51 protein-coding genes and 4 tRNA genes are annotated in these 55,313 nt (G+C 65.4%); 29 read left to right on the plus strand and 26 right to left on the minus strand.

The window, feature by feature from the left end; translation table 11 throughout:
• Window positions 1-318: 318 nt before the first annotated feature.
• Window positions 319-732: a hypothetical protein gene (locus ACW4E8_RS36450; protein WP_456808940.1), complete on the minus strand. Its 414-nt coding sequence runs from the start codon at window positions 730-732 to the stop codon at window positions 319-321.
• 140 nt (window positions 733-872) lie between these two features.
• Between ACW4E8_RS36450 and ACW4E8_RS36455 the strand changes: the two genes are divergently transcribed.
• From ACW4E8_RS36455 to ACW4E8_RS36470, 4 genes are all read left to right on the plus strand, one after another.
• Complete coding sequence (locus ACW4E8_RS36455; protein ID WP_456808982.1) at window positions 873-1,049, plus strand: DNA-binding protein; 177 nt, start codon at window positions 873-875, stop codon at window positions 1,047-1,049.
• A 530-nt stretch (window positions 1,050-1,579) separates the two neighbouring features.
• On the plus strand, window positions 1,580-2,737 hold the full coding sequence (locus ACW4E8_RS36460) for a hypothetical protein (protein WP_456808941.1): 1,158 nt from the start codon (window positions 1,580-1,582) through the stop codon (window positions 2,735-2,737).
• Window positions 2,734-4,017 (plus strand): hypothetical protein, encoded by a 1,284-nt coding sequence (locus tag ACW4E8_RS36465; protein WP_456808942.1) that lies wholly within the window; start codon window positions 2,734-2,736, stop codon window positions 4,015-4,017. Before ACW4E8_RS36460 ends, ACW4E8_RS36465 begins: the two co-directional genes overlap by 4 nt.
• Before the next feature lie 4 nt (window positions 4,018-4,021).
• Entirely contained in the window at window positions 4,022-5,845 is a 1,824-nt protein-coding gene (locus ACW4E8_RS36470) for an Hsp70 family protein (RefSeq protein WP_456808943.1), read from the plus strand.
• Window positions 5,846-5,889: 44 nt separating this feature from the next.
• Here the strand turns inward: ACW4E8_RS36470 and ACW4E8_RS36475 are convergent, their stop codons facing one another.
• Together ACW4E8_RS36475 and ACW4E8_RS36480 are read right to left on the minus strand one after the other, a co-directional pair.
• Window positions 5,890-7,701, minus strand: a complete 1,812-nt coding sequence (locus tag ACW4E8_RS36475) for a DUF6538 domain-containing protein (protein ID WP_456808944.1) — start codon at window positions 7,699-7,701, stop codon at window positions 5,890-5,892.
• Between the two features lie 74 nt (window positions 7,702-7,775).
• Window positions 7,776-7,865: transfer RNA gene (locus tag ACW4E8_RS36480), tRNA-Ser, on the minus strand.
• Window positions 7,866-8,093: 228 nt separating this feature from the next.
• Here ACW4E8_RS36480 and ACW4E8_RS36485 point away from each other — a divergent pair.
• Window positions 8,094-8,606: a glycine zipper 2TM domain-containing protein gene (locus ACW4E8_RS36485; RefSeq protein WP_456808945.1), complete on the plus strand. Its 513-nt coding sequence runs from the start codon at window positions 8,094-8,096 to the stop codon at window positions 8,604-8,606.
• Window positions 8,607-8,702: 96 nt separating this feature from the next.
• Here ACW4E8_RS36485 and hemW read toward each other — a convergent pair whose 3' ends face one another.
• The 5 genes from hemW to ACW4E8_RS36510 all read right to left on the minus strand — a co-directional run bounded on the left by hemW (window position 8,703) and on the right by ACW4E8_RS36510 (window position 13,401).
• A complete protein-coding gene (gene hemW, locus ACW4E8_RS36490) occupies window positions 8,703-9,935 on the minus strand; it encodes a radical SAM family heme chaperone HemW (RefSeq protein WP_456808946.1) in 1,233 nt (410 codons plus the stop codon).
• Window positions 9,932-10,549 (minus strand): RdgB/HAM1 family non-canonical purine NTP pyrophosphatase, encoded by a 618-nt coding sequence (gene rdgB, locus ACW4E8_RS36495; RefSeq protein ID WP_456808947.1) that lies wholly within the window; start codon window positions 10,547-10,549, stop codon window positions 9,932-9,934. Before rdgB ends, hemW begins: the two co-directional genes overlap by 4 nt.
• A 15-nt stretch (window positions 10,550-10,564) precedes the next feature.
• Complete coding sequence (gene rph, locus ACW4E8_RS36500; RefSeq protein WP_456808948.1) at window positions 10,565-11,284, minus strand: ribonuclease PH; 720 nt, start codon at window positions 11,282-11,284, stop codon at window positions 10,565-10,567.
• A 99-nt stretch (window positions 11,285-11,383) separates the two neighbouring features.
• The gene (locus ACW4E8_RS36505) at window positions 11,384-12,298 is read right to left on the minus strand and encodes a PP2C family protein-serine/threonine phosphatase (protein WP_018312357.1); all 915 of its coding nucleotides are present in this window, start codon (window positions 12,296-12,298) and stop codon (window positions 11,384-11,386) included.
• 56 nt (window positions 12,299-12,354) lie between these two features.
• Complete coding sequence (locus ACW4E8_RS36510; RefSeq protein ID WP_456808949.1) at window positions 12,355-13,401, minus strand: serine/threonine protein kinase; 1,047 nt, start codon at window positions 13,399-13,401, stop codon at window positions 12,355-12,357.
• Window positions 13,402-13,590: 189 nt separating this feature from the next.
• Between ACW4E8_RS36510 and ACW4E8_RS36515 the strand changes: the two genes are divergently transcribed.
• The 4 genes from ACW4E8_RS36515 to ACW4E8_RS36530 all read left to right on the plus strand — a co-directional run bounded on the left by ACW4E8_RS36515 (window position 13,591) and on the right by ACW4E8_RS36530 (window position 18,137).
• Window positions 13,591-14,526: a YicC/YloC family endoribonuclease gene (locus ACW4E8_RS36515; protein ID WP_018312355.1), complete on the plus strand. Its 936-nt coding sequence runs from the start codon at window positions 13,591-13,593 to the stop codon at window positions 14,524-14,526.
• A gap of 31 nt (window positions 14,527-14,557) precedes the next feature.
• Window positions 14,558-15,220 carry a guanylate kinase gene (gene gmk, locus ACW4E8_RS36520; RefSeq protein WP_114131394.1) on the plus strand — a complete coding sequence of 221 codons (663 nt, stop codon included), beginning with the start codon at window positions 14,558-14,560 and terminating at the stop codon, window positions 15,218-15,220.
• Window positions 15,221-15,325: 105 nt separating this feature from the next.
• Window positions 15,326-15,529, plus strand: coding sequence for a DNA-directed RNA polymerase subunit omega (gene rpoZ, locus ACW4E8_RS36525; RefSeq protein WP_006578656.1), 204 nt, complete (start codon window positions 15,326-15,328; stop codon window positions 15,527-15,529).
• 73 nt (window positions 15,530-15,602) lie between these two features.
• On the plus strand, window positions 15,603-18,137 hold the full coding sequence (locus ACW4E8_RS36530) for a RelA/SpoT family protein (protein WP_456808950.1): 2,535 nt from the start codon (window positions 15,603-15,605) through the stop codon (window positions 18,135-18,137).
• A gap of 106 nt (window positions 18,138-18,243) precedes the next feature.
• Here the strand turns inward: ACW4E8_RS36530 and greB are convergent, their stop codons facing one another.
• On the minus strand, window positions 18,244-18,807 hold the full coding sequence (gene greB, locus ACW4E8_RS36535; RefSeq protein ID WP_456808951.1) for a transcription elongation factor GreB: 564 nt from the start codon (window positions 18,805-18,807) through the stop codon (window positions 18,244-18,246).
• A 156-nt stretch (window positions 18,808-18,963) separates the two neighbouring features.
• Here greB and ACW4E8_RS36540 point away from each other — a divergent pair.
• The 4 genes from ACW4E8_RS36540 to ACW4E8_RS36555 all read left to right on the plus strand — a co-directional run bounded on the left by ACW4E8_RS36540 (window position 18,964) and on the right by ACW4E8_RS36555 (window position 20,080).
• Window positions 18,964-19,040: transfer RNA gene (locus tag ACW4E8_RS36540), tRNA-Arg, on the plus strand.
• Between the two features lie 215 nt (window positions 19,041-19,255).
• Window positions 19,256-19,516 carry a hypothetical protein gene (locus tag ACW4E8_RS36545; protein ID WP_013955938.1) on the plus strand — a complete coding sequence of 87 codons (261 nt, stop codon included), beginning with the start codon at window positions 19,256-19,258 and terminating at the stop codon, window positions 19,514-19,516.
• A gap of 58 nt (window positions 19,517-19,574) precedes the next feature.
• Window positions 19,575-19,913 carry a hypothetical protein gene (locus ACW4E8_RS36550; RefSeq protein ID WP_456808952.1) on the plus strand — a complete coding sequence of 113 codons (339 nt, stop codon included), beginning with the start codon at window positions 19,575-19,577 and terminating at the stop codon, window positions 19,911-19,913.
• Window positions 19,914-20,004: 91 nt separating this feature from the next.
• Window positions 20,005-20,080: transfer RNA gene (locus tag ACW4E8_RS36555), tRNA-Met, on the plus strand.
• A 135-nt stretch (window positions 20,081-20,215) separates the two neighbouring features.
• Here the strand turns inward: ACW4E8_RS36555 and ACW4E8_RS36560 are convergent.
• Window positions 20,216-20,497, minus strand: a complete 282-nt coding sequence (locus ACW4E8_RS36560; protein ID WP_035819589.1) for a hypothetical protein — start codon at window positions 20,495-20,497, stop codon at window positions 20,216-20,218.
• Between the two features lie 151 nt (window positions 20,498-20,648).
• Between ACW4E8_RS36560 and ACW4E8_RS36565 the strand changes: the two genes are divergently transcribed.
• Window positions 20,649-21,332 carry a Fe2+-dependent dioxygenase gene (locus ACW4E8_RS36565; RefSeq protein ID WP_456808953.1) on the plus strand — a complete coding sequence of 228 codons (684 nt, stop codon included), beginning with the start codon at window positions 20,649-20,651 and terminating at the stop codon, window positions 21,330-21,332.
• A 57-nt stretch (window positions 21,333-21,389) separates the two neighbouring features.
• Here ACW4E8_RS36565 and ACW4E8_RS36570 read toward each other — a convergent pair whose 3' ends face one another.
• Both ACW4E8_RS36570 and pdxR read right to left on the minus strand, forming a co-directional pair.
• Window positions 21,390-21,698: a hypothetical protein gene (locus ACW4E8_RS36570; protein WP_456808954.1), complete on the minus strand. Its 309-nt coding sequence runs from the start codon at window positions 21,696-21,698 to the stop codon at window positions 21,390-21,392.
• 157 nt (window positions 21,699-21,855) lie between these two features.
• Window positions 21,856-23,304: a MocR-like pyridoxine biosynthesis transcription factor PdxR gene (gene pdxR, locus ACW4E8_RS36575; protein WP_456808955.1), complete on the minus strand. Its 1,449-nt coding sequence runs from the start codon at window positions 23,302-23,304 to the stop codon at window positions 21,856-21,858.
• A gap of 143 nt (window positions 23,305-23,447) precedes the next feature.
• On the opposite strand from pdxR, the gene ACW4E8_RS36580 reads away from it, so the two are divergent.
• The 5 genes from ACW4E8_RS36580 to ACW4E8_RS36600 all read left to right on the plus strand — a co-directional run bounded on the left by ACW4E8_RS36580 (window position 23,448) and on the right by ACW4E8_RS36600 (window position 27,222).
• The gene (locus tag ACW4E8_RS36580; protein WP_456808956.1) at window positions 23,448-23,891 is read left to right on the plus strand and encodes a carboxymuconolactone decarboxylase family protein; all 444 of its coding nucleotides are present in this window, start codon (window positions 23,448-23,450) and stop codon (window positions 23,889-23,891) included.
• Between the two features lie 135 nt (window positions 23,892-24,026).
• Window positions 24,027-25,469, plus strand: coding sequence for a DUF2252 domain-containing protein (locus tag ACW4E8_RS36585; protein ID WP_456808983.1), 1,443 nt, complete (start codon window positions 24,027-24,029; stop codon window positions 25,467-25,469).
• 32 nt (window positions 25,470-25,501) lie between these two features.
• Entirely contained in the window at window positions 25,502-25,813 is a 312-nt protein-coding gene (locus ACW4E8_RS36590; protein ID WP_456808957.1) for a hypothetical protein, read from the plus strand.
• A 157-nt stretch (window positions 25,814-25,970) separates the two neighbouring features.
• On the plus strand, window positions 25,971-26,873 hold the full coding sequence (lpxO, locus tag ACW4E8_RS36595; protein WP_456808958.1) for a lipid A hydroxylase LpxO: 903 nt from the start codon (window positions 25,971-25,973) through the stop codon (window positions 26,871-26,873).
• Between the two features lie 94 nt (window positions 26,874-26,967).
• Window positions 26,968-27,222 carry a putative hemolysin gene (locus ACW4E8_RS36600; protein ID WP_456808959.1) on the plus strand — a complete coding sequence of 85 codons (255 nt, stop codon included), beginning with the start codon at window positions 26,968-26,970 and terminating at the stop codon, window positions 27,220-27,222.
• 11 nt (window positions 27,223-27,233) lie between these two features.
• Here the strand turns inward: ACW4E8_RS36600 and ACW4E8_RS36605 are convergent, their stop codons facing one another.
• Together ACW4E8_RS36605 and ACW4E8_RS36610 are read right to left on the minus strand one after the other, a co-directional pair.
• Window positions 27,234-28,739 (minus strand): sensor domain-containing diguanylate cyclase, encoded by a 1,506-nt coding sequence (locus ACW4E8_RS36605; RefSeq protein WP_456808960.1) that lies wholly within the window; start codon window positions 28,737-28,739, stop codon window positions 27,234-27,236.
• Between the two features lie 151 nt (window positions 28,740-28,890).
• Complete coding sequence (locus ACW4E8_RS36610) at window positions 28,891-30,327, minus strand: aminotransferase-like domain-containing protein (protein WP_035819580.1); 1,437 nt, start codon at window positions 30,325-30,327, stop codon at window positions 28,891-28,893.
• Window positions 30,328-30,502: 175 nt separating this feature from the next.
• Between ACW4E8_RS36610 and ACW4E8_RS36615 the strand changes: the two genes are divergently transcribed.
• Both ACW4E8_RS36615 and ACW4E8_RS36620 read left to right on the plus strand, forming a co-directional pair.
• On the plus strand, window positions 30,503-30,874 hold the full coding sequence (locus ACW4E8_RS36615; protein ID WP_456808961.1) for a hypothetical protein: 372 nt from the start codon (window positions 30,503-30,505) through the stop codon (window positions 30,872-30,874).
• A gap of 67 nt (window positions 30,875-30,941) precedes the next feature.
• Complete coding sequence (locus ACW4E8_RS36620; protein WP_456808962.1) at window positions 30,942-32,567, plus strand: NAD(P)/FAD-dependent oxidoreductase; 1,626 nt, start codon at window positions 30,942-30,944, stop codon at window positions 32,565-32,567.
• On the opposite strand, the gene ACW4E8_RS36625 is transcribed toward ACW4E8_RS36620, so the two are convergent.
• Window positions 32,564-33,829: a TIGR03862 family flavoprotein gene (locus ACW4E8_RS36625; protein ID WP_456808963.1), complete on the minus strand. Its 1,266-nt coding sequence runs from the start codon at window positions 33,827-33,829 to the stop codon at window positions 32,564-32,566. The genes ACW4E8_RS36620 and ACW4E8_RS36625 overlap by 4 nt on opposite strands.
• A gap of 91 nt (window positions 33,830-33,920) precedes the next feature.
• On the opposite strand from ACW4E8_RS36625, the gene ACW4E8_RS36630 reads away from it, so the two are divergent.
• A complete protein-coding gene (locus ACW4E8_RS36630) occupies window positions 33,921-34,496 on the plus strand; it encodes a DUF1415 domain-containing protein (RefSeq protein WP_456808964.1) in 576 nt (191 codons plus the stop codon).
• Here the strand turns inward: ACW4E8_RS36630 and ACW4E8_RS36635 are convergent, their stop codons facing one another.
• A complete protein-coding gene (locus ACW4E8_RS36635) occupies window positions 34,497-35,339 on the minus strand; it encodes a class I SAM-dependent methyltransferase (RefSeq protein ID WP_456808965.1) in 843 nt (280 codons plus the stop codon). It abuts the gene before it with no gap.
• A 213-nt stretch (window positions 35,340-35,552) separates the two neighbouring features.
• On the opposite strand from ACW4E8_RS36635, the gene ACW4E8_RS36640 reads away from it, so the two are divergent.
• Both ACW4E8_RS36640 and ACW4E8_RS36645 read left to right on the plus strand, forming a co-directional pair.
• A complete protein-coding gene (locus ACW4E8_RS36640) occupies window positions 35,553-37,166 on the plus strand; it encodes a DUF342 domain-containing protein (protein WP_456808966.1) in 1,614 nt (537 codons plus the stop codon).
• A 255-nt stretch (window positions 37,167-37,421) separates the two neighbouring features.
• Window positions 37,422-37,577, plus strand: a complete 156-nt coding sequence (locus ACW4E8_RS36645) for a hypothetical protein (protein ID WP_456808967.1) — start codon at window positions 37,422-37,424, stop codon at window positions 37,575-37,577.
• Between the two features lie 61 nt (window positions 37,578-37,638).
• Here the strand turns inward: ACW4E8_RS36645 and ACW4E8_RS36650 are convergent, their stop codons facing one another.
• A complete protein-coding gene (locus ACW4E8_RS36650) occupies window positions 37,639-38,751 on the minus strand; it encodes a CapA family protein (RefSeq protein WP_456808968.1) in 1,113 nt (370 codons plus the stop codon).
• A gap of 245 nt (window positions 38,752-38,996) precedes the next feature.
• Here ACW4E8_RS36650 and ACW4E8_RS36655 point away from each other — a divergent pair, with 245 nt between their 5' ends.
• From ACW4E8_RS36655 to ACW4E8_RS36665, 3 genes are all read left to right on the plus strand, one after another.
• A complete protein-coding gene (locus ACW4E8_RS36655) occupies window positions 38,997-40,385 on the plus strand; it encodes an FAD-binding oxidoreductase (RefSeq protein ID WP_456808969.1) in 1,389 nt (462 codons plus the stop codon).
• Between the two features lie 130 nt (window positions 40,386-40,515).
• Window positions 40,516-41,433 carry a polyphosphate kinase 2 gene (gene ppk2, locus ACW4E8_RS36660; protein ID WP_456808970.1) on the plus strand — a complete coding sequence of 306 codons (918 nt, stop codon included), beginning with the start codon at window positions 40,516-40,518 and terminating at the stop codon, window positions 41,431-41,433.
• Between the two features lie 93 nt (window positions 41,434-41,526).
• On the plus strand, window positions 41,527-41,733 hold the full coding sequence (locus tag ACW4E8_RS36665) for a hypothetical protein (RefSeq protein WP_456808971.1): 207 nt from the start codon (window positions 41,527-41,529) through the stop codon (window positions 41,731-41,733).
• Between the two features lie 43 nt (window positions 41,734-41,776).
• Here the strand turns inward: ACW4E8_RS36665 and ACW4E8_RS36670 are convergent.
• From ACW4E8_RS36670 to pepN, 3 genes are all read right to left on the minus strand, one after another.
• Window positions 41,777-41,852: transfer RNA gene (locus ACW4E8_RS36670), tRNA-Thr, on the minus strand.
• Between the two features lie 150 nt (window positions 41,853-42,002).
• The gene (locus tag ACW4E8_RS36675) at window positions 42,003-43,019 is read right to left on the minus strand and encodes a class 1 fructose-bisphosphatase (protein ID WP_456808972.1); all 1,017 of its coding nucleotides are present in this window, start codon (window positions 43,017-43,019) and stop codon (window positions 42,003-42,005) included.
• 97 nt (window positions 43,020-43,116) lie between these two features.
• Complete coding sequence (gene pepN / locus ACW4E8_RS36680) at window positions 43,117-45,813, minus strand: aminopeptidase N (protein WP_456808973.1); 2,697 nt, start codon at window positions 45,811-45,813, stop codon at window positions 43,117-43,119.
• A gap of 282 nt (window positions 45,814-46,095) precedes the next feature.
• Here pepN and ACW4E8_RS36685 point away from each other — a divergent pair, with 282 nt between their 5' ends.
• Window positions 46,096-46,719 (plus strand): DUF4136 domain-containing protein, encoded by a 624-nt coding sequence (locus ACW4E8_RS36685; protein WP_456808984.1) that lies wholly within the window; start codon window positions 46,096-46,098, stop codon window positions 46,717-46,719.
• A 342-nt stretch (window positions 46,720-47,061) separates the two neighbouring features.
• Complete coding sequence (locus tag ACW4E8_RS36690) at window positions 47,062-49,383, plus strand: NADP-dependent malic enzyme (protein ID WP_456808974.1); 2,322 nt, start codon at window positions 47,062-47,064, stop codon at window positions 49,381-49,383.
• A gap of 105 nt (window positions 49,384-49,488) precedes the next feature.
• On the opposite strand, the gene ACW4E8_RS36695 is transcribed toward ACW4E8_RS36690, so the two are convergent.
• The 6 genes from ACW4E8_RS36695 to ACW4E8_RS36720 form a co-directional block, all read right to left on the minus strand.
• Complete coding sequence (locus ACW4E8_RS36695) at window positions 49,489-49,734, minus strand: hypothetical protein (protein WP_010809178.1); 246 nt, start codon at window positions 49,732-49,734, stop codon at window positions 49,489-49,491.
• A 240-nt stretch (window positions 49,735-49,974) separates the two neighbouring features.
• Complete coding sequence (locus ACW4E8_RS36700) at window positions 49,975-51,042, minus strand: porin (protein ID WP_456808975.1); 1,068 nt, start codon at window positions 51,040-51,042, stop codon at window positions 49,975-49,977.
• A 184-nt stretch (window positions 51,043-51,226) separates the two neighbouring features.
• The gene (gene uraD / locus ACW4E8_RS36705; protein ID WP_456808976.1) at window positions 51,227-51,745 is read right to left on the minus strand and encodes a 2-oxo-4-hydroxy-4-carboxy-5-ureidoimidazoline decarboxylase; all 519 of its coding nucleotides are present in this window, start codon (window positions 51,743-51,745) and stop codon (window positions 51,227-51,229) included.
• The gene (gene puuE, locus ACW4E8_RS36710; RefSeq protein WP_456808977.1) at window positions 51,742-52,692 is read right to left on the minus strand and encodes an allantoinase PuuE; all 951 of its coding nucleotides are present in this window, start codon (window positions 52,690-52,692) and stop codon (window positions 51,742-51,744) included. The genes uraD and puuE overlap by 4 nt, the downstream gene beginning before the upstream one ends.
• A 125-nt stretch (window positions 52,693-52,817) precedes the next feature.
• Window positions 52,818-54,224 carry a nucleobase:cation symporter-2 family protein gene (locus ACW4E8_RS36715; RefSeq protein ID WP_456808978.1) on the minus strand — a complete coding sequence of 469 codons (1,407 nt, stop codon included), beginning with the start codon at window positions 54,222-54,224 and terminating at the stop codon, window positions 52,818-52,820.
• A 179-nt stretch (window positions 54,225-54,403) separates the two neighbouring features.
• On the minus strand, window positions 54,404-55,183 hold the full coding sequence (locus ACW4E8_RS36720; RefSeq protein ID WP_456808979.1) for a GntR family transcriptional regulator: 780 nt from the start codon (window positions 55,181-55,183) through the stop codon (window positions 54,404-54,406).
• Between the last annotated feature and the right edge of the window lie 130 nt (window positions 55,184-55,313).

Genomic DNA, 55,313 nt, shown 5'->3' on the forward strand with positions numbered 1-55,313 from the left:
CTGCTTCGTTTTAGTCATAAACACAGTCGTATGCCTACCCGCTATTGTAAGTGGGGGACTGTGTCCGGCGATTCAGGGGGCCGCTCCACTGATGTACATGGCACATCAACCGATGTTGAATGTACATCAGCCAGGGACAAGACTCAGGCGCGCTCGCGCAGCGTCAGCTTCAGATGTTCGAGATGCAGGACAAGCGCTAGCTCCGCAGCTGTCCGACAGTAGCTTTGCCGGCAGCCGCGGGACCGAAAATCAGAACGAGGGTTTGCATAGTTGGTCTCAATCTCGTGGCTACAGTTGCCGTTTCCCAGCGACCCGTGGTTAGCAGCAGAAAGTAGCTGCGACCAATCGTGGCCAGGCTTTCCGCAGCCGGGCGGAGCTGATGTACGGCTCGAAGGGTGGTTCGCCATCCTCAATCTCCCCGACAGTTTGCCGCGGAGAATGCCAGAGGTCCCGCTCAAGGCAGACACGCTCGTAGAGCAGCGCCCATCGGCCATGAAGCAGCTCGGGCGACGAATTCGCGACGCGGCAAAAGAGCTCCGCGGTTGGCAGCGCAAGCGGTGGCGCGTCTTGCAACTCAGTGTCCTGTACTGCGGCTGCCACGATGTGGTCGAGCCATTCAGTCAGCCCAAGTCCTGCAGCTTGCGCTGAAACCATAGCGGCGGCGCAGACTGCGGGGGATAGATGCAGCGTCGTGCGAATTGCGGGTGCGGTGTCCAGGGCCGTTGCTTGCATGGGTTCTCCTTGTCGTCGTGGTGAAAACAGGATGGAGCACGGAACGCGAGAACGCACGGGATTTCGGTTACACCAATTTCTGGTGACTACACGTAATGAACTCGACCACGGCGGTCGAGCGCATTCAAGAGGTCATCGAAATGAGGAGCAGAGGTATCAGTGCCGCGGACGTTGTAAGGGCGTGCGTTGCGCTCAAGAAGCAGCAGCGTCGGGTTGGTCCGGTCAACGTGCGGCTGGAGCTTGGGCGCGGTAGCTACAGCACCATCGTCCGGCATCTGAGGACGTTGGCGTTCAGGGACTCCCGTCAGCGGCCGTAGACGCGTTGCTTGATTGAGGCAAGGAGTCCGCTCTCGCGGACTCCTTGTGTTTGGTTGTTACAGGCTGAGGGCTATCATCTCGGCAAGGGCAGGCTGCTTTCCCTTTGAGGTAGGAGTGCGCCTAACTCGCTATCACTTGATGATTGCGACGTCGCACCCGTAGGGCTTCGGTGCAGGTCTTGAAAAGATTTGAGTGGGTCGTGGCATGCGGTGTTTCGCCCGAGAATTCTGGATGCGAAATCGATTCGTAGTGAGGACGAGAAGGAATGGGGCCATTGGCGATGGTGGTTGACGCCTGTCTCCTTTCCACCACTGGGAGAGCAGGTGGATGGAGTGGGTAGTGTGAATTATGTTTGTGCATCGATAATGCAGGTCTAGCCGCTCCCAAATGACCTCAATGCTCGATGCCATTGAGCACGTGTCCCCCCAGACGGTGCGAGACAAGGTCGGAAATGGTTTTTTGATGGGAATTCCCCCCCCCTAAGGTGGGGTTGTGCTTAGATGGCTGTGTGTCTCGATTGTTTGTGCTTGTGAGTGTCTATCTTGAAGTAGACATCAATGGGGGCAAGGGAATGGGTTTTTGGCATACGGGCTACATTGAATTTCACGAGCAGGCTGGCCTTGAGGGCACGCATGAGGCGAGCAGAACCCTTTACCAGTGTCAGCACTGCTCGGCTCAATTTGATGAAATGGAAGACCTTCGGCGGCATCGCTTTGAGGCACATCCATATTTGCAGCCGCTGTTCTTCATTCGAGGTATCGAGCTTGGGGCGAGACCCTATCATGTCTCCCGTGCAGTGGTTGCGACAGATTTTCGCGTGTATCACAGTACCGGCGCGAGCCTGAATGGCAAGACCGTCTCCCTTGAGAGACTTCCAATGCTCCTGTCTAAGTTCAGAAATGACAGGGTTAAGCTCAAGTTAGAAAATGACGCGGCGAAAGCGGAGTTTGAACTGGTCTTTCGGGTGGCAGACGACGGCGACTTGGGCGGCGTAGAAAGCGCATTCATGAAGTTGGCCAAGAAGGGCACGCTCACGCGTGCCTCAGTCGACGAATTCATTGATGAGTGCCGCGCCTTTGTAACCGCCGACGCCTATTGTGACGGAATTTGTCAGTATCTTTACGGCGTACTGGCCAAGGAGCGCTCGCCGGACTCGTCCCTCCCCTACGATGAGTACCGGCAGCGCTTCAATCGCGCGGCCGATGCGCTGCTCGACTACGACCGTCTTATCGCGCGTATCGTACGTGCTCTGGTTTCATTTCACTTCAACCACTTTGCAGATGCAGCTGCCGTAGCTCCCGCAGGACGCCTGCGTAGTGCTGCAATGCGCTTCCTTTCGACGCTCGAGGGGAAAGGTTGGGGCGCCACTGCGGCTAGCGTGCTCGGTAGAAAAAGTGCACCGGAGGATTTGCTTACCGACCATGAGACGTTGCGCATCCTGCGCTGGGCGATGTTGTCTCCGATGGAGCTGTTAGCTGATGCGGGGAACCTCGCTGCCCTGGCTAAACGTGACATTCCGGAGTTTGACCGTGTCAAGCTTCGCTTGCTCCTCGCGGAGGGGGGCGCGGCCGGTGGGGCGCGGGAAATCGCCAGAAGGGCCGCCCGGGAGCTCATCGGCAATCCCAATACTGCCGCCTGGGCGGAGCACATGCTTACCCGCTTGGCGGACGTGGAAAATACAAAATGACAGAAATCAAACGCAGTATTCCTATCAAGGACGCGAAGACCGGCGAAGTCCTCCGTTACGGCGAAGCGCCGCCTCAGAGGGGGACGGGGAATGCGCGTCAAGGCATTGCGAGTATGCCGGCAGGGTCTTCAATGGTGAGCGCTTCGACAGCCGACACCACCGACGCTAGTGCCGCATCAGCACCGACCTCGCTGCAGAACCCGGAGCAGTCGACTTCCGTTAGCTCGCGCGCAACTGGCGAACGGCGTACCCTTGCAAAGCAAAAGGTCGAAATTGAAACGCTCGTTCAGTTCATTACGAGCGCTTACGGCTTGAGGGGTCGAAAAGTCTCACTTAAGCCGAGGGTGGAGCGTTTGATTGCACAGCATCCAAAGCTCATGGAGGTGGAGTTGGAGCGCCTTATGGCGCTTGCAAAAGGGGACGCAACTCTCGCCGTTCCCCGTCAATTGCTGCTGGTCGCTCGCTCCATCCAAACATACCCAGCGCTGCGAGCAGAGATACGTGCCTTTGTTAGGCGCGTGCTTCTTAGTCACCCGATTCTCATGCAACGAGGAATTGAGGAGGCGATTCGAAATGTGGATGAGGCTCCAGGCACAGCCGAAGCACTGAAGATACTGGCTGGTACAGAGCAAAAGTTACTTACGGTTGACCAAGCAGAGCCAATGAAGGCGACTGAGTTCGAGCAGCTCCGAACGAACGCCGTTTACTGTCTGGCGCTCTGGTTGGTTGACATAAAGGGTCTGTCTGTCGACGCAATAACTGACGCCCTCTACCTGGCATTGTGGCGCCCGCGTGGTAGTCGTCTCGAGGATGATACGGCAAGACTTCGCGCACTGACGGAAATCGAGGCCTTTGAGGGCGTTGGCCTTGCCTGCCACGAATATCGTAAGCAAGCGGCAGATAAGCACGCTCAGGCGGAGTCGTTCGCGAGGGAGGACGCTTCTCTGCGGGAGCAAGTTGGCGTCCTCGAAAGTGAACTTTCTGAGACGCGGAAAAAGGTCGAGGCCTTAGAGTTGGCAAACGCTGCGCTGATTACGTCCCACGACGAAGCATTGAATGCGCAAAAGGCAGCCGCTGACATGGAGGCTGTTCATCTTAGGGATGACCTTGAACTGTTGCGTACTCGGGTGCTTAGGCGATTGACTGCTGACGTGGACCTCCTCGAGCTTGGGCTTGAAGCGCTTCGTCGGCCCGAGCCAAAGGTGCACGTAATGGTGGATTCTGCAGAACGCGTCGCCGATGCGTTGCGTCGGGAAATCCAGAACCTACAAGGGAGCTGATGACATGACGGTGGTTGGCTTTGACTTCGGAACAACGAATAGTCTGATTTCCGTGGTTCATGGGGGGCGTGTCGTAAGCTTTTCGGATGACAAGGGGCTGCCGATTCCTTCGGTGGTTTGCTACGAGGGCACTAAGACCATCGTTGGGCGGGAGGCTCGCGAACGGCTCGGGCAAGCGGGGCTTGGGGTTCATGGGAACGTCGTGCGGTCTCCAAAGACGCTACTGGGTCGAGAGAGCGTGTTCGTAGGCGGGGTTGAGCGTAGTCCCGTTGATATTGTTCGGGATGTAGTGCGGTTCGTCCGCGAGCAAGCACTTGAGAACAACAAGATTAGAGGGCTTAAGGGCCTAAAAGCTGAGAAATCGGTCGTGACCATCCCAGTTAATATGGAAGGCCATCGACGAGCCTTGCTACGCGATGCCTTTCGCATGGCGGGCATCAACGTTGTTCAATTTGTGCATGAACCGCTAGCTGCTCTATATGGTCATCTGCGGTCAAGTGATGATTTTGAGGCCACCGTGCGCCGCTACGACCGACAGCTCCTGCTCGTCTTTGACTGGGGTGGTGGCACGTTGGACCTCACCCTCTGCCGACTTGTCGATGGGCTCTTGGTACAGGTTGGCAATGATGGTACCGATGACGTCGGAGGTGACCTCTTTGACGAGGAATTGCGGAACGAAGTCGAGAAGCGCGTACGTGCATCGCGTTCTTTGCCCGATGAAGTATCGGTTCAGACGGAAGCCAGGTCTCGTTTGATGCACGCGTGTGAGCGAGCGAAGATTGACCTTAGCGAGCGCAGTCGCGCCAGTATCTTCGTACCTAACTTCTTCGTCGGCCTCGATGACCCGGACTTGGATTTTTCGCTCTCGCGAGAAGAATTGGGCGAAATTGTTGCACACCTGATAGAGAAAGGAATCCAGCGCATCGAGCGGTTGCTAGAACGGGAGGGATATTCATCCGCATCGATTGCCATGTGTTTAGCCACTGGCGGTATGGTAAACATGCCTGTGGTGAAGTCACGCTTGCATGAACTTTTTGGGCCGCAACGTGTGCATGTGGCCGAACGAAGCGGCTCACTTATATCGGAAGGGGCCGCTTGGGTTGCCCATGATGAGGCTCGGTTGCACTTGGCAAAAAAATTGGAGTTGGTGCTCGCCAGAAATTCATACATGCAGTTGCTCAATGCCGGACTGGAGATGCCCCAGGAAGGTGAGGTGCGGGGAGAGAAGTTTGACTTGTACTGCGTCGACCCCACTGACGGTTTCGGTAAATTTCAGCTGGTCGCACCGCATCGTCCAGGCCCGAAGGTCCTGCCAGATGACCTGCGTCGTCCACTCGCAAATTTGGTCGTCGAAGTGGATAGCAAGGCCGCGCCATTCCGCGAGCGCCTGCAACTCGATGTAGCCATCGACGAAAACTTAGTGCTCAAGGCTCACGCTCGTTCGCTGAACAAACGAGGCCTTGCCGAGACGGAAGTGCATGACCTTGAGTTTGCGTTGGCCCTGCCGACAGACAAGCGCGGCTGGCTGGGGTCGGAGCGCTTGGAAGATACAAGCCCGGACGGCCAAAAACATCCGAGAGGTGGCTTGGCTATGCGCTCAAATATTGCGGCGCATATGGACAACAAACTAGTTCCGGGCGAGGTGCTTTACAAGTTCGCACCGCTGTATTTCGACCGAAGGCATGCGCCACCACAGATTCAGGTCGACGAAATGATGTACTACGAGCCCTGCTCTGGCTGCGGCAGGCCGTCGAACGACCCGTTGTGCCGGTGTGCATCTGCTCTGCCGGGGGAGCTTTCTCGTCGGTCGGTGCCGCCGTCGCATTGAGGTTAGTGGGCCTTTCCTTTTCGCGCGTTTCCGTGCGCTGGCCGCTAAGCAACGGCCGGCGCATTGCGGAGAGGGTCCTGATTCTTCCGCAGCAGTCTCGGGTCCACGGCGGCCTGCCCAGCCAGCCAAGTGGTGAACGGCGGGGGCAGGGTCACCTTGTCATAGGTGATGCGTTGGATGTAGTCGACCATGTTGACGGGGTTGTAACCTTTGCCGTAGTCAATCTCACTACCCTGTAGACGTAGCAACAGCTTGTCCGCGTCCCGTGGCAGCTTCCGCCCGGTATAGAACTGGGACAAGCCGGCCGGCCATACCCCTTGCAACAGCTGCACATCGCGGATTTTGTCCTCGACCGTGTGCCGAAAGCTATGATTGCCAAAGCCCGGGCCGAACGCCAGCCGTTGGCTGACATGGCGCAGGAAGGCCTGTTCGTACGCGCGTCCCCACAGCGGGTTCTTGCTGTCGGGGCTTGGAACCGCCGATGGAAACAGCGGCGCGCCGACGTCGTGCCGCTGTTTTACCGTGTCCACAAACTCGGTGAAGCCCAGCCGGATAAGCTCCGGATGCACAGGGACTGTGCGCTGGGTGGATTCGTTCTTCAGCGTACGCTGCGCGCTCCGGCTCGATTCCGTGCCAGTGAGGTCCAACTGAATCGTCATCAGCAGCACGCCCTCCACCGAGGAGACGTCGTGGCTGTGCAACTGCACCACTTCACGAACGCGCAGGCCATGAAAGAGGCAAATCAACGGCGCCCAATACCGGGCGGCGAGGTCCTGGCGCATGGTGCCCGTGAAGCGAGGCGAGGTCGGCTCATACCAGTCGGAGCCGAAGAGCGTGTTCAGTTGGGCGGTGGCAAACGGGTAACGCGGGCGTTTGCGCGCCTCCGCCTGCTCGGCACTGAGTGCTGGCAGGATTTCCAAGGCAAGCACAGGATTGGGCGCCGTCATTAGGCTAAGCGTGCGCGCCAGGCCGAAGAACTCCCTGAGCGTGTTCGTGGCGCGGCCCAGCGCGTAGTCGGCCGACCACGGTTGTTGGTCCGTATGCAGACGGTCATCGAGGAAGCGATAGACCAGGCCAGAAGTCACCGAGTCGAGCGGCACGTCGCCGCAAAAGTCGACGAAGCGCTGCCAAATGCTGAGGTTGGTGGTGAAGGTCTTGCGTCCCACGTTGCCTTCTTTGTGGGTGGTGTAAGCCGCCTTCATTTCAGACAGACGCGGCTTCGCGGCTTCTTGCAGCGGAAAGGCTGGCGTCTCCCCGTTGTTACGCAAGCGGATGATGGCGTGGGCCTCTTTTTCGGCAGCGGCGAACCCGCGCACCAGCTGCGGGAACAACGGGTCGGTCGTTTCGATGTCGTAGCCAAGGTCTTCGCACCATTCCAGAATGCCTTTGACGACAGGGGCCCAATGCGACGAGCTCCGACCCTGCGCCAGGATGCTGCGCATCACGGCATCGGTCAGCGTGCAAAACTCTTCGATGCGCTGCAGGCTCTCTTCATCCAATCCCTCCTGCTCGATGCGCTCGAAATCGTCGGTCAGCGACCAGGAGCCAAGCCGCGCGCCGCATATCTGGGTAATCAGGGATGTGGTCAGGCCAACCGTCTGCAGCGAGGCTCTACCGGGCGTGGCGCGCAGGGCCTCCCATTTCTGGCGGTACTCGGCCTCGAGGCGCGCGCCGATGGCCTTGGCTTTCTGCCGGTCGGGCGTCCCGGTGGACTTGCGAATTTCACGCTGGCCCGGCGCGAGCAGAGCATGAATTTCGGTCGGGGCGTGCAAGCGGACGTACCAGTTCTGGCTGCGCCCGTCGTCGCGCTGGTAGAGGTACTTTGGCATGTCGTTGTTGGTTTTGTTGGCACACATGTTCGGCACACCAAGCTGTCGGAAACCCATTACTGTACAAGGGTTTCCAGCCAAAACAACGACTTAGAAGGGGTTGGCGGAAGCGGTGAGATTCGAACTCACGGATGGGTCACCCCATCGGCAGTTTTCAAGACTGCTGCCTTAAACCACTCGGCCACGCTTCCTGAAGAATGCGCATTGTAGCGCGGATCGTTGCACACGCTCTACGTAGCGAAGCCCGGCATTATACAGGGGCGTGACAGGGGTTTGCATGACGCTTGCTACGCGTTGGCCTGTCGGCGTTTGTCCGACACAACGGAACCTTGTGCGCGGTGGCAGGCTCTTAGGGTTGTGCCGGGGACGCATCGCATAATGCGTTGCCTGGTATTCGACAAGCAACAGAGGAGAATTTGATGCAAGAAAATCGCAAACGCTGGCTGGGTGTCGTTGCCGCGGCCACGGCCGCGGTCCTGGCGGGTTGCGCGGCACCCGGCGGCTACAACAACGGCTACGGTGGCTACGGTGCCCCGCCGCCGGCCAATGCCGGCTACCAGAACCCGAACGTCTCGCAGGCGCCGCAGGGCGCCGTCTACTTTGGCCGCGTGGAATCCATTGAGCCGCTGTCGCAGCAGCAGAGCAGCAACGGGCTGGTGGGTACGCTGATCGGCGGTGCCGCCGGCGGCCTGCTCGGCCATCAGGTCGGTGGCGGCCGCGGCCAGACCGCGGCGACCATCGGCGGCGCGGTGTTGGGTGCCGTGGCAGGCAACCAGATCGACAAGCGTGCCACCACAAGTTCGCAGACTAGCTACCGCGTCAACGTCCGGCTGGACGACGGGCGCATGGCTACCGTTCAGCAGGCCAACCTCAGCGGCCTGCAGGTGGGGGCCCGGGCGCGCGTTGCCAACGACATGGCGGTGCCGTACTGACGTACTGATCGCGTAGTCACCCAGAACGGCCATGCCAGTGCATGGCCGTTCTATTTTGGGCCACAGGCCTGCCCATGACGGCAGGCTATCGCGTCGTCAGTCCTTCAGGAACATCTCCTGCAGGTCGTTGAGGAAGCGCCGGCCCAGCTCGGTGGGGCGGATGGTGGTCAGGTCCGCTTCCAGCAGTCCCTTCTTTTCGGCCTCCGCCAGTTGCTTGCTGATGGTATGCAGCGGCAGCCCGGTGTAGTCGTGGAAGCTCGATGCCGGCACGCCATCGGTCAGGCGCAGGGCGTTGAGCATGAACTCGAACGGCAGCTCGTCGGCGCCGACATCGCGCGCTTCCTGCACGGCATTGCCGGCCAGCGCCCGCTCCATGTAGGTGGCCGGATGCTTGTACCGCATCTGGCGCAGTATCCGATGCGGGAACGACAGCTTGCCGTGCGCGCCGGCGCCGATGCCGAGGTAGTCGCCGAAGCGCCAGTAGTTCAGGTTGTGGCGCGCCTCGCGATGCGGCTTTGCGTACGCCGAGGTTTCGTAGTGCCGGTAGCCGGCCTCGGCCGTGCGCGCTTCAATCCAGTCCTGCATCTCGTACGCGCTGTCGTCGTCCGGCAGCGCGGGCGGGAACCTGGCGAACAGCGTGTTGGGCTCCAGCGTCAGGTGGTACAGCGACAGGTGCGTGGTGCCGTACGACAGCGCGGTTTCCACATCCTGCCGGCATTCGTCCAGCGTCTGGCCCGGCAGGGCGTACATCAGGTCCAGGTTGATGTTGTCGAAGCTGGCCTGGGCGATATCAATCGCCTTGCGCGCTTCCGCGCCGCCGTGGATGCGGCCGAGCGCCTGCAGGTGGCGATCGTTAAAGCTCTGGATGCCGATCGACAGCCGGTTGATGCCGCTCGCGCGATAGCTGGCGAACTTGTCGGCCTCGAAGGTGCCGGGGTTGGCCTCCATCGTGATCTCGGCGTCGGCATCCAGCGGCAGCAGTGCGCGGATATCCGACAGCAGCCGGTCCATGCCTGCCGCCGACAGCAGGCTGGGCGTGCCGCCGCCGATAAAGACCGTATGCACCGGCCGGCCCCATACCAGCGGCAGCGACTGCTCCAGGTCCGCGCGCAGCGCGTCCAGGTAGATGTCTTCCGGGATCTCGTGGTTGTCGGCGCCGGGTGCGGCGTGCGAGTTGAAATCGCAATACGGGCACTTGCGCACGCACCATGGGATATGCACATACAGCGACAGCGGCGGCGAGCCGGGCAGGCTGATCTGCCCGGGCTTGAGCCAGAGCTGCTTGCTGTCCACGGGCACGGACGCGGAGGCCGGTACGATCGGGATCATCGGGGGGCGCTTTCCGCGGCATCGGCCTGCAGCCGTGCCACCAGCGCGCGCAGCGCCTGGGCCCGGTGGCTGACCGTGTTCTTCTCGTCGGGCGACAGCTCGGCGGCGGTCTTGCCCAGGTGCGGCAGCAGGAAGTGCGGGTCGTAGCCAAAGCCGCCCGCGCCGCGCGGCGCGTCGACGACCTCGCCGTGCCAGAGGCCTTCGGCAATGATCGGGCAGGGGTCTTCGGCGTGGCGCACGAACACCAGCACGCAGTAGTAGTGCGCGTGGCGGTTCAGCTTGCCGGCCAGTTGCGAGACCAGGTGCGCATTGTTGGCGGCATCAGACCTGGCCTGCCCGGCCATCTGCGCATAGCGCGCGGAATAGACACCGGGCGCGCCTTCCAGCGCGTGCACGCAGATGCCGGAATCGTCGGCCAGCGCGGGCAGCCCGGCCATCCGGCTGGCATGGCGGGCCTTGGCCAGCGCGTTCTCGACGAAGGTGGCAAAGGGTTCTTCGGCCTCGGGAATGCCCAGTTCGCCCTGGGGCACCACGTCAAAGCCGAGCGGGGCCAGCAGCGCGCCGAATTCGCGCAGCTTGCCGGCGTTGTTGGAAGCCAGTACCAGGCGTTGCATCGCGGGTCCCGCTGCTCAGGCCAGGCCGAGTGCGTCGCGCTGGTGCTGCACCAGGCGGGCGATGCCGGCTTCGGCCAGGCGCGTCATGGCGTCCAGGTCGGCGCGGCTGAAGGGCGCGCCTTCGGCGGTGCCCTGCACCTCGACAAAGCCGCCGCTGCCGGTCATGACCACGTTCATGTCGGTGTCGCAGCTGCTGTCCTCGGCGTAGTCCAGGTCCAGCACCGGCGCGCCGTCGACCATGCCGACCGAGACCGCGGCGACATGGTCGAGGATCGGGCTGGCGGCGATCAGGCCGTCGCGCAGCATGGTCGAAACCGCATCATGGGCGGCGACGAAGGCGCCAGTGATGGCTGCAGTGCGGGTGCCGCCGTCGGCCTGCAGCACGTCGCAGTCCAGGTGGATGGTGTATTCGCCCAGCGCCGCCAGGTCGAACACCGAGCGCATGGCGCGGCCGATCAGGCGCTGGATTTCCTGGGTGCGGCCGGTCTGCTTGCCGCGCGCGGCCTCGCGGTCAGAGCGGGTGTGCGTGGCGCGCGGCAGCATGCCGTATTCGGCCGTGACCCAGCCTTCGCCGCTGCCCTTCTTGTGCGGCGGCACCTTGGCCAGCACGCTGGCGGTGCAAAGCACCTTGGTGTCGCCAAAGGCACACAGGACGGAGCCTTCGGCGTGGCGGGTGTAGTGGCGGGTAAGGCTGATGGAACGCAGCGCATCGGCTGCGCGGCCGCTGGGTCGCATGGGATGGTTTGTCCGAATCGGGGAGAGACCGCGATTCTAACGCCGCCAGCCCTGGAGCGCTGCACAGTTGCCCCGGGCGCGCGCCGCCGGGGCAAGGCATTACCGCATCAGGTTGCTGGTCTTGTCGATGGCGGCGCGGATCTCGGCGATCGAACGCTCGATCTCCTCCTCCGACAGCAGGTCGCTGTCAGAGCCGGTGCGCTCCAGGATCGAGGTGGTGAAGGCGTTCAGCGGCAGGGTGTCGGTCATGACCGAATCCTGTCCCGCCGCATTGCTGTCCAGTTCCCACATCATGGCGATGCCGGTGGTGTTGTCGGCACCTTCGCCGGCGTTCTGCAGCGCCTGCTCGATCAGCGCCGGCACCGCCTGCACCACCGACAGGCGCGACAGCTTGTCCACCAGGGCAGGCTCTTCCAGCGCGCCCCACAGGCCGTCGGAGCAGAGCAGGGCCACGTCGCCCGGCTCCAGCCGCACCGGGCCGCCCAGGTCGATCAGCGGCAGGTTGGGCGAGCCCAGGCAGTTGTAGAGCTTGTTGCGTTCGGGGTGGTTGGCCACGTGCATCGGCAGCACGCGTTCCTGCTGCAGCAGGTTCTCGATCTTGGAGTGGTCGCGCGTGCGCGTCAGCAGCCGGCCCTTGCGCAGCAGGTAATAGCGCGAGTCGCCGGCATGGGCCCAGTAGATCTGGCCCTGCTGCACCAGGCAGCAGACCACCGTGGTGCGCGGCACGTCCGCCATCTGGTTGGCTTCGGCATAGCGGTGGATCTCGCGGTGGGCCAGCATGATGGTGTCCTGCAGGAACTCGGCCGGGTTGCGCACCGTGGGCCGCGCCTGCACCTGGAACTGGCGCGCCAGCGTCTGCAGCGCCTGCTGCGCGGCGACTTCGCCGTGCGCATGGCCGCCCAGGCCGTCGGCCAGCACCATCAGCAGCGCGTCGCGCGTGAAGCAATAGCCCATGCGGTCCTGGTTGACGCGGCGGCCGCCTTTCCTGCTTTCCTGGTAGACAGAGAATCGCATGTTGGCTTTCAGGGAATTCAGTGGACTGGCCGCAACCGGGGCGCCAGATTTGTGATTCAGTCGACGCTTGCGCCGGGGACGGGTTCGTCACGCCGGCGCAGCAGGGTCAGGAAGCGCGATGTCGCCGCGGGCCGCTCCGCCGGCGCCAGGGCCGGGGCTTGCGTCTGCGGCGCCAGCGTCTGCTCGCCCAGGGCGTTGGTCTGCTCGCGCAACTCCTTCTGCAGCCGGAACACGCTCTGCGGGCGCTCGGCCGGCGTCAGCCGCAGGCACCATTCGACCAGGTCCACCAGCCCGTTGGTGTAACTGCTGCGCAGCCGCGCCAGCGCTTCGCCCATGCGGTCTTCCTTTTCGCGCTGGTTGGCCTCCTGCGGCGGCATGCCGGCCATGCAGGCGTAGAGCGTGGCGCCCAGGCTGTAGACATCGGTCCACGGGCCCAGGTCGGAATGCTTGCCATAGAGCTCGGGCGCGGCAAAGCCGGGGGTGTACATCGGCTGGAAGCGGGCCGCTTCCATCGTCAGGGTCTGCCGCGCGGCGCCGAAATCCAGCAGGATCGGGGACTCGTCCTCGCGCAGGTAGATGTTGCCGGGCTTGATGTCCAGGTGCAGCAGCTTGTGGATATGCACTTCGCGCAGGCCGCTCATCAGGTCGTGGAAGACCTTGCGCATGAAATGCTCGCGCAGCACCTTGGGGCCGCCTTGCTGCCGGGCGGCCAGCACGTGCTCCTGCAGCGTCTTGCCCAGCTCGTAGTTCATCACCATGTAGACGGTGGAATTCTCGCGGAAGAAATTCACCACGCGCACCACGCTGGGATGGGAGATGCGGGCCAGCGAGCGGCCCTCTTCAAAGAAGTATTTCAGGCCCAGCCGGAACGCGGCGGCGTTTTCCTCGGGCACCACGGGGATGAGTTCGCCCGGGTTGCGCCGCGCTAGCGACGCCGGCAGGTATTCCTTGATGGCAACCGGTGCGCCGGTACCGTCGGTGGCCAGGTAGACGAAACTGAACCCCCCGCTGGCCAACTTCTTTACAATACGATAGTTGGACAGCAGCGTGCCGACGGGCAGCGGTGCACTCTTCGGTTGTGTCGTGCCCTTTGGCTCTGTCATGGGAATAGGACCTGATTTGCCTCCGGATTGTCCGGGCTAATCGGTCACTTGTAAAGAACACAAATACGGGCATTGTTGCCCTCCTTTCAACGTATTGAGAGCGTCCCCAGGATCCCGTGCGGGGCGCTCGAGGCGGGCGTCCGCGGGTCGCCAGCAGCCCGGGGCCGCCGCCATTCACGAGAACATCCAATGATCCACAGCATGACAGGCTATGGCCTGGCGACGCGCCAGGCGCCATTGACCAACGCGCAAGGCGAGCCCAGCGGGCGCTCCGCGTCCGTTTCGGTGGAATTCCGCACTGTCAATTCGCGTTTCCTCGACCTGTTGTTCCGGGCCCCGGAAGAGTGCCGCGCCTTCGAGCCGGCCCTGCGCGAGATGCTGATGGCCGAGCTGTCGCGCGGCAAGCTGGAATGCCGCATCAACCTGCAGCGCACCGACGCCGGCGGCGCCACCCTGGCCCTCAATGAAGGGCTGCTGGCGCAGATCCGCGCGCTGGAAACCACCGTCGCCGCCACCTTCGCCAGCGCCGGCACCCTGCGCATGGGCGAGATCCTGCGCTGGCCGGGCGTGCTGGTCGAGCCGGAACTGTCGCAGGAGGCACTGCGCGAGGCGGTGCTGGGCGCCGCGCGCGAGGCGCTGGACCAGCTGCTGGAAGCCCGCCGCCGCGAAGGCGACGCGCTCAAGGCGACACTGGTGGAGCGTATCGACGCCATGCTGGCGATCGTCGAGCGCCTGACGCCGACCATCCCGCAACTGATCGCCCATCACCAGGACAAGCTGACCGAGCGCCTGCAGGAGGCCTTTAACCTGGCCGCGCCCACCGGCATGCCGTCGATGAGCCGCGACGAGATCGCCGAGCGCATCCGCCAGGAAGCCACCGTCTACGGCATCCGCATCGACATCGCCGAAGAGCTGTCGCGGCTGCAGGCGCACCTGAACGAGACCCGTCATATCCTGAAGAAGGGCGGCCAGGCCGGCAAGCGCCTGGACTTCATGATGCAGGAGCTCAACCGCGAGGCCAACACGCTTGGCTCCAAGGCCGCCGCCAAGGAACTGGCCGACGCCTCGATGGAGCTCAAGCTGCTGATCGAGCAGATGCGCGAGCAGGTCCAGAATCTCGAATAAAGACAGCCCCAGGAATCACCAAAGAATCATCATGAGCCCAACGCCTCAATCCGCGCCTCACACGGCCATCGATACCGTCTACCCCGGCAACCTCTTCATGGTGGTGGCGCCGTCCGGAGCCGGCAAGTCGACGCTGGTCAACAAGCTGCTGTCGCAGGACCCGGCCATCCGCCTGTCGATCTCGCACACCACGCGCGCACCGCGCCCGGGCGAGCAAGACGGGCGCGAATACCACTTCGTCACGGTCGACGCGTTCCGCACTGCGCGCGACCGCGGCGACTTCCTGGAATGGGCCGAGGTCCACGGCAACTACTACGCGACCTCGCGCGTGTGGATCGAGCAGCAGATGGCGCAGGGCAACGACGTGCTGCTGGAGATCGACTGGCAGGGCGCGCAGCAGGTGCACCAGCGCTTTTCCAACGCGGTGGAGATCTTCATCCTGCCGCCGTCGCTGACTGCGCTGGAAGAGCGCCTGAAAAAGCGCGGCCAGGACGAGCCCAATGTGATCGTGCGCCGGCTGCTGGCGGCGGGCAGTGAAATGGCCCACGCCTCGGAGTCGGACTACGTCATCATCAACGAGGTCTTCGACGATGCGCTGGAGCAGCTGCGCAACGTGATCAGCGCCACGCGGCTGCGGTTTTCCTCGCAGAAAGCGCGGCATACGGAGCTGTTTATCGAGCTGGGCATCCACTGAGCCGATGCATGCCGATGACAGCCGCGCGGGGCGCCGCCGGCGTTTTCCGCCGCGTGCTGTAAAATAGCAACCCAACGTAAGGTTTTGTCCCAAGGTGGATTTGATATGGCGCGTATTACCGTCGAAGATTGTCTGAAACACATTCCGAATCGCTTCGAGCTCGCGCTGGCGGCCACGTATCGTGCCCGTCAGCTGGTGCAGGGCCACACGCCCAAAGTCGAAGCAAAGGACAAGCCGACTGTGGTGGCACTGCGCGAGATCGCGTCGGGCCAGGTCGGCATCGAGATGCTGAAGAAGGTCCCGACCTGATTGGTCAGGCGGCCCATGGCTTATCCTCGCATCGTGCCAGCACGCATCCAGCCGGATTCCAGGGGCCGCCGCCATGCCTTCGCCGCATTCGCCCTCCAAGCCTCCCTCCCAGCCGTCGCCGACTGCCGTGGCGCCGGCGCTTGGCGATGCGGCCCCGCCTACGGCGCGTAAGCGCACCATTCCGGGCCAGTCCTCCGTGAACGCGCGCACCGGCGCTCCCAATCTTCCCGATCCGCTCGGCGACGATGTCGTCGGCGAACGTGCCGTCGCGCCCGCGCTGGCGCCGGGCAAGGCCAGGGGCGCGGCGCTGCAGGACGAGCTGGCCGCGATGCAGGATGTGGCGCCGGCGGCTGACAGCCTGTTTATCGACGCAGTGCTGGCGCAGTCATACCGGCACTTCTTCGGCCCGACCTCGCAGCCGGCGGTACCGCCGCGCCAGCAGGTCATCTCCATCACCCGGCTGATGGAGAAACTCGCGTACCTGAAGGCGCCCGACCTGGCGCGCGTGCGTGAGGCCTTCCAGTTTTCCGACGAAGCCCACCTGGGCCAGTACCGCCAGAGCGGTGAGCCCTACATCACCCATCCGGTGGCGGTGGCCGAGCTGTGCGCGGACTGGAAGCTGGATGTGCAGTCCATCATGGCGGCGCTGCTGCATGACGTGATGGAAGACCAGGGCATCACCAAGAGCGAGCTGGCCGAGAAATTCGGCCCCAAGGTCGCCGAACTGGTCGATGGCCTGACCAAGCTGGACAAGCTTGAATTCCAGAGCCGCGAGCAGGCGCAGGCGGAGAGCTTCCGCAAGATGCTGCTGGCGATGGCGCGCGACGTGCGCGTGATCCTGGTGAAGCTGGCCGACCGTACGCACAACATGCGCACGCTCGACTTCGTGCCGCCGGAGAAGCGCCGCCGCATCGCGGTGGAGACCATGGAGATCTATGCGCCGATCGCGCATCGTCTCGGTCTCAACACGATCTACCGCGAACTGCAGGAACTGTCGTTCAAGGTCGGCTCGCCGTTCCGCTACGCCACGCTGGAAAAAGCCGTCAAGGCCGCACGCGGCAACCGGCGCGAGGTGGTCAGGCGCATCCTGGAGGCCGCGCAGAAGGGGCTGGCCGATGCCGGCATCGTGGCCGAACTGTCCGGCCGCGAGAAGACGCTCTACAGCATCTACCGCAAGATGCACGACAAGCAGCTGTCGTTCTCGCAGGTGCTGGACGTATATGGTTTCCGCGTGGTGGTGGAAACACAGATGCACTGCTACATGGCGATGGGCGCGCTGCACGGGCTGTACAAGCCCATGCCGGGCAAGTTCAAGGACTACATCGCCATCCCCAAGATCAACGGCTACCAGTCGCTGCACACCACGCTGGTGGGCCCGTTCGGCACGCCGGTGGAGTTCCAGATCCGCACGCGCGACATGCACCAGATCGCCGAGGCGGGCGTGGCCGCGCACTGGATGTACAAGCACCAGGCCGACCACGCCAACGATATCCAGCAGCAGGCGCACCAGTGGCTGCAGTCGCTGCTGGACATCCAGAGCCAGACCGGCGATTCGCAGGAATTCCTGGAGCACGTCAAGATCGACCTGTTCCCGGACGCGGTCTACGTGTTCACGCCCAAGGGCCATATCCGCGCGCTGCCGCGCGGCGCCACCGCGCTGGACTTTGCCTACGCGGTGCACAGCGACCTGGGCAATCAGTGCGTGGCGGTCAAGATCAACAACGAGCTGCTGCCGCTGCGCACCGAGCTCAAGAGCGGCGATATCGTCGAGGTGGTGACGGCGCCGTACTCCAAGCCCAATCCGGCGTGGCTGTCGTTCGTGCGCACCGGCAAGGCGCGCGCGGCGATCCGCCACTACCTGAAGACCACCAGGCTCGACGAGGCCATCCAGCTCGGCGAGCGCCTGCTGGAACAGTCCGCGCGCCAGCTCGGCTTCGAGCTCAAGGCGGTGCCGCAGTCGGTGTGGGACCGCATGGTCCAGTGGACCGGCAACAAGCAGCGCGAAGACATCTTTGCCGACCTGGCACTGGGCCGGCGCGTGCCGGCGGTGGTGGCCAAGCGCATGGAGATCCTGCTGCTGGAGCTGTCCGGCGATGTCGACAGCGCGCTGCTGGCGGCCGTGCAGACCTTTGCCGGCGAAGAAGCGCCCGCGGTGCCGATCACCGGCGACGAAGGCATGTCGATGATCTTCTCGGCGTGCTGCCGCCCGATCCCGGGCGACTCCATCGTTGGCTACCTGGGCAAGGGCGAAGGGCTGCAGATCCACGTGCAGGATTGCAAGATCGCCAAGCGCCTGCACAGCAAGGATCCTGAGCACTGGATCGACGTGATGTGGGCCAAGAAGACCGCGCGCGCCTTCGATGTGTCGATCAAGGTGATGGTGCGCAACGTCAAGGGCATCGTCGCGCGCGTCGCGGCGGACCTGACCGCCGCCGACGCCAACGTCGCGCACGTGGCGATGGAGCAGCAGGACGGCAGCCACCAGGAAGCCACGTACATGCAGTTCCTCATCCAGGTGCAGAACCGCCTGCACCTGGCCAACGTGATGCGCGGGCTGCGCCGCAACCCCGACGTCATCCGCATCTTCCGCGACCGCAACGACGGCTAGGAGGCCGTTTCAGGACGGCTCTGGCGTCGTTGTGCGGCCTTGCCGTACTACTTGTACTGTCTGCGGCCGCACGCCTGGCCAGGACCGCCCTAAAACGGCCTCCAAACTATTGTTTCCGCGACGGGTAGCGGACTTCCAGGATATCGATCTGCTCGACCCCGGCCGGCGTGCGCAACGCCACGGTGTCGCCCTCGCGCGCCTTGATCAGCGCCTTGGCGATCGGCGAGATCCAGCTCACGTGGTTGCTGTCCAGGTCGACTTCATCCATGCCGACGATAGTGATGGTGGTTTCTTCGCCGGCGCGATTGGCGTAGGTGACGGTGGCGCCAAAGAAGATCTGCTCGTTGTCGCCCTGCAGGGACGGGTCGACCACTTCCGCCTTGTCGAGGCGGCGCGTCAGGAAGCGGATGCGGCGGTCGATCTCGCGCAGCCGCTTCTTGCCGTAGAGATAGTCGCCATTCTCCGAGCGGTCGCCATTGGACGCCGCCCACGACACGATCTGCACCACATCGGGCCGGTCGACGTCGATCAGCTGCATCAGCTCATTGCGCAGGCGGTTGTAGCCTTCGGCGCTGATGTAGTTCTTGGTGCCGGGAGGCAGCGGTGCGGCCCCTTCGGGGAGATCGTCGTCCTCGTCGCCGGACGACTCTTTGACAAATGCCTTGTTCATGTTCCGGATCACTTCTTGAGTCTGCCATTATAGGAAAACGCCACAGGCGAACCTCGCCGGCGGGCATCTGCTGCGCCTCTTCCAAAGAAAGATCACAAAAAAGTTGGGAAGGGGCTTCCCAAAAATAAAAACTGGGTTATAATCTTTTTCTCGCGTGCGGCTGTAGCTCAGTTGGATAGAGTACTTGGCTACGAACCAAGGGGTCGTGGGTTCGAATCCTGCCAGCCGCGCCACCTATGCAGAAAGAAAAAGGGCTTCCGGAAACGGAAGCCCTTTTTCGTTTCCGTCCTCTCGCCGTCGTGCTGTTCGACCTGCGCGCTGCGGCTACCGTTCCCGCTTTCCACCTGCGCCCACGCATCGCCTGCGATGGCTGCGTCACGCCTTGCGGTCGCGCGTGCGGCCTCCTAGGCTCGAATCAGGTACAACCTCGACCCTGGGAGCTGAGCGCATGGAAAACGCAGAGTGGCGCGTTGAAGAGTACCGCGGCATGGATGTCTATGTCCTGGTATCGCCGCAAGGGCAGGACAGCATCGGCCGTTGGGGCTATGAAGTCCGCGTGTCGCAGGAAGGCGCCGACCCGGCCGACGCGGGCGATACCGAATTGCTTGCCAGCGGCCCGCAGCAGTTCGCCACGCGCCATGCGGCAGAGGTGGCTGCATTCGGCGCGGGCTATGCCCTGGTGGACCGCCTGCTGGGGCCCGCGGAATAAGGGTTGCACGCCATTGCGATTGGCGCAACGGCTTATATCATGCCGTGATCTATCGTCATTGACCTGGATCATTTTTGATCCGGCCCGGCACTCCTACGCTGGAAATGAAGCGAGCGAAGTCTCGCTCGCCATTGCAGCAGAAAGGAGTGCCCCCGCCATGCCGGAATATGCAGGCTACAAGATCGTCTATGAAGTGATTGCGCTGCCCAAGAGCAAGTGGGCCATCCTGATCGAGATCATGCGCCGCACCGACGGCAAGATTCTCGCAGGGCGGCACAATCCGTTTCCCAACCAGCCGTTCGACACCAAGCTCGAGGCGCTCGAACACGTCAACGGCTACGTCGAAGCCGTGCTTGCAACGCATGAACCGGACGGCAAAGCCAGGCGCATTGCATGACAGCGCGATGCACGAACGAACGATTTCATGCGCACGGCAAAATAGCGCTTGCCATGCGCGGGTGAATCGCACATAATCCGTCTCCTTCAGACGCGGGGTGGAGCAGTTGGCAGCTCGTCGGGCTCATAACCCGAAGGTCGCAGGTTCAAGTCCTGCCCCCGCAACCAACGCCTTATATCAGTATCCAGCGGCATTCGCCGCAGTCCTTCAAGGCGTTGTTCTCAAGGCCGTCCGGCCTGACTCACCCACTGCTCCGATGTAATTCCGCGAAACGCAAAGGCATAGCCTTGCAGCTTTGCTCGCTATGTGCGCACCAGTTCCGCCGCACGCCTGAACGTATCGCGCACCAGCGGCTGGTCTTCACGCTCCGCGGCGTCGGCATGCTCACGCAGCCGCGTGGCCAGCACCGTCAGTGTTCCTTGCGCCTGCGGCCCGCCCGCGGCCTGGCACTTGGTTACCGCTTCGCGCATCACCGCATCGAGCTCGCCGCTGACATCGGCACCATCGAAGGCGCTCACCGAGAGAGCCGAGATGCGTTCCAGGTAGAGATTGACCAGCGCTTCATCGTGTAGCGGTTCGGACATGTCGGCTCCTTGTCGGTGACGGGGATACAAAACCCATTGTAGTGAAGCCGCCGCCTGCACAGGATCAAACAGTAATGATTCTTGTTCGGGTCCTTGCCGCGATTCCCATACAATGTGCACCTGCCCGATTTATCCCGACATTATTGCCATCATGATGCTGCAGATTCCCGACGTACTGTCCAAGGCCCAGGTGGCGCAAGTCCGGCAAGTCATCGACGCGGCGGCGTGGGCCGATGGCAATGAGACCTCGGGTTACCAGTCGGCGCTGGCCAAGCGCAACCTGCAGTTGCCGGAGGGCTCGCCGGCGGCGCGCCAGGTGGGGGACCTGATCCAGGACGCGCTCGGCAACAATGCGCTGTTCTTCACCGCGGCGCTGCCGCTGAAGGTCTATCCGCCGCTGTTCAACCGCTATGAGGGCGGGCATACCTTTGCCAACCACGTCGACAACGCGATCCGCTACCTGCGCGGCACCAGCTTCCGCATCCGCAGCGACCTGTCGGCGACGCTGTTCCTGACCGAGCCGGAGGAATACGACGGCGGCGAACTGGTGATCGAGGACACCTACGGCCAGCAGCGCGTGAAGCTGCCGGCCGGTCATATGGTGCTGTACCCGGCCACCAGCACCCACCACGTGACGCCGGTCACGCGCGGGGCGCGGGTGTCATCGTTCTTCTGGATCCAGAGCATGGTGCGCGACGATGGCCAGCGCGCGCTGCTGTTCGAGCTGGACGCACGTATCCGCCAGGTGGCGCAGGAGCTCGGCCAGGCGCATGAATCGGTGATCGGCCTGACCGGGGTCTATCACAACCTGCTGCGCTGCTGGGCGGACGCCTGAGCGCCAGCGGCGCCCGCTGTGGGGCGCTGCATCACGTCAGCCAGCAAGCAGGCGCGACTATTCGTCGCGCCGTCGCTGCACCTGCAACAGTTCGATCGGAGAGGGCTGGATGCGCCGCCGCGCCGGGCGCAGTGCGCGGTTGGGCCACAGCACGTAGTTGGTGTGCGGATCCAGCGGCTTGCCGAAGTACGAGACCCAGACCTGCACGCCTTGCTCGGTTTCGGCAACGATGGCCGCGACGGCGCGCGCCGCGGCGGAAGGGGACTTGAGCAGTTCCGCGAGGGCTTCGACGCCCTGCACGACATGGTGCTTCACCCCGGCAAACCATGCGTACTGACGCATGGCGGACAACAAACGCTTGGTCATGAACGCGACTCTGGTTGTGTGGAAGTGCGAATGAGACCCGCACGCTTCCGATTTGTTCACGGCAGTTTGCGAAATACCAGCATGACTGCGGCGCCATGTCGCTGTGATGGCATGCGCGCGGCATGCGTCACCTGGTATCGCTCCTGTGCGGCTCGCATCACGTGGCGTGCGGCGGCTCAGGTACCAGTGCAGAGAGTACCATCGCCAGCCGGTCCAGGGCAGGATCGATATCCAGCAGGTCGATGGCGCCGAAGCCCAGCAACAGCCCCGCGCAGGTAGCAGGGGGCGTCGCATAGCAGGGATCGAGCGTGGCAAGTTCCAGGTCGGCCAGACGCGCCATCGAGACCAGCGCCTCGGACGCCACCGGCACGCGCAGCCGCGCCGCCAGGTGGAAGCCCGCCATCGCCGGCAGCGGCTCCAGCCACGGCGACAGGTCGCCCTGCAGCCGCGCCAGCAGGCGGGCGCGGCGCTGGGCGTGGCGCGCGTGCGAGCGCCGGATATGGCGCAGCAGGTGCCCCTCGGACAGGAAACGCGCCAGCGCCTGCTGGATCAGCGTCGGCGTGTACCAGTCCATCAGGTGCTTGACCTTGCGCGCGGCCGGCATCAGCCAGGGCGGCACCACCAGGTAGCCGCCGCGCAGGTTGGCCACCAGCGTCTTCGAGAATGTGCCCAGGTAGACCACGCGGCCATGCCGGTCCAGCGTCTGCAGTGCGTCCAGCGCCTGGCCGCCGTAGCGGAATTCGCTGTCGTAGTCGTCTTCCAGGATCACCGCGTGGCGGCGTGCCGCCCAGTCCAGCAGCGCCTGGCGCCGCGCCAGGCTCATCAGCACGCCCAGCGGCGACTGGTGCGAGGGGGTGACATAGACCAGCGTGGCATCGTTCGGCAGCGCCTCCACCACCAGCCCTTCGCCATCGACCGGCACTGGCACCACCCGTGCGCCCAGCCCCTGGAACAACGAACGCGCCATCGGGTAGCCGGGGTCCTCCATCGCCACCACGGCGCCGGGCCCGAGCACCAGCCGGGCCAGCAGGTCGATGCCCTGTTGCGCGCCGCCCGTGACCAGGATGTCAGTCGGCATGCTCTGCACGCCGCGCGTAAATGCGATATGGCGGGCAATCGCCTGGCGCAGCACCATCTCACCGGCCGGATCGGCGGCGCCGGGCGGGCGCTGGCGCTCGGCGGCCAGCGCCGCGCGCACGCAGCGCGACCAGGCTTCATGCGGAAAGCGCGTGGTATCGGCCTGGCCCGGCTGGAAGGCATAGCGCGCGCCGCCGGCGGAGCCCAGGAAGGGCGTCGGCACCGCCATCCAGCGCTGCACGGCGGGCGGCAGCACCGGCGCCGCCGCCATGCGCACGGCCGGGCGGGCCAGCCCCTCGGCCACATAGGTGCCGTCGCCGACGCGCGCGTGCAGCCAGCCTTCGGCCACCAGCCGTTCATACGCCGTGGTCACCGTCTTGCGCGCCACGCCCAGCTGCGTGCCAAGCAGGCGCGTAGGCGGCATGCGTGCGCCGGCCTCGAGCCGGCCGCCCTGGATCGCGTCGCGGATCTGGTGGACGATCTGCGCGGTCAGGTCGCTGGCTTGGTCCAGGGCGAGATGCAGTTCCATGAGGGTACGCGTCGATCAAAATTGGTCTACTGATTCTGCCGGAAATTGGCAGTGTACGGGGCCAATCTATGCGTCTATCTTTCATCCTAACGGGCGCGACACCAGTGCCCGCCGAATCCAACCTGTCAAATCGGAGATCGATCATGGAAGAACGGATGAGCTGGCAAGACGTGGCCCCTGACGCGTACAAGGCAATGATTGGCCTGGAGGTCTACCTGGCGCGCTGCTCGCTGGAGGCCACGCTGAAGGAACTGGTGAAGATCCGCGCCTCGCAGATCAACGGCTGCGCGTTCTGCCTGGACATGCACATCACCGATGCGCGCAAGCATGGCGAAAGCGAGCGCCGCCTGAACCTGCTGCCGGCCTGGCGTGAAGTGAGCTGGTTCACCCCGCGCGAGCGCGCCGCGCTGGCGTGGACCGAGGCGCTGACGCTGCTGCCGCAAAGCCAGGCGCCTGATGCGGACTACCAGGACTTGTGCGAGCAATTCTCGGAAAAGGAAATGGCCGACCTGACGCTGCTGATCTCGGCCATCAATGCATGGAACCGCTTTGGCGTCGGTTTCCGTCGCCAGCCGCCGGCGCTCTGAGCCACGGCGCACATCCGCCTGACCCCAGCCTGACCCTGCCGCGGCCTGCCGATTGACAAGCCGCGGCGCAGTGCATTAGCTTCTGTTGCAGATGCTGCACAAATGGCAACCGCCGGCGGCGCCGGCATTGGGGGCATGGTGGCGATACGTCAGGAGGGCGGGGAAGCCGGGGCCGAGGGTACCGTCGAGCCCCGGCGCGAGCGCGGCAGGGCCGCACGCCAGAAGGTGCCGCGCGGTGCGCATGAAGCCATCGGCAACGTCGACCGCGACCCCGTCGAACTGCTGGAAATCAGCAGCCAGGGCAGGGTGGAGCGGCTGGTGCCGCTGCGCTACGGCCGCATGATCCAGTCGCCGTTCGCCTTCTACCGCGGCAGCGCCATCATCCAGGCGCACGACCTGGCCGGCACCGCGGATTCCGGGCTGCATATGCAGATCTGCGGCGACTGCCACCTGGCCAACTTCGGCGGCTTTGCCACGCCCGAGCGCGCGCTGCTGTTCGACCTCAACGATTTCGACGAAACCAGCCCCGGTCCGTGGGAATGGGACCTCAAGCGCCTGTGCGCAAGCTTCGTGGTGGCGGCGCGCCACCTGCGGCACAAGGCCGGCGTGGCCGAAGACGTGGTGCGCGAGGCGGTGGGCAGCTACCAGCGCCGCATGCTCGCCTATGCCGACATGGGCATGCTCGACACCTGGTACGACCGCATCACCTTCGAGCGGCTGCTCGAAGAAGAAACCTTGCCCGAAGTCCAGAAACGCATCCGGCGCGGCATGGAGCGCGCCGCCGACCGCACTCACGAGTCGCTGCTGCCCAAGCTGGCCGAGCGCATCGGCGACCGCTGGTCGATACTCGATGCGCCGCCGGCCATCTTCCACGTGCGCGGCGAGCAGACGCTGTTCGGGCCGGGCGACGACTGGCTGGCCGCCAGCGACGCAGACCTGGCGCTGGACCAGGCCTACAAGGACTACCTGTCCACGCTGGCCCCTGACCGGCGCCGGCTGCTCGGCCATTTCACACGCCATGACGTGGCCTTCAAGGTGGTCGGGGTGGGCAGCGTGGGCACGCGCTGCCTGGTGCAGCTGATGGTGGACCAGCATGACAAGCCGCTGTTCCTGCAGGTCAAGGAGGCCACCAGGTCAGTGGTGGCGCGTTACTTCAAGAGCGCGCCGACCGCGCACGAGGGCCGCCGCGTGGTTGAGGGCCAGCGCCTGATGCAGGCCGCGAGCGACCTCTTCCTCGGCTGGGCCAAGGGGCCGTTCGGGCGCCACTTCTATATGCGGCAGCTGCGCGACATGAAGCTGTCGGCACAGATCGAGCTGATGGATGGCGACCTGCTCGCCCGCTATGCCTCGCTGTGTGGCTGGGTGCTGGCGCGGGCGCACGCCAAGGCCAGTGGCCTGGCCGCCGAGGTCAGCGGCTACCTGGGCCGCAGCGACCGCATGGCCGACGTGATGGTAGGCTATGCCAATGGCTATGCCGACCAGGTCGAGCGCGACTACGATCAGTTTGTCGCCGCGTGCCGTTCGGGGCGCCTCGAGGCCCGCACCGATGCCGACATGGCTGCTGATTTCCGCGTGTAGCCCACGCGTCTTGCCTGGCCAGGAGTCTGCCCATGACAGAAGACACCCTGCTGCAACTGATGACGGAAGTCGAGAAGGAAGACCCCATCGACTACGCCGACCTGCCGTTCGACGACGCCGCGCTGCGCCGGCTGGCGTGCCGGCTGATCGCCGAGCGCTCCACCGAGATGGAGGCGTCCGGCCTGCCGGTGGAAGCACTGCTGGCCACGATGTGGGCCTCGACCGCCAAGCTGGTGCTGGAAAACCTGGTGCTCAACGCGCGCCTGCTGACGCTGCAGGGCCTGCCCGACGACGCCCAGGCACTGATCGAGCGCATCGCGCGGCAGTCGCGCGGCGGAGCCTGAACGCGCCAACCTGACTTCCCGGCCCGCACCCCGGGCAATGTGCTGCAACCGTCTCAAGCTGCGGCAGCTCTGCCGTTTCGCTAAAATACGCGTTTTCACCCAGCCGGTCCGCGCTGTGACTGACACGCGGCGGAGGCGGCTGACCAGGAGGATTTCGGTGATCAAGTGGATAATCGTCGCGGGCTACCTCGGTGCCGTCCTGTATGTGCACTTCCGCGGCAAGGTGCGCCTGCGCATCTGGCGCCAGCTGCTGGACCATTCGGCCCTGGTGGCCCCGATCAATTGCTTCATGTATGCGTTCTCGGGCGTGCCCCGCACGCCGTACATCCCGGTCGACAACTTCCCCGACCTGGAAAAGCTGCGCGCCGCCTGGCCCGAGATCCGCGACGAAGGGCTGGCACTGGCCGCGATGCGCAAGATCAAGGCCGCGGACAAGAACGACGACGCCGGCTTCAATTCCTTCTTCAAGTACGGCTGGAAGCGCTTCTACCTGAAGTGGTACGAGGCCCGGCACCCGTCGGCCGAGCAGCTATGCCCCAAGACCGTGGCGCTGCTGCGCGAGCTGCCCACGGTGAAGGCGGCGATGTTTGCCGAACTGCCGCCGGGCGGCAAGCTCAACCCGCACCGCGACCCGTTTGCCGGCTCGCTGCGCTACCACCTGGGCCTGGCCACGCCGAACGACGACCGCTGCTTTATCGAGGTCGACGGCGAGCGCCACAGCTGGCGCGACGGTGAGGGCGTGGTGTTCGACGAAACCTACCTGCACTGGGCCGAGAACCGCAGCGATGGCAACCGGCTGATCCTGTTCTGCGATATCGAGCGTCCGATGCGCTACGGCTGGGCTGCGAAGTTCAACCACTGGATGGGCCGCAAGGTCATGACCGCGGCCAGCTCGCCCAATGACGAGCACGACCAGACCGGCATGATCAACCGGCTGTTCCGCTTTGTCTGGCTGGGCGGCCAGTATCGCCGCCGCTTCAAGGCCTGGAACCGCCAGCTTTACTACGTCACCAAATTTGGCCTGATCGTGCTGGGCGTGGGGCTGATCGTCTTCCTGTAAGAAGCAAGAGAGCCGGCGCAAGCCGGCTCTTTGCCTTGGGCGGGCAGCGATCGCCGTTCACATCCCGCTTTGCGACCCTGTTCCGGAGATCCCGATGCGCGTCCGCACCGCACTGTGGCTGGCCGCCGCCCTTGGCGCCGCCGCATGCACCACGACACCTGCAGAACGTGCCGCCAGCACCGCCGCTGCCGTAGGCAAGCCCAACCCCGCCTCCGTCAACTGCACGCAGCGCGGCGGCAAGCTGCAGATCGTGTCGACACCCGCCGGCCAGTCCGGCATCTGCACCTTCCCGTCCGGCAAGCAATGCGAGGAGTGGGCGCTGATGCGCGGCGAATGCACGCCGGGCTGAGCCGCTAGGCTTCAATCGCGGCGGCGTTCGTTGGCCAGCGTGGTGTAGTAGTCGCGCTTGGCTTGATACATGCGGCTGTCGGCCAGCTTGACGATCTCGTTCAGCCGGTCGCCTTGCAGGCAGGTAGCGTGGCCGATGGAAAGGCTCAGGCGTGCGCCCGGGTAGAACTGGTTGTTCAGCTCCACCACCTTGCCGATCTGCTCGACCACCGTGGCGGCACCGCGCTCGTCGCGCCCGGGCAGCAGGATCATGAACTCGTCGCCGCCGATGCGCGCCACGCAGGCCTGCTCGCCCACCGCCTTCTTCAACACCTCGCCGGTGCGGCGCAGCAGCCCGTCGCCGTCGGCATGGCCGAACTGGTCGTTGACCACCTTGAGGCCGTTCAGGTCCACCGCCACCACGCTGACCGGCCACGGGCCCTTGCGGCCCAGCCGCGCCAGCTCGTCCTCATAGTAGGCACGGTTGTAGAGCTTGGTCAGCACGTCGTGCTTGCCCAGGAACTCGACATAGGCCTCGGCCTTCTTGCGCGCCGTGATATCGGTCAGCGACACCAGCACCTGGTCCCAGTCCGCTTCCCGCCCGGGGAACACCGACCACTGCATGAAGACGTCCACGGCGCGGCCATCGAGCGCGTAGTTGATGACTTCGCGCTGCTGCCACAGCTTCTCGTGCCAGAGGTCGATCAGCTGCTCGGCAAAATGGATGCGCATGTCGTCGCGGAACACATCGCCCAGCCGCGACAGCAGGACTTGCTTGCTGTCCGCGCCGAACATCTGCAGCGTCTGCTGGTTGACGTCGAGCACACGGATCTCCTGCATGCAGCGCGAGACAAAGTCCGGATGCACGTTGAGGAAGGTGCGGAAGTCAGTAATGCCGGCGCCGCGCACCTCATCGAGCAGCACCTTGACCGCGCTGAAGTCCTCCACCCACAGCGACACCGGCGAATGCTCGAACAGTCCCAGCGCATACTGCTCGCTGCGGCGCAATTCGCGCTCGGTGCGCATGCGCGCGGTGATGTCCTTGATCGACAGCAGCACGCGCTCCCAGGTGTGTTCGTGGCCCGGCATCACCGTGGCCTCCAGCTGGATGTCGAGCCGCTCGCCATCCAGCGTGTAGTTGACGGTCTGGCTGGCGAAGCGATTGCCGCCGTCCCACAGCTGGCCGAGTTCCTCGACATGCTGGTCGAGCATGTCGTCGCGGAAGACTGTGTCGAGGTTGGCCACCAGGTCGTCGAGATCGGCTGCGCGGAACAGCTCCAGCGTGCGCCGGTTCACGTCGATCACGCGGATCAGCGCCGAGCACTGCGCCGCTTGCTGCGGGTTCGCGCGCAGGTGGGCGCGCAAGTCGGTGACACCTTCCTTGCGCAGTTGCGCAAAATACTCGCGCACGGCGCTGAAGTCTTCCAGCCACAGCGAGACAGGTGCCAGTTGGAACAGGGTTTGATAGTCGTCCAGGTTGTTGCCGGCAGAGGTGCCGGCACCCCTGCCGACGGACGGCGCCGCGGATGCACTGCTCAAGGCTTTTCTCCTTTTTCTTTTTCCCGTGGTGCGCGGCGCCCGTGGTCGGCCTTCGCCCCCGGAGACCAGCCGGGCCGCCCCTGCGCACCAGCGCATTAGGATAGGCGAGGCGCCGGCAAAAGGGGAGGGATATTGCGGACAGGCGCCAGGGCTAGCCTGCCAGCCGCTGCACGATGGCGGCCAGCGTGCCCAGCGCCCGCTCGATCTGCGCTGAGCGCGGCGTGCCGCAGTTGACGCGCAGGCAGTGGTCGAAGCGGCCGGCGTTGGAGAACATCACGCCCGGCATCACGCGGATGCCGGCCTGCAGCGCCTGGTCGAATACCGCTTCGGACGATACCTGCGCGGGCAGCTCCACCCACAGGTGCATGCCGCCGCGCGGCGACCCCAGCCGCGTGCCGGCGGGAAAGCTGGCGGCGATGGCCTGCGCAAACCATTCGCGCTGCGCGCGCAGCCGGGTGCGCAGCCGGCGCAGGTGGCGGTCGTGCGCGCCGGAAGCAAGAAAGTCCGCGGCCGCCATCTGCGACAGCATCTCGTTGGGTCGCGACAGGCCGAACTTGAGCATCTCCACCCGCGCCTGCCATTTGCCGGCGGCGATCCAGCCCAGGCGCATGCCGGGCGCCAGCACCTTGTGCAGCGAGGCGCAGTGGATCACGTTGCCGCTGCCATCCCAGGCCTTGGCCGCGGCCGGCGGCGCATCGCTGTCGGCGGTGGCCGAGAAGCAGTCGTCCTCGATCAGCGCGATGCCGCGCGCTTCGCACCACTGCACCAGCCGCGCCTTGTGCGCGTCCGGCATGATGCAGCCGAGCGGGTTCTGCAGGTTGGGCACCACTGCCACTGCGCGGATGTTGTCGTAGTGCTGCGCGGCCAGCTCCAGCGCCTCCAGCGAGATGCCGGTCTGGGGGCTGCACGGGATTTCCAGCGCGCGCATGCCCAGGCTTTCCAGGATCTGCAGCAGGCCATAGTAGGTCGGGGACTCCACCGCAATCACGTCGCCCGGGCCGGCCACCGCGCGCAGCGCGAGGTTGAGCGCCTCGGTGCAGCCGTGCGTGATGACGATCTCTTCGGGTGCCAGCTGCACGCGGTTGCGCAGCGCCTGCCGCGCAATCGCGGCGCGCAGCGGCTGGTAGCCATCGGACTCGACCGCTTCGCCGAACAGCTGCGGATGCCGGCGCAGCGCACGCGCCGCGGCACTGCGCAGGGCCTCGGTCGGGTAGAGCGACGGCGCGCAATAGGCGCCGCCCAGATCGGTATGCACGTGCTCATGCTGGCTGCGTGCCAGCAAGCCTGAAATGCGCTGGTGGATGCCGACGTACTGGGCCGGGTCCGGCAGCGCGGCGGCGGGCTCTGACAGTTCGGCCAGCGGCCCGCGCAGCGGCGCGGCAACAAAGTAGCCCGAGCGCGGGCGCGCTTCCAGCAGGCCGTCGCTTTCCAGTTGCCGGCATGCCTGCAGCGCGGTGGACAGGCTCACGCTGTGCAACGCCATCAGCGCGCGCACCGACGGCATGCGGTCGCCGGCGGCGAGCGTGCCGGATTCAATGGCGCGGCGGTAGTGGCCGGCAACCTGGCGGTAGAGCGGGGTGGTGTCCATGGGGGGATCGTGGCGTGGTCGGCCGCATCGGTACAGATACAGAGGCGGGGCCCCTGTATCGTAACAGCCCGAAATCCTGGTTGCTGTTCCGGTCCAGGCGGTACACCGGTGTGCCTGCCGCACGCGCTGGCCGGTCGATAGGCTGGAGTCCTGTGCCTGTTACCGGAGTCCTGCCATGCAAAGCGATCTCAACGACACATCGACCGTGGTGCCGCTGGCGGCCGGCCAGAGCCTGCGCCTGCGCGTGGCGGCGGGCACCGTGCTGCATGCCGGCGTGGGTGAACTGGAGGTAGCCGGTCCGCCGCAATGGCTGGCCGATACCTGCTACGTACCGCGGCGGCGCCTGCGCGCGGGCGACACGTGGATCGTGCCCGCGCGCGGCTGGCTGGCGGTGTCGGCAAGCCGCGCCGGCGCGCTGTCGGTCACGGCCCCGCCGGGTTGGCTGCCCCGGCTGCAAGCCTGGCTGGCGTTGTCCTGGCGCCGCACCGGCCCGGCCTGCCAGCCCGTATCCCGCCCGATTCCCGACTCCGCGCCCGAAAGACTATAAAATTGCGCTCCGGCCGGCCTGGCACATTGGTGTGCCCAACCCCCCGGCCGCAGTTCTCGGGTTCCCCATGCTACGTCTAAGTGAAGTCAAACTCCCGCTCGACCATACCGAAAGCGATCTGGACGCCGCCGTGCGCACCGGCGCCGCGCAGATCGGCGTCAAGGGAGACGGCCTGATCGGCTATACCGTGTTCCGCCGTGCCCACGATGCGCGCAAGCGCTCGGATATCAAGCTGACCTACATCATCGATATCGAGGTGCGGGACGAGGCCGCCGCCATCCAGCGCATGGCCGGCAAGCCGAACTGGAGCGTGACGCCCGACATGGCGTACCACTTCGTTGCGCGCGCGCAGGCAGGCAGCACGCATCCGCGCCCGGTGGTGATCGGCATGGGCCCGTGCGGCTTGCTGGCCGGGCTGATCCTGGCGCAGTCGGGCTTCCGCCCCATCATCCTGGAGCGCGGCAAGGCAGTGCGCGAGCGCACCAGGGACACCTTCGGCCTGTGGCGCAAGAGCGTGCTCAACCCCGAGTCCAACGTGCAGTTCGGCGAAGGCGGCGCGGGCACGTTCTCGGACGGCAAGCTGTACAGCCAGATCAAGGACCCGAAGCACTATGGCCGCAAGGTGCTCAACGAGTTCGTGCGCGCCGGCGCGCCGGAAGACATCCTGTACAAGGCACGCCCGCATATCGGCACCTTCCGACTCGTGAGCATGGTCGAGAAGATGCGCGCCGAGATCACCGAGCTGGGTGGCGAGATCCGCTTCGAGACGCGCGTGGACGATATCGACATCGACGGCGGCCAGGTGCGCGGCCTGAAGCTGTCCACCGGCGAATACCTGGAAGCCGACCACGTCATCATGGCGGTGGGCCACAGCGCGCGCGACACCTTCGAGATGCTGCATGAGCGCGGCGTGTTCATGGAGGCCAAGCCGTTCTCGCTGGGCTTCCGCATCGAGCATCCGCAGGGGCTGATCAACCGCAGCCGCTTCGGCAAGTTCGCGGGCAACAAGCTGCTGGGCGCGGCCGACTACAAGGTGGTGCATCACTGTAGCAACGGCCGTTCGGTGTACAGCTTCTGCATGTGCCCGGGCGGCACGGTGGTGGCGGCTGCTTCCGAGCCGGGCCGCGTGGTGACCAACGGCATGAGCCAGTACAAGCGCGCCGAGCGCAACGCCAATGCCGGCATCGTGGTCGGCATCACGCCGGAGGACTATCCCGGCGGTCCGCTCGCCGGCATCGAATTCCAGCGCAAGTGGGAAGAGCGCGCGTTCGAGCTGGGCGGTAGCAACTACTGCGCGCCGGGCCAGCTGGTAGGCGATTTCATCGCCGGCCGGCCGTCGACCGCGCTGGGCTCGGTGGAGCCCTCGTACAAGCCCGGCGTGACGCCGACCGACCTGAGCACGTCGCTGCCTGACTACGTGATCGAGGCGATCCGCGAGGGCATTCCCGAGATCGACAAGAAGCTGCCCGGCTTTGCCCTGCATGATGCCGTGCTGACCGGTGTGGAAACGCGCACCTCGTCGCCGCTGCGCATCCGCCGCAACAACGATGACTACCAGAGCATCAATGTGAAGGGCCTGTACCCGGCAGGCGAAGGCGCGGGCTATGCCGGCGGCATCTACTCCGCGGCGATCGACGGCATCGAAGTGGCCGAGGCGGTGGCGCTCAGCATCGTCGGCGGCAAGGCCGCCTAAGCCTGCTGCAGGTAAGCCGCGGCCCCAAGCGCCGCGGTGCGCCCGCTGGCAAAGCACGCCGTCAGCAGGTAGCCGCCGGTGGGCGCTTCCCAGTCCAGCATCTCGCCCGCGCAGAACACGCCCGGCAGCGCGCGCAGCATCAACCCTTCATCCATCGCTTCGAAGCGCACGCCGCCGGCGCTGCTGATGACTTCGTCGATGGGCCGCGGGCGCAGCAGCCGCAGCGGCAGCGCCTTGATCGATGCCGCCAGCGTGTCGGCATCGTGCATCGCTTCCTTGGACAGGCATTCGCGCAGCAGTCCGGCCTTGACGCCGGTGAGGCCAAGCCGGCTTTGCAGGTGGCTCGACAGCGAGCGCGCGCCGCGCGGATGCGTTACCTGCGCGCTGACGTGTTCGGCGCTGTGCGCCGGCAACAGGTCAAGGTGGATGGTGGCGTCGCCATCGGCTTCGATGCGGTCGCGGATCGGCGCTGACAGCGCATAGACCAGGCTGCCTTCGATGCCGGTCGCGCTGATGACGAACTCGCCCTGGCGGTAGTGCGCGTGTTCATCGCGGCCGGTCAGGGCGATGGCTGCCGGCTTGACCGGCTCGCCGGCAAAGCGCGCCGCAAACGCTTCGCTCCACGCCACATCGAAACCGCAGTTGGCGGGCCGCAGCGGCGCAATCTCGACGCCGCGCTCGGCCAGCCGCGGCACCCACGCACCATCTGATCCCAGCCTTCCCCAGCTGGCACCGCCCAGCGCCAGCACCACCGCGCGCGCCTGCACGACCGTTTCACCGTGCGGCGTGGCAAAGCGCAGCGCGTGCTGCGCGTCATCGTCCCAGCCCAGCCAGCGGTGACGCATATGGAACTGCACGCCGGACTCTCGCAGGCGGTGCAGCCACGCGCGCAGCATCGGCGCGGCCTTCATGTCGGTCGGGAAGACGCGGCCGGAACTGCCGACGAAAGTCTCGATGCCAAGCCCGTGCACCCAGTCGCGCAGGGCCTGCGGGCCGAAGCCCGCCAGCATCGGCGCGATCTGCGCCATGCGGTTGCCGTAGCGGCCAAGGAAGGCCGGCTCCGGCTCTGCATGGGTCAGGTTCATGCCGCCCTTGCCGGCCATCAGGAACTTGCGCCCGACCGACGGCATCGCGTCATAGACGGCCACGCTGGCCCCCTGCGCCGCCAGCACTTCGGCCGCCATCAGGCCGGCCGGACCGCCGCCGATGACGGCAACGTCGAGGCTGGCTTGGGAAGGGGAGGAAGTGGCGGAAGAGGGCATCAGGAGGCTCGGCAGGGGCGGGGGGTGTTTCCGCCGCGGATTATAGAGCCTGCGGCAGCGCTAGAATGACGGTTTGCCGCGCCTTGCCATCATGACCTCCGCCACTCACTCCGCAGACACCGTCGTCGCCGCCACCCGCCACTGGCTGGAACGGGCCGTGATCGGGCTCAACCTGTGCCCGTTCGCCAAGAGTGTGTATGTGAAGGAGCAGGTGCGCTACGTGGTCAGCACCGTCACCGAGGCGCCGGACGTGATGGACGACCTGGAGCGCGAACTGTGCCTGCTGGCCGATGCCGACCCGGCGCAGGTCGACACCACGCTGCTGATCCTGCCCGATGCCGTGGCGGACTTCCTCGACTTCAACGACCTGCTGTATTTTGCCGAGCGCCTGCTCGGCAGCCTCGGGCTGGAAGGCACGCTGCAGATCGCCAGCTTCCATCCGCAGTACCAGTTTGCCGGGACCGAGCCGGACGATATCGAGAACTACACCAACCGCGCGCCGTATCCGATCCTGCACCTGCTGCGCGAGGATTCCATCGCCCGCGCGGCGGCGGCGTTCCCGGATGCGGCGGACATCTACGAGCGCAACCAGGCCACCATGCGCCGCCTGGGCCACGACGGCTGGCAGCGCTGGATGGCGGGCGAGGGCGAGCCCGGGGAAGCGTGATTACGCTGCCGCCGCCGGCGCGGCGAAGAAGCGCTCGCGCATCTCTTCCAGCCCCAGTCTTTCCAGCACCTCTTCCAGCCGCTCGGCCGGGCGGCGGCGCGGCAGGTCCTTGTACTGCGCGATGATCAGCTCGTTCTTCATCGAGTGTTCCCAGCCCACCAGCTCGGTCACGCTGACCTGGTAGCCATGCGCCTCCAGCTGCAGGCAGCGCAGCACATTGGTCACCTGGCTGCCGAATTCGCGCGTATGCAGCGGGTGGCGCCAGATCTCCGTCAGCGGATTGCCCGCCAGCAGCTTGCCCTTGTGCTTGCGCAGCACGCTGGCCACCTCGGCCTGGCAGCAGGGCACCAGCACGATATGGCGGGCCTCTTTGGCCAGCGCAAAGCGGATCGCGTCGTCGGTCGCGGTATTGCACGCATGCAGCGCGGTGACGACATCGACGGTGGGCGGCAGCTGCGGCGACGTGATCGAATCCGCCACCGACAGGTTCAGGAACGACATCCCAGGAAAACCCAGCCGCGCAGCCAGCGCCTGCGAGGTCTTCACCAGTTCTTCACGGGTTTCGATGCCGAAGATGTGTGAGTCGTCCTGCAGCGCCTTGAAGAACAGGTCGTAGAGGATGAAGCCCAGGTATGACTTGCCGGCGCCGTGGTCCACCAGCGTGACATGGCCGCGCTCGGTCTTGACCTCCTGCAGCAGCGGTTCGATGAACTGGAACAGGTGGTAGACCTGCTTGAGCTTGCGCCGGCTGTCCTGGTTCATCTTGCCGTCGCGCGTCAGGATATGGAGTTCCTTGAGCAGTTCGATGGACTGGCCGGGGCGGATTTCGTGGGTATTTGACATGAGGGGGACTGCACAGGCTGCGGGGCGCGGCGCGCCCCGGAATGCCGACAGTTTACCGAAAACTCCGGCGGGCTCCCCTGAAGGCGAGTGGCGATGACGCCGTCGGGGCGTGCTGTGCGCTAAAGTTCTCAGCGCTCCTGCCGTTGGATAAGAATCGATAACAAGCGGAGCGCCGGCACCCGCCGCGTCGCCGCAAGACGATTCAGGGGACGCATGACGCATGAATCGGGTTTGCGCCTGGAACTTGCCGAGCCAGGCGAGCAGGTGCATGCACGCTACGCGCCGCAGCCAGGCAGGCTGCCGCCGGACCAGGCCAGCCTGCGCCAATGCCTGGACAGCCTGGGCTGGGCCGGCGCGCGGCTGGATGCGCGCGCGGTGGCGCAGTTCCTGGCGCAATGCCAGCGGGCCGGGCATGAGATCGATGCCACCATCGGCACGCTGATTGACGGCGCGTTCGAGCTCGACATCACCGCCGACGGCCTGGCCGTGCGGCTCACGCTGCTGCCAGCCGAAGGCGGCCGCCCGGTAAGCGCGGAGGACATCCGCCGCGCCGTGGCGGAGCGCGGCGTGGTGGCACCGATCCAGACCCTGGCACTGGACGCCGCGCTGGCCGAAGGCAGCTGCGAGCTGCGCACCATTGCCGCCGGCGTCGCGCCGCGCCAGGGTGAGCCGGCGCGCTTCATCAACCTGCTCGAGCCGCGCAAGCCAGCGCAGCCTGACGACGAGGCCGGCAAGGTCGACCTGCGCGACCTGGGCAACCTGCTGCTGGTCAGCCCCGGCACGCCGCTGATGCGGCGCGTCCCGGCGGTGCGTGGCAATGATGGCGTCGACGTATTCGGCAAGCCCGTCGCCGCCGATCCGGTCGATGATCCGCCCTTTGCCGAAGGCCTGACCGGCGCTGCCGCCGATGCCGACGATCCGGAGCTGCTGCGCGCGGTGATCGCCGGATCGCCGGTGGTTGGCGTGCACGGCATCTCGGTCAGCCCCGTGGTGCAGGTGGAATCGGTCGACCTGCACTCAGGCAACGTGGCGTTCGACGGCACGCTGCGCGTGTCGGGCGACATCCGCACCGGCATGTCGGTCAACGTCAGCGGCGACGTGGTGGTCGAGGGCACCATCGAAGCCGCCAACGTCGAGGCTGGCGGCAATGTCATCGTCAAGGGCGGCATCATCGGCAAGGCTGACACCGGCCGCGCCGAAGGCGGCATCAGCCGCGCCAGCGTGCGCTGCAAGGGCGCGGTGAAGGCGCGCTTTATCGAGAATGCCGTGGTCGAGGCCGGCACCGAGGTCAACGTCGAAAGCGGCATCCGGCAGAGCGATGTTGCTGCCGGCGAGCGCATCGTGGTGGGCGGCACTGGCGCGCAGGGCAGCATCAGCGGCGGCCGCAGCCGTGCCTTGCTGGCGGTGCGCGCCGCGGTGCTGGGCGCACCGGCCGGCACGGCCACCAGCATCCAGGTCGGCCTGAATCCTTTTGCCGACGCACAGCGCGCCGCGCTGGAAGCCGAGCGCCGCCGCATGCTGGAAGAGCAGAACAAGGTCAAACAGCTGGTGGATTTCTTTGCCAAGCATCCCGAGAAGGCCGTGGGCGACCTGCGCGAAAAGGCGCGCGCGACACTGTTCAAGCTGTCGCGTGACCTGTTCGAGCTGGAGGCACGCCTGACCGAGCTGGGGCAGCAGATGCAGCCGGCCGCCGATGCCGTGATCGACGCCGCGCGCCGCATCCATGGCGGCGTCACGCTGCAGGTGGGCAGCCGCGTGCTCAAAGTGATGGAAGACAAGCCTGGCGGCCAGATCCGCCTGGTCGACGACCGCATCACCGTCAGCTGAGCGCGCGCTGTTATCCGCGGGGATTTGTACTATGCTGCAGTTATGTCCTGGGGTGCCGCAGGATGGGCGAGAGAGCTAGAGTCGGGCAGTGAATGAAGAAGCGGATCAGCACTCTGTGGAAGCGTTACACGGAACCAACTCACGTGGCACTGGAATAACCGGAAGGCCAGCCATCAAGGCTGGCCTTTCTGCTTTCTGTGACGGCTGCCAGGCGAACTACACTGTAGGTGCAACCATTATCCAAAGGAGGTTGCTATGGCCGCCACCTTGATTACCGCGCTGGTCCTTATCGCCCTTGTTGCGTGTGCCGCAATTGTCATCTGGACGTTGCGGGAAAAGAACCCGACGCTGCTGCAGCAGCAGGAGCAGTCGGTGCGCACATGGTTTGACCACATGATCCATCGCCACTGACGCCTGGCGATTGGCATTCGGGCAGCCCGCCGCAACGGCGGGCTTTGTCATGAGCTGAGGCTCATACCGCCCACAATCGCAGTTCATGCAATCCGCTGCGCTCCACCCGGGTGCCGAGTGCCCGTCCCTCGTCTTCAAACATGGCCTGCAGCCACGCCATATCCACTTCGCGCGCATAGGCCAGCCGGAAATGGCTGCGCCGCAATGGCACCAGCCGCAGGTCGGCGCTGCCGCCGGCATCGAAGCTGACGAAGGCCATCAGCGCCAGGTCCGGCCGGTAAGCGTCGTAGCCACCGATGCCTTCGTAGTCGTTGATGAAATCGCCGCAGCCATACAGGATCGGCTTGCCGGCATGCAGCTCAATACCGAGCGGATGATGCGAGGAATGCCCGTGCACGATGTCGATTTCGCCGCTTTCCACCAGCCCGCGGGCGAAGGCGCGTTGCGCGGGGTCGATATGGTAGCCCCAGTTCGGGCCCCAGTGGATCGATACCACCACGACGTCGCCGGCACGCCTGAGCTTGCGCACCTGTGCGGCAATGCGTTCGCGCGATGTAACGGACCAGTCTTCCAGCAGGTTCACGCCGGAATGCCCGGCGCTGGCGCGCCAGGCTGCGGGGGTGCCGGCATTTTCCATGGCGAGGGCCAGCACCACCACGCGGCCGCCGCCGGGCAGTGGCAGCAGTGCGGCTTGCGCCGCGCTCGCCTCGTCGGGGCCGGCACCGGCATGTGCGATATGCGCCCCGTCGAGCGCTGCCACCGTATCAGTCAGGCCCGCGCGGCCCCAGTCCATCACATGGTTGTTGGCCAGCACCGCGCAGTCGATGCCGGCGGCCTGCAGGCAGGCGATATTGCCCGGATGCATGCGATAGTGCACCGCCTTGCCGGGCCAGGCATCGTCGCTGGTGGTGATGGCGGTTTCCAGGTTGACGATGCGCGGCCGCGCAGCGCGCCTTTCCAGTTCTGCCAGGGCATCGCCCCAGGGGTATTCCGGCGCGGCGGGGCGCGCGATCGGGCCGGCCTTGCGCTCGGCCAGGTGCACGTAGTCGAGCGCGGAATGCACGTACGATTCATGCAGCAGCGGTTGGCTGGGATGCGCCAGGATCTGGTCGATGCCGCGCCCGGTCATCACGTCGCCGCACAGGAACAGGGGAGGGTGGCTGGCTGTGTTCATGGCGCAGCCGGTCGGCGCGTGGGGACCGTGCCGGCTGTTCATTCATGATAGGCCGGTAGGGTGGCGGGGCGGCATGATCGCGTTGCGGCACTTGCCATGGAGATTGTGCGCGTGGGGCCAGAGTCCCATTTACATTCATCCGGTGCGTGCCTTTAATGATGTAGTCATCGGTCCTCGTGGCCATCTCCCTGCACCCAAACGCCGCGGGCCGTCCGATGTTTCCAACCAGCATCGGGAGGCACATCATGGCCCAGCCATCGCAGGAACACATTGAGGCACTCAAGGCGCAGCTGCGCGGGCGCCTGCTGCAGCCAGACGACAGCGGCTACGACGAAGCGCGCCGCATCTGGAACGCGATGATCGACCGCCGTCCGCCACTGATCGTGCAGGCTGCGGGCGCTGCCGACGTGATCGCCGCGGTCAACTTTGCGCGCGACCATGGCGTGCTGCTGTCGATACGCGGCGGCGGCCACAATATCGGCGGGCTGGCGATCTGCGAAGACGGCATGGTGCTCGACCTGTCGCAGATGAAATCCGTGCGGATCGATCCCCACGCGCAACGCGGCTATGTGGAGCCTGGCGCCACACTGCGCGATTTCGACCATGAGGCGCAGGCCTTTGGCCTCGCCACGCCACTGGGCATCAACTCCACCACCGGCGTGGCCGGGCTGACGCTCGGCGGCGGCTTCGGCTGGCTCAGCCGCAAGTTCGGCACCACCGTCGACAACCTGGTGTCGGCACAGGTCGTGACTGCCGACGGCAAGCTGGTACGCGCCAGCGCCGACGAGAATGCCGACCTGTTCTGGGCGCTGCGCGGCGGCGGCGGCAACTTTGGCGTGGTAACGATGTTCGAGTTCCGGCTGCACCCGGTCGGCCCCGAGGTCTATGGCGGCCTGATCGTCTATCCGCTGGAACAGGCCGCCGCGGTGCTGCCGGCCTACCGTGAACTGTTCAAGTCGATGCCGGACGAGCTGACCGTCTGGGTGGTGCTGCGCCAGGCGCCGCCGCTGCCGTTCCTGCCGCCCGAGGCGCACGGCAAGCCGATCGCGGCACTGGCGATCTGCTATATCGGCCCCCCGGACAAGGGGCCGGAATTGGTCGAGCCATTGCGCAAGCTCGGCACGCCCTATGGAGAGCATGTCGGTCCCATGCCGCTTACGGCATGGCAGCAGGCGTTCGATCCATTGCTGACGCCGGGCGCTCGCAACTACTGGAAATCGCACAACTTCGCCGGCCTGGACGACGGCCTGATCACGATGCTGATCGAGCAGATCGGCAAACTGCCCTCGCCGCAATGCGAGGTCTTCATCGGCGCCATGGGCGGGCAGACCAACCGCGTCGCGCCCGATGCCACCGCCTACGCCAGCCGCGACGCCAACTTCATCATGAACCTGCACGGGCGCTGGGACGCGCCCGCTGACGACGACAAGTGCATCGGCTGGGCCCGTGAAGTGTTCCGCGCGGCAACGCCATACGCGCTGGGCAGCGTCTATGTGAACTTCCTGACACAGGAAGAAACCGACCGCATTGGCGCGGCTTACGGGCCCAACTACGACCGGCTGGTCGAGGTGAAGCGGCGCTACGATCCGGACAACCTGTTCCGCCACAACCACAACATCAATCCAGCGGCGTAACTGGCGTAATCTGCAGGGACAGGCAGGAAAGCGGGGCAGGGCGGGTGGCCTGCCCCGTTTTCACGCGGCTGCAATACTGGCATGCGAGCATCGCCGCGACCGCGTTGTATCCACAGGGAGAGCAGATCAGATGAGACCGGGCGAAGCAGAACTGGTGCGGCGCATCCACAACGAGGTGGCCGACTACTACGACGAAGAGATCGAACTGGAACTGGACGACCGCGAAGCCAGCGAGGCCTTCGGCGATCCGGTGCACCTGGACGACGAGGCCGAGCAGGACAGCCGCCGGCACTATTTCCGCGAGCTGTTCCGCCTGCAGGGCGAACTGGTGCGGCTGCAGAGCTGGGTGGCTGCCACCGGGCACAAGATCGTCATCATCTTCGAGGGGCGCGACGCTGCCGGCAAGGGCGGCGTGATCAAGCGCATCACGCAGCGCCTGAACCCGCGCGTCTGCCGCGTGGCGGCGCTGCCCGCGCCCAACGACCGCGAACGCACCCAGTGGTACTTCCAGCGCTACGTGGCGCAGTTGCCCGCCGCCGGCGAGATCGTGCTGTTCGATCGCAGCTGGTACAACCGCGCCGGCGTCGAGCGCGTGATGGGCTTCTGCTCCGACGACCAGTACGAAGAGTTCTTCCGCTCCGTGCCCGAGTTCGAAAAGATGCTGGTGCGCTCCGGCATCCAGGTGATCAAGTACTGGTTCTCGATCACGCACGACGAACAGCGCCTGCGCTTCCTCAGCCGCATCCACGATCCGCTCAAGCAGTGGAAGCTGAGCCCGATGGACCTGGAATCGCAGCGCCGCTGGGAGGACTACACCAAGGCCAAGGAAACCATGCTCGAGCGCACGCATATTGCCGAAGCGCCATGGTGGGTGGTGCAGGCCGACGACAAGAAGCGCGCACGGCTGAACTGCATCCATCACCTGCTGAGCCAGGTCCCCTATGCGGAAGTGGAGGCGCCCAGCGTGGTGCTGCCGGGGCGCGAACGGCATGAGGACTATGTGCGGCAACCGGTGCCGAAGGAGATGATCGTGCCGGATGTGTATTGAGGGATCGGGCACTAGGGTATGCACGGGGTGCGCCATCGTCCCCCTGGGGTAGACGGCTACCTATAATGAAAACAGCCACCTGGAAATCCAAGGGTGGCCGTTATCGTGGAACTGCTAGTTTTTTGGGCGGCCATGCTTGCTGCCTACCTCCTGATGAAGCGTGCCGGCTGCTTCAGCCAGCCGGTGCTTTATCCCGACTTCGATCATCCCTTCCGCTACTGGTGGGCGCAACGGCTGGGGCGCCAGCTGCTACCGCCGACTTTGCCGGATCACAGGCAACAAAAAACCCGGAGAGCGTGACGCTGTCCGGGTTTGTTTGTGTGGGCGATGCCCTGGAATTCTGTGGTGCCGAAGAGAGGAATCGAACCCCCGACCTTCTCATTACGAATGAGCTGCTCTACCGACTGAGCTACTTCGGCAACATGTTCCGGTGAACTGGAACAGCCCGCAATAGTAGCAGCGTTTTTCCGCCTTGTGAACCCCTTTTGTGTCGCCCGTGCCATCCGGCCGGGGCCAAAAGAAAACGGGGCGCCACCTGGGCGCCCCATCTTATTGCCGCGTGGCCGGAATCAGGCCTTGCCTTCGGCTTCCAGGTGGTAGCGGGTGACGCGTTCCACTTCGTTCTTGGAGCCCAGAATCACGGAGACGCGCTGGTGCAGTTTTTCGGGCTGCACGTCCATGATGCGCTGGTGGCCGTTGGTGGCGGCGCCGCCGGCCTGTTCGACCAGCATGGCCATCGGGTTGGCTTCGTACATCAGGCGCAGCTTGCCGGGTTTTTCCGGCTCGCGCTTGTCCCACGGGTACATGAAGACGCCGCCGCGGGTCAGGATGCGGTGCACGTCGGCGACCATCGAGGCGACCCAGCGCATGTTGAAGTTCTTGCCGCGCGGGCCTTCTTCGCCGGCCAGGCATTCGTCGATATAGCGGCGCACGGGCGGGGCCCAGTGGCGCATGTTCGACATGTTGATGGCGAATTCCTTGGTGTCGTCCGGGATCGTCACGTTGGAGTGCGTCAGCACGAAGCTGCCGGCCTCGCGGTCCAGCGTGAACATGTGCACGCCGTTGCCCACGGTCAGCACCAGGGTGGTCTGCGGGCCGTAGACGGCGTAGCCGGCGGCGACCTGGTGGGTGCCGGGCTGCATGAAGTCGGCCTCGGTCACGGTCTGGCCCGGCTTGGGCATGTGCAGCACCGAGAAGATGGTGCCGATCGAGACGTTGACGTCAATGTTCGACGAGCCATCCAGCGGATCGAACAGCAGCAGGTATTCGCCCTTCGGGTAGCGGTTGGGAATCTCGTAGAACGATTCCATTTCTTCCGACGCCATCGCGGCGAGGTGGCCGCCCCATTCGTTGGCGTCGAGCAGTACTTCATTGGCAATCACGTCCAGCTTCTGCTGGGTTTCGCCCTGCACGTTGCCGGTGCCGGCCGAGCCCAGCACGCCGGCGAGGGCGCCCTTGCTGACGGCGTTGGAAATGGCCTTGCAGGCGCGCGCGACCACTTCGATCAGCAGCCGCAGTTCGGGCTGGATCGTGTTGTGCTTGCGCTGCTCCTCGACCAGGTAGCGGGTGAGGCTGATGCGAGTCATGGTTGGTTCTCCTTGGATGGCCGCAATTCTACATGCCAGACCACGCAGGGCCGGGCAAAGGGGGCGTTGGCGGGCCTCCTTGTGTCGTTCCCGCCGCTCAGGCGGCCAGCGCCTTGCCGACGATCTCGCGCACGTCGCGCGACAGCGTGCTGCTGGCCGCGACGCGTTCCAGTTCGGCGCGCATGCGGTCGCGCAGCGCCAGTTCGTACTTCTGCCAGCGGTCCATCACGCGCGCCAGGCGCGCGGCCACTTGCGGGTTGATGGCGTCGAGCGCCAGCACCTGGTCGGCCCAGAAGCGGTAGCCCGAGCCGTCCTGGGCGTGGAACTGCGCCGGGTTGCCGGAGCAGAAGCTGAAGATCAGCGAACGCGCGCGGTTGGGGTTGCGCAGGTTGAAGGCGGGGTGCTCCATCAGTGCGCACACGGTGTCGATGGTGCGCTTGCCGGCGTGCGGGCCGACTTCACCGCGCTGCATGCCTTGCAGCGAGAACCATTTGTCGATCACCAGCGGGTCGTCCTCGAAGCGCTCGTAGAAGTCCGCCAGCGCGTGTTCGCGGCCGGGGGCGAAGCTGTTGACCAGCGCCGACAGCGCGGCGAAGCGGTCGGTCATGCTGTCGGCGTTCTGGTACTGCTGCTCGGCCAGCGCCTGCATCGCGGCGTCGCCGCTGTCGGCCAGGTAGCTGAGCGCAAGGTTGCGCAGTGCGCGCCTGGCGGCGGATGTGGCGTCGGGCGAGTAAGGGCCCGGCGTGGCGTTGGCCTCGTAGGCGGCCAGCCAGTCGGCCTGCAGTGCGCGCGCCAGGCCTTCGCGCATGAACTGGCGGGCGCGGTGGATGGCGGCGGGATCGGCCACGCCCATGCGCTCGGCCAGGTAGGCCTCGGCGGGCAGCACCAGCGCCTGTTCGCGGAAGGCGGGGTTGAGCGTGTCGTCGGTCAGCACGGCGCGCATGGCCTGCACCAGCGCGGGATCGAACTTGAGCTCGCGCCCGGCCTGGACGTCGGCCACCAGCTGCAGCAGTGCACGCGTGGCCAGGCGCTGCCCGGCTTCCCAGCGGTTGAAGGCATCGCTGTCGTGCGACAGCTGGAAGGTCAGCTGCGCGTCGGTGTATTCGGCATCGACGATCACCGGCGCCGAGAAGTTGCGCAGCAGCGACGGCAGCGGGGCACTGGCGCCGCGCGGCAGGTTGATGAAGCGGAAGCTCTGCTCGGCCTGCGTGAAGTCGAGCACGCGCGTGGTCGCTCCGGGCGCGCTTTCGCCTTCCAGTTGTAGCGGCAGGTCCTTGCCGTCGGCGCCAAGCAGCCCGAGTGCGAACGGGATATGGAAGGGCTGTTTCTCGGGCGTGCCGGCGCGGGTCTCGATGCCGACCTTGGGGCAGCGCTGCGACAGCGTCAGCGTCAGGCAGCCGTCGTCGCCGTTCCAGTCCGTGCGCGCCGTCACCACCGGGGTGCCGGCCTGGCTGTACCACAGGCCGAACTGGCTCAGGTCGCGGCCGTTGGCGTCGGCCATGGCCGCGCGGAAATCGTCGCAGGTGACGGCCTGGCCGTCATGGCGCTGGAAGTACAGGTTCATGCCCTTGCGGAAGCCGTCGCGGCCCAGCAGGGTCTGGTACATGCGCACGACTTCGGCGCCTTTCTCGTAAACCGTGACGGTGTAGAAGTTGTTGATCTCTTCGTAGCTGTCGGGGCGCACCGGGTGCGCCATCGGGCCGGCGTCCTCGGGGAACTGCACCTGGCGCAGCACGCGCACGTCCTCGATGCGCTTGACCGCGCGGCCGGACTCGGAGCCCATCATGTCGGCCGAGAACTCCTGGTCGCGGAACACCGTCAGGCCTTCCTTGAGCGAAAGCTGGAACCAGTCGCGGCAGGTCACGCGGTTGCCGGTCCAGTTGTGGAAGTACTCATGGCCGACCACTGCCTCGATATTGGCGAAGTCGGTGTCGGTGGCGGTCTGCGCGTTGGCCAGCACGTACTTGGTGTTGAAGATGTTCAGGCCCTTGTTCTCCATCGCACCCATGTTGAAGTCGCCCACGGCGACGATCATGAAGCGGTCCAGGTCCAGTTCCAGCCCGAAGCGGTGCTCGTCCCAGCGGATCGAATGGATCAGCGAATCCATGGCGTGGCGGGTCTTGTCGAGGTCGCGCGCCTCGACCCAGACCTGCAGCAGCTTGTCCTTGCCGGAGGCGGACTGGATCCGCTCCTCGATGCATTCGAGCTTGCCCGCGACCAGCGCGAACAGGTAGGCCGGCTTGCGGAACGGGTCTTCCCACACGGCTTCGTGGCGGCCGTCGGGCAGTTCGCGCTGGCCCACCAGGTTGCCGTTGGACAGCAGCACTGGATAGGCGGCGCGGTCGGCGCGCAGCGTGACGCGGTAGGTCGCCATCACGTCGGGGCGGTCCAGGAAGTAGGTGATGCGGCGAAAGCCTTCGGCTTCGCACTGAGTGAAGAAGTTGCCGTTGGACACGTACAGGCCCGACAGCGTGGTATTGGCCGCGGGCTGGCACGCGGTGGCGATCTCCAGCGTGCCCTGTGCCGGCAAGCCAGGGATGGTCAGCGTGCCGGCATCCTGGGTCGCGTTGGCGACCGGCTTGCCGTCCAGGCTGACGCCGATCAGTTCGAGTTCCTCGCCGGCCAGCACCAGCGCTGCGTCGGGCGCGCCGGCCTGGCGCGCGAAGCGCAGCGTGCTGGTGACCACCGTGCGCTGGGGATCGAGGTCCAGCACCAGCTCGGCGTGGTCGATGGCGAACGGCGGCGGGGTATAGTCCTTGCGATAGACGGTAACGGGCGTGTCGGTGCGCAGCATGGAAAGATCCTGTCTTCGGAAGACCGTTAGGAAAGGGGGCGGGCCATGCGCGCGGCAGCGAAGCATGGCGCTGAAGTCCTCATTGTAGCCAAGGGGTCGGGGCGCGGCCCGGCGCAGCACGGCATCGGCATGCTGCGGGGAATTCCGCGCCGGCGGCGTGGTCTCAGAGACACGTGGATATTCAGAGGAAAGCGAGGTAGCACTATGTGGCAGCGCGCAGGCGGTGTCGGCAATGCAGGAGCGGCGGGCCCGTGGCCGGGGCAGCGCAGGTGGTGGGGGGCGATGGCGTTGCTGGCGGCGCTGCTGCTGTCGGGATGCGCCAGCACGGTGGTGACCGATGTCACGGCGTTCCGCCAGTCCGGCTGGCAGAACGAGGCGCCGCGCACCTACAGCTTCGAGAGCAGCGCCGAGCAGGCGGCGCAGCTGGACCGCCAGACCTATGAGCAGTGGCTGGCCACGGCGCTGGCGGGGATCGGCTTCGAGCAGGTGCCGGCGAAACAGGCGCGCTATCGCGTCAGCATGGACTTCGATGCCGCGCCCGGCATCGTGCGCGTGGCCGAGACCGTCTACCCGGACCCGTGGTACGGCCCGTGGGGCCCGTACTGGGGGCCTGGCTACTACCGCCCGTACGGGCCCTGGGGTCCGTGGGGCCCATGGGGGCCGGGCTACTGGCCGCCGCAGACCGTGGTGCGCGACGTGCCGGTGACGTTCTCCAGCCTGCGGGTGTATTTCAAGGATGCGGCCAGCGGCAAGCGGGTCTACCAGGTCACCGCGCAGAACCAGACCGAGAACGGCAGCCTGCCGGCGGTCATGCCCTATCTGATCCGCAGCGCCTTTACCGACTTCCCGGCCGAGAGCGGCCGTCCGCGCCGGGTGACGCTGGAGGTCGAGAAAAACGCAAAGTAGGGCGGCCGGGGCCCGGCCGCGCCGGTCCGGCCAGGCGATGCGTGCGGATGCATGCAGAGGCATGCGTCTGCACCTGCATTGCATACCCAATGGTAAAAGCTGTTTAACTGGAATAATCCACCCAAAAATCGGCCTGCAGGCGGGCTCTGGTGGTACTTTGCGCGGATACGTGGGCTAGAATGGTTGCTCGATTTTTCCGGCCTGTCTGCCGGAATCGTCAGTTTCGCTGCCAGGCGTTGTGCTTCGCTGCCGGCCCGTATCCTGAGGTTTCTCGATCGGGGCCGAGCCGGATCTTGGCGGGAGAGGGGCGCTTCCGGTCCGGGCCATTTTCCGGACGAGCCAATGAGCAGCAAGAAAAGCGGTGATGCACCGCAACATGCCCCGAACAGTCCTGAAGCGCAACTGCGCCTCGCTGCGCTGGAATACCACCGCAGCCCCACCAAGGGAAAGATCCAGGTAACCGCGACCAAGGCGCTGTCCAACCAGCGCGACCTGTCGCTGGCCTACTCGCCGGGCGTGGCCTATGCCTGCGAGGAAATCGCCAAGGACCCCGCCACCGCCGCCGAGTACACCTCGCGCGCCAACCTGGTGGCCGTGATCACCAACGGCACCGCCGTGCTGGGCCTGGGCGATATCGGCCCGCTGGCCGGCAAGCCGGTGATGGAGGGCAAGGGCTGCCTGTTCAAGAAGTTCGCCGGCATCGACGTGTTCGACATCGAGCTCGACGCGCGCGACCCGGACAAGATCGTCGAGATCGTCGCCGCGCTGGAGCCCACGCTGGGCGGCGTGAACCTGGAAGACATCAAGGCGCCGGAATGCTTCTACATCGAGCAGAAGCTGCGCGAGCGCATGAACATCCCCGTCTTCCACGACGACCAGCACGGCACCGCCATCATTTCGACCGCGGCGCTGCTGAACGGCCTGAAGATCGTGGGCAAGGACATTGCCAAGGTGAAGATGGCCGTATCGGGCGCCGGCGCGGCTGCGATTGCGTGCCTCGATACGATGGTGAGCCTCGGCGTGACGCGCGAGAACATCTCGGTGGTGGACTCGAAGGGCGTGATCTATGTGGGCCGCGATGCCAGCATGGAGGCCAACAAGGCCCGCTACGCGCAGGACACGTCGGCCCGCACGCTGGCGGATATCGTCAACGGCGCCGACGTCTTCCTGGGTTGCTCGACCGCCGGCGTGCTGACCGCCGAGATGGTCAAGACCATGGCCGACAAGCCCATCATCCTGGCGCTGGCCAACCCCGAGCCGGAAATCCGCCCGGAAGTGGCCAAGGCCGCGCGCCCGGACTGCATCATCGCCACCGGCCGTTCGGACTACCCGAACCAGGTCAACAACGTGCTGTGCTTCCCGTACATCTTCCGCGGCGCACTGGATTGCGGCGCGACCAAGATCACGGAAGCGATGAAGCTGGCCTGCGTCAAGGCCATCGCCGAGCTGGCCGAGGCCGAGCTGAACGACGCCGTTGCCGCCGCTTACGGCGGCCGTGAGCTGAAGTTCGGCCCGGACTACATCATCCCGACGCCGTTCGACCAGCGCCTGATCGAGAAGATCGCGCCGGCGGTGGCCAAGGCCGCAGAAGAATCCGGCGTGGCCACGCGCCCGATCAAGGATCTCGAGGCGTATCGCCAGCAGCTGTCCACCTATGTCTATCACACCGGCCTGATCATGAAGCCGGTGTTCTCGGCCGCCAAGGCCGCGCCCAAGCGCGTCGCCTACGCCGAGGGCGAGGAAGAGCGCGTGCTGCGTGCCGTGCAGACCGTGGTGGACGAAGGGCTGGCCCGTCCCACCCTGATCGGCCGTCCGCACGTGATCCAGATGCGCATCGAGAAGGCCGGCCTGCGCCTCAAGGCCGGGGTGGACTTCGATCTGGTCAATCCGGAAGAAGACCCGCGCTATCGCGCCTACCACGAGGCCTACCAGGCTCTGCGCGGCCGCGACGGCGTGACGCCGGACATGGCCAAGGTGGCACTGCGCCGCTCCAACACGCTGATCGGCGCCATGCTGATTCACATGGGCGATGCCGATGCGCTGCTGTGCGGCACGGTGGGCCGCTTCGAGGCACACCTCGAGCACGTGCGCGACGTGATCGGCCTGGCGCCGGGCGCCAAGGTGTTCGCTGCGATGAACGCGCTGATGCTGGAAAAACATACGCTGTTCATCACCGACACCTTCGTCAACGACGATCCCACCGCCGACGAACTGGCCGCGATCACGCAACTGGCCGCTGAGGAAATCGCGCGTTTCGGCCTCGTTCCCAAGGTCGCGCTGATGTCGCACTCGATGTTCGGTTCCTCTACCCGTCCGTCGGCGCGCAAGATGCGCGAGGCTGCGGGGATCCTGGCCAAGGTGGCACCGCACCTGGAAGTGGAAGGCGAGATGCAGGGCGACGCTGCCCTGGACGAAGACGTGCGCCGCCACTTCCTGCCGTCGACCAAGCTGGCCGGCAGCGCCAACCTGCTGGTGATGCCGACGCTGGACGCCGCCAATATCGCCTTCAACCTGCTCAAGATCACGGGCGGGCAGGGCGTCACGGTGGGCCCGATCCTGCTGGGCGCGGCCAAGCCGGTGCACATCCTGAACCCGCAGGCCACTACGCGCCGCATCGTCAACATGACGGCCGTCGCCGTGGCGGAGAGCAACGCGGTGCGCTGATGCGCTGACAGGCGTGAGCCAATTAAAAAGCCGGGTCTGATGATCCGGCTTTTTCTTTGATGCTGCCCCGCGGCAAGCGCGCAGGGCACGCTGCGGGTTCGGTGGCTATTGCAGCACGTTGTACTGCTCGCGCATCACGACAATGATCGACTTGGCCGCGGCGAGCTGCGTGCCCAGGTTGTCGACGGATTCTTGCGGGAAATCGACCTCGGCGCTCCAGTTGCATCCGGTATGGTCAGGCTGGTGCATTCGCACCGCGTGCAGCTCGCATTCGCCGCACTCGGGGTTGTTGTCGAGGCACTGGTTCAGGATGGCCATCAGTTCGGAACGGGTCTTCGGGTATCGCCGCATGTATCACCTCTCTCAATGTCGTTTTTGAGGGTCCGGATCACCAATCTAGGAAGCGTGAAGGAGGGCTTCCAATTGAATCCACCTATGAAATGCCGGCTTTCGATCCGTATTGCCTGACGGCATGCGATGGCGCGGCGCAGCATTGCGGCGGCAGATTTCCGCGCGGTGTGATGCGAACGCGGCAATGAAAAAGCCCGCCGGAAGGGCGGGCTCAGGACTGCCGGTGAGGCGGTTACGTCATCAGAACTTGTGACGCATGCCCACGCCGAAGGTATCGCCGTGCTCGATGCCGGTGATCTTGTCGTAGTAGTAGGCAGCGTAGACGTCGGTGCGCTTGGACAGGTTGTAGTCGTAGGCGACGGCAAACGTATTGCGCTTGAAGTCACCGATCGCGTTCTCGGTCTTGCCATAGGCGTAGGACGCCAGCACGTTGCCGGCACCGACCGGCACCGAGGCCCCGACCTGACCGTTGGTGTGCTTGATGTCGCCGCTGGCGGCCGTGCTGGCCTTGGTCTTGATGTACTGGCCCTGGGCGAACAGCTTGACCACGTTGAAGTCGTACGTGATGCCGCCCAGGACTGCGTCCTGGCGGCTGAAGCCTGCGGCCGACAGGTCGTCGGCAACCGCGTTGAAGCGGACCTGCTGGTACGCGACGGTCGCGGCGAACGGCCCGTTGAAATACATCAGGTTGCCGCCCCACTTGTTCTGGCCCGCGGCACCTGCCTTCTCGCCTGCCGAGTAGATCAGGTTCGCGCTCAGGCCGCCGAAGTTCGGGGTGGAGTACAGCACCGAGTTGTTCCAGCCCGAGTCGCCGATGATGCCCGGATCCGCCACGCCATTGCTGGCGGCACCGAAGTAGGTGTGGAAGATGGTCGGCGAGAACACGTACGAGTCGACCAGCGGGTTGAACAGGATGGTCGAGATGAAGTACGGGGTCGTGTTGCGGCCCAGCTTCAACGTACCCAGCTTGTCATTCTGCAGGCCGACGTACGCATTGCGGCTGAACATCGAGTCGCCGTTGAAGCGGCCGCTGTTGCCGCTGTCCGTGCGGAAGAACCCGTTCAGGTCGAAGATGGCCTTGGTGCCGCCGCCCAGGTCTTCGGTGCCCTTGATGCCCCAGTAGGACGTCTGCATACCGCCCGAGTTGGCCACCCATGCGCGCTCGCCCGAACCCGGGCTCTTGACGCCGCCGACGAACATGTCAGCCTGGCCGTACAGCGTGACGCTGGACTGGGCCATGGCCGCGCCGGAAAAAAGGGTAGCCGCTACCGCCGCCAGCTTTAGTGCCGGCTTGTACTGCTTCTGCATTGTTAGACCTCCGTGGTTTGATCGATCCTGCTTGGGAACGTTGTGTACTGGGTCCCTGTCGGGTTCTTCTAATGTCTTGGTGCTTTTATTCGTGCCGCCTGGCTTGGCTCGGTGATGGGTGGTGCATGGGGTGCCGGCGGCATCGGGTACAGCGTTTTTTGTTATACAGGTGACGCTTTTTGGCTCAGGCGGATACTAAGTCGTCAAGCCGGAACTGCGCAATGCGATGGATCTGGTTGATGCAAGTCTGCAACTCTTGCTGCGGCGTGTTTTCAAGGCGGCGCGCGAACTCCGCGATGATCCCGTGGCGGTCGTAGCCGCGCACGGCGAGGATGAACGGGAAGCCGAACTTCTGGTTGTAGGCCGCGTTGAGCGACTGCAGGCGGTCGAACTCTTCGGGCGTGCACAGGTTCAGGCCGGCGCCGCTTTGCTCGCGCGTGGATTCGGCGGTCAGCTCGCCGCGCACGGCGGCCTTGCCGGCCAGCTCCGGGTGGGCGCGCACCAGCTTGAGCTGGGCCGCCTCGCCGGCTTCATCGACGGCCTTGCGCAGTGCCAGCGCCAGCGCCGCGCCTTCGGCGAAGGGCCGTTGCGCGGCAGCGGTCTCGGCAAACCACGGCGAATGTTCGTAGATGCCGCCCAACACCTGCACGAACTCCGCGACAGGCATGGTGTTGAGTTGGGCGATGGAATAGTTCTGGCTCATGCTTGGTTCCGGGGGGTGTAGGGGTGGGTATCGGCCCAGTGGCGGGCGATGTCGACACGGCGGCAGATCCACACCTTGTCGTGTCCCTGCACATAGTCGAGGAAGCGCTGCAGCGCGCGGAAGCGGCCCGGGCGGCCGAGCAGGCGGCAGTGCATGCCGATCGACAGCATCTTGGGGCTGTCCTGGCCGCTGGGGTCGCCTTCTTCATACAGCACGTCGAACGCATCCTTCAGGTACTGGAAGAACTGTTCGCCGGTATTGAAGCCCTGCGGCGTGGCAAAGCGCATGTCGTTGGAGTCGAGCGTGTACGGCACCACCAGGTGCGGCTTCTTCTCGCCGCCGGTGACTTCGACTTCGGTCCAGAAGGGCAGGTCGTCGCCGTAGTAGTCGGAGTCGTACAGCAAGCCGCCGTGCTCCACCACCAGGCGGCGCGTGTTGGGGCTGTCGCGGCCGGTGTACCAGCCCAGCGGCAGCTCGCCGGTCAGGTCCTTGATGATCTGCATGCCGATGCGCATATGTTCGCGCTCGGTGGCTTCATCGATGCCCTGGTAGTGGATCCAGCGCCAGCCGTGGCAGGCGATCTCGTGGCCCAGTTCGACAAAGGCGCGGGTCAGTTCCGGATGGCGTTGCAGCGCCATCGATACGCCGAAGATGGTCAGCGGCAGGCTGCGCTTTTCGAACTCGCGCAGCAGGCGCCAGACGCCGGCGCGCGAGCCGTATTCGTAGATGCCCTCCATGCTCATGTGGCGGTCGGGGTAGGCCGCGGCGCCGACGATCTCGGAGAGGAACTGCTCGGAGGCGGCGTCGCCGTGCAGCACGCAGTTTTCGCCGCCTTCTTCGTAGTTGAGGACGAACTGCAGCGCAACGCGCGCGCCGCCCGGCCAGCGGGCGTGCGGCGGCCGGGCACCGTATCCGATGAGATCGCGTGGATAGTTATCTTTTGTCATGTGTCTTTGCTTGCTTCAGGAAAACGCCCGGCACCGCCGCGCCGCCCGCAAGCGCCGACCATCACGCAATGTGCGTGCCAGTCGTGCCGGCGGCGGTGCCGGATACTTCGATACCGTTGCTTCGGTTACTCCGTGCCGTGCGAGTTGGCAGCGGCGTTGCGCATGGCCTCTTCGCGCGACTGGATGCCGTTGTAGAACAGGTTCAGCGCCACGGCCACGATCGTGCCCAGCACGATGCCGCTGTGGGTGAACGGACCGGTCCACTTCGGCAGGTACTGGAAGAAGGTCGGTGCCAGCGTCGGGATCATGCCGGCGCCGATCGAGATGGCGACGATGAACAGGTTGTGGCGGTTGCGGTTGAAATCGCACGAGCCCAGGATGCGGATGCCGGTGGCGGCCACCATGCCGAACATCACGATGCCGGCGCCGCCCAGCACGAACTGCGGCACCGAGGCCACCACGTGGGCCATCTTGGGGAACAGGCCGAACGCGACCAGGATGATGCCGCCGGCCGCCGCCACGTAGCGCGAGCGCACGCCGGTCACGGTGACCAGGCCCACGTTCTGCGAGAACGAGGTGTACGGGAAGGTGTTGAAGACGCCACCGATCACGGTGCCCAGGCCGTCGGCGCGCAGGCCGCGGGTCAGGTCCTCGTTGCTCAGCTTCTTGCCGGTGATGTCCGACAGCGCCAGGAACATGCCGGTGGATTCCACCAGCGTGATCAGCATGACGATGCACATCGACAGGATGGCGGTCACTTCGAAAGTCGGCATGCCGAAGTGCAGCGGCGTGATGACAGCGACGAAGCTGGCTTCATCCAGGCCTTCGAACGACACCTTGCCCATGGCCATTGCCACCAGCGTGCCGGCGATGATGCCCAGCAGCACCGCGCAGTTGGCCACCAGGCCGCGGCCGTACTTGGTCAGCACCAGGATGATCAGCAGCGTCAGGCCGGCAATGCCGAGGTTGGCCAGGTCGCCGTAGGCGAGGTTGGGCACCTCCTTGACCACGCCGTCGATCACGGCGCGGGTGGTGGGCTGGCCGCCGGCCGCCCAGTTGATGCCCACGCGCATCAGCGACACGCCGATCAGCGTGATCACCGTGCCGGTCACCACCGGCGGGAACAGCCCCAGCATGCGCCCCATCATCGGCGCAATCAGGATGCCGAATATCCCCGACGCGATCACCGCGCCATAGATGCCGAGCAGGCCGACATTGGGATCGGTGCCGATGGCGATCATCGGCGCCACCGAGGCGAAGGTCACGCCCATCATCACCGGCAGGCGGATGCCGAACTTCCAGAAACCAAAGGCCTGGATCAGCGTGGCCAGGCCCGCGGCGAACAGGTCGGCATTGATCAGGAACGCCAGCTGGTCCTTGGGCAGCTTGAGCGCGCCACCCACGATCAGGGGCACGGCAACCGTGCCGGCGTACATCACCAGAACGTGCTGCAACCCGAGCGCGAGCAGGCGCCCGGAAGGCAAACGCTCGTTGGTGAGGTCCGTCGGGACCGTGGTGCTTGCGGAATTCATGGGTGCGTCTCCTCTCCTTTGGTTTGATGGGAACACCACTGCCATGGCCCCGGTCCTGGATCCCGGAAGGTTTCCGGACCGTTATCTGCCTGTCGTCTCAGCACTCTCGCTGGTGAGCCGGGTGCTGTTTGCCGACAGGGTCTGGCCTTGTATTTGGGGGCAGGGGCGGGAACACCGTGCTAGGTGGAGCGGCCTAGCACGCTGCGAAGATCAAAGTTGCCCGGCTCGTCCGGCTGCACGCGGTCGGCGCAGGCGCCAAGGTGGTGCGCCATGCGCGACTGGGCCAGCGCGGCATTGCCCTGTTCGAGTGCGTCGAGGATCTCTTCGTGTTCATCGAACGAGCAGGCGTTGTTGCCCGGGGCTTCCACGCTGGCGATCATCAGCGTGGTGCGCGACACCAGCCGGCGCATCATGTTGACCAGCAGCGCGTTGCCCGACAGTTCCGCCAGGGCCGTATGGAACTCGGCGGACAGGCGGATCCATTTGGGCCGGTCATGCGTGAGGAAGGCCTGGCGCTCGCTGGCCACCATCTGGCGCAGCGGCGCGATCACGGTCTTGACGTCGGGCATGCCGGCAAGCTTTTCCAGCACCGCGCGTTCCAGCATCTGGCGCAGCTCGAACATGTCGTGCGCTTCGTCGGTGGAGGGGCTGGCGATAAAGGCGCCGCGGTTGGGTTCGAGATCGACCATGCCGTCGGCGGCCAGGTGCGACAGCACCTTGCGCACCGTGTGCCGCGCGGTGGCATAGATCTCGCAAAGGGAATGCTCGGTCAGCTTGGTGCGCGGCGGCAGCCGGTGCTCCATGATCGCGTCGTAGATCTCGTGATACATGCGCTCTTCGACCGAGCCCTTGCGTGCGGGCTTGGCGGGCTTGGCGGGCTTGCCCGCTTGGATTTCGGTCAGCTCGGCGTCGGCCTTGGTTTCGGCGTTGGCGGCAATCAGCTTCAGGCTCTTGGACATCGTGGCACCAGCAGTCAGGCGGGGCACCGCAAATCCTGGACATCAGGCAGCGGTGATCCAAAAATTGTTGACAATTATTTGGTTACTGCTTCAATATTGTCAACAAAACCGACTCAGGTTTTCGACAACT

Source organism: Cupriavidus sp. CP313, assembly GCF_054072015.1.

Coding starts and splice junctions, on each gene's coding strand:
- hemW (WP_456808946.1), bottom strand. CDS start 9,935: ATGATCCCGATCGTACCGGCCTCCGCGTCCGTGCCCGTGGACAGCAAG.
- ACW4E8_RS36475 (WP_456808944.1), bottom strand. CDS start 7,701: ATGTGTGCCAACAAAACCAACAACGACATGCCAAAGTACCTCTACCAG.
- ACW4E8_RS36630 (WP_456808964.1), top strand. CDS start 33,921: ATGACCTCCGCCACTCACTCCGCAGACACCGTCGTCGCCGCCACCCGC.
- rpoZ (WP_006578656.1), top strand. CDS start 15,326: ATGGCGCGTATTACCGTCGAAGATTGTCTGAAACACATTCCGAATCGC.
- ACW4E8_RS36700 (WP_456808975.1), bottom strand. CDS start 51,042: ATGCAGAAGCAGTACAAGCCGGCACTAAAGCTGGCGGCGGTAGCGGCT.
- ACW4E8_RS36545 (WP_013955938.1), top strand. CDS start 19,256: ATGGAAAACGCAGAGTGGCGCGTTGAAGAGTACCGCGGCATGGATGTC.
- ACW4E8_RS36655 (WP_456808969.1), top strand. CDS start 38,997: ATGGCCCAGCCATCGCAGGAACACATTGAGGCACTCAAGGCGCAGCTG.
- ACW4E8_RS36590 (WP_456808957.1), top strand. CDS start 25,502: ATGACAGAAGACACCCTGCTGCAACTGATGACGGAAGTCGAGAAGGAA.
- greB (WP_456808951.1), bottom strand. CDS start 18,807: ATGAACAAGGCATTTGTCAAAGAGTCGTCCGGCGACGAGGACGACGAT.
- ACW4E8_RS36675 (WP_456808972.1), bottom strand. CDS start 43,019: ATGACTCGCATCAGCCTCACCCGCTACCTGGTCGAGGAGCAGCGCAAG.
- gmk (WP_114131394.1), top strand. CDS start 14,558: ATGAGCCCAACGCCTCAATCCGCGCCTCACACGGCCATCGATACCGTC.
- ppk2 (WP_456808970.1), top strand. CDS start 40,516: ATGAGACCGGGCGAAGCAGAACTGGTGCGGCGCATCCACAACGAGGTG.
- ACW4E8_RS36530 (WP_456808950.1), top strand. CDS start 15,603: ATGCCTTCGCCGCATTCGCCCTCCAAGCCTCCCTCCCAGCCGTCGCCG.
- ACW4E8_RS36505 (WP_018312357.1), bottom strand. CDS start 12,298: ATGCGATTCTCTGTCTACCAGGAAAGCAGGAAAGGCGGCCGCCGCGTC.
- pepN (WP_456808973.1), bottom strand. CDS start 45,813: ATGCTGCGCACCGACACGCCCGTTACCGTCTATCGCAAGGACTATACC.
- ACW4E8_RS36635 (WP_456808965.1), bottom strand. CDS start 35,339: ATGTCAAATACCCACGAAATCCGCCCCGGCCAGTCCATCGAACTGCTC.
- ACW4E8_RS36610 (WP_035819580.1), bottom strand. CDS start 30,327: ATGGACACCACCCCGCTCTACCGCCAGGTTGCCGGCCACTACCGCCGC.
- ACW4E8_RS36645 (WP_456808967.1), top strand. CDS start 37,422: ATGGCCGCCACCTTGATTACCGCGCTGGTCCTTATCGCCCTTGTTGCG.
- ACW4E8_RS36650 (WP_456808968.1), bottom strand. CDS start 38,751: ATGAACACAGCCAGCCACCCTCCCCTGTTCCTGTGCGGCGACGTGATG.
- pdxR (WP_456808955.1), bottom strand. CDS start 23,304: ATGGAACTGCATCTCGCCCTGGACCAAGCCAGCGACCTGACCGCGCAG.
- ACW4E8_RS36615 (WP_456808961.1), top strand. CDS start 30,503: ATGCAAAGCGATCTCAACGACACATCGACCGTGGTGCCGCTGGCGGCC.
- ACW4E8_RS36720 (WP_456808979.1), bottom strand. CDS start 55,183: ATGTCCAAGAGCCTGAAGCTGATTGCCGCCAACGCCGAAACCAAGGCC.
- ACW4E8_RS36450 (WP_456808940.1), bottom strand. CDS start 732: ATGCAAGCAACGGCCCTGGACACCGCACCCGCAATTCGCACGACGCTG.
- ACW4E8_RS36465 (WP_456808942.1), top strand. CDS start 2,734: ATGACAGAAATCAAACGCAGTATTCCTATCAAGGACGCGAAGACCGGC.
- uraD (WP_456808976.1), bottom strand. CDS start 51,745: ATGAGCCAGAACTATTCCATCGCCCAACTCAACACCATGCCTGTCGCG.
- ACW4E8_RS36620 (WP_456808962.1), top strand. CDS start 30,942: ATGCTACGTCTAAGTGAAGTCAAACTCCCGCTCGACCATACCGAAAGC.
- ACW4E8_RS36685 (WP_456808984.1), top strand. CDS start 46,096: ATGGCGTTGCTGGCGGCGCTGCTGCTGTCGGGATGCGCCAGCACGGTG.
- rph (WP_456808948.1), bottom strand. CDS start 11,284: ATGCGACCCAGCGGCCGCGCAGCCGATGCGCTGCGTTCCATCAGCCTT.
- ACW4E8_RS36695 (WP_010809178.1), bottom strand. CDS start 49,734: ATGCGGCGATACCCGAAGACCCGTTCCGAACTGATGGCCATCCTGAAC.
- ACW4E8_RS36640 (WP_456808966.1), top strand. CDS start 35,553: ATGACGCATGAATCGGGTTTGCGCCTGGAACTTGCCGAGCCAGGCGAG.
- ACW4E8_RS36690 (WP_456808974.1), top strand. CDS start 47,062: ATGAGCAGCAAGAAAAGCGGTGATGCACCGCAACATGCCCCGAACAGT.
- ACW4E8_RS36510 (WP_456808949.1), bottom strand. CDS start 13,401: ATGACAGAGCCAAAGGGCACGACACAACCGAAGAGTGCACCGCTGCCC.
- ACW4E8_RS36570 (WP_456808954.1), bottom strand. CDS start 21,698: ATGACCAAGCGTTTGTTGTCCGCCATGCGTCAGTACGCATGGTTTGCC.
- ACW4E8_RS36560 (WP_035819589.1), bottom strand. CDS start 20,497: ATGTCCGAACCGCTACACGATGAAGCGCTGGTCAATCTCTACCTGGAA.
- ACW4E8_RS36485 (WP_456808945.1), top strand. CDS start 8,094: ATGCAAGAAAATCGCAAACGCTGGCTGGGTGTCGTTGCCGCGGCCACG.
- ACW4E8_RS36470 (WP_456808943.1), top strand. CDS start 4,022: ATGACGGTGGTTGGCTTTGACTTCGGAACAACGAATAGTCTGATTTCC.
- ACW4E8_RS36455 (WP_456808982.1), top strand. CDS start 873: ATGAGGAGCAGAGGTATCAGTGCCGCGGACGTTGTAAGGGCGTGCGTT.
- ACW4E8_RS36625 (WP_456808963.1), bottom strand. CDS start 33,829: ATGCCCTCTTCCGCCACTTCCTCCCCTTCCCAAGCCAGCCTCGACGTT.
- ACW4E8_RS36585 (WP_456808983.1), top strand. CDS start 24,027: ATGGTGGCGATACGTCAGGAGGGCGGGGAAGCCGGGGCCGAGGGTACC.
- ACW4E8_RS36565 (WP_456808953.1), top strand. CDS start 20,649: ATGATGCTGCAGATTCCCGACGTACTGTCCAAGGCCCAGGTGGCGCAA.
- ACW4E8_RS36600 (WP_456808959.1), top strand. CDS start 26,968: ATGCGCGTCCGCACCGCACTGTGGCTGGCCGCCGCCCTTGGCGCCGCC.
- ACW4E8_RS36715 (WP_456808978.1), bottom strand. CDS start 54,224: ATGAATTCCGCAAGCACCACGGTCCCGACGGACCTCACCAACGAGCGT.
- ACW4E8_RS36580 (WP_456808956.1), top strand. CDS start 23,448: ATGGAAGAACGGATGAGCTGGCAAGACGTGGCCCCTGACGCGTACAAG.
- rdgB (WP_456808947.1), bottom strand. CDS start 10,549: ATGCAACGCCTGGTACTGGCTTCCAACAACGCCGGCAAGCTGCGCGAA.
- puuE (WP_456808977.1), bottom strand. CDS start 52,692: ATGACAAAAGATAACTATCCACGCGATCTCATCGGATACGGTGCCCGG.
- ACW4E8_RS36515 (WP_018312355.1), top strand. CDS start 13,591: ATGATCCACAGCATGACAGGCTATGGCCTGGCGACGCGCCAGGCGCCA.